Here is a 57,671-nt window from a genome sequence, read left to right as displayed (position 1 = left end):
GGCCAGCACGCCGGCGGAGTGGAGGAGATCGAGGGGGTGCCGCCGCAGATCGTCGCGTCGCCGGGGTTGCCCGAGCGCAAGGCCGTCGGCCGCCGCCAGGCGCGGGTGCGCGAGATTCTGCATACCCTGCCCGAAAGCGCTCAGGCCGCGATCCTCGACTCACTGCAAGGCACCGATGGATCTGGTGTACATCAGTCCGCCGACAACCGCCTCAACGGTCGACATTGGGACGCCGATGAAACGCCCACCGCATCGATCCCGGTGATATCGACCTCTACCAGCGGCGGGCGAATCTAGCTCAGCCGGTGCGCCCGGGGACGATCGGGCGCGCTCAATTCCGGCGCGAATGTCTCGCTAGTCAAGCGATCGCACGCTGCGTCACCTACGGTGACGCGTTCTAGGACAGGCCGACAGCCGAGGCGTATTCGCCAACTTGGTCGATGGCTTCTTTCCCCTGACCCGGATGCACAAGAAAGACACACCGCGAGACGCCCATGTCAACGTAGGTTTCTACGTACTCGGGTTGGGCCAGAAATATGGAAACCGGGATGGGGTCACGCCCGGCATCGGCGGCCATCTCCTGCAGCTTCGAGATGCGCTTTGCCAGCGCTTGAAGGTCACGCTGGTGGCCGGGCATCCATTCGTCGCCATAGGCGACTACGCGCCGCAGCACGCCTGCTCCGCCACCACCGACAATGATGGGTGGGTGAGGACGCTGCGCTGGTTTGGGCCAGGAGTAGATCGGATCGAAATCGACGAATTTTCCATGGTATTCGGCCTTTTCGTGCATCCAGATCTGCTTCATCGCATCGATCCGCTCGCCGAGCAGTTCTATCCGAGTCTGTGGGTCAGTGCCATGATTGCGCATCTCTTCAAGGTTCCAACCTGCGCCGACGCCCAGCAGCAGCCGACCGTCGGCCAAGTCGTCGAGAGTGGCAACCTGTTTTGCCATCAGAATCGGGTCGCGTTCGACTACCAGGCACACACCCGTGCCAAGCTTGAGCGTCGAGGTCACCGAGGCGATAGCGGCAAGAGTGATCAGCGGGTCGCGCGAGCGGTAGTACTCACGCGGCAATTCACCGTAGGGCGGCATCGGAAAAGGGGTCTCGCGGCTGACCGGAATGTGGGTGTGGTCACCGAGGAACAAGGCCTCGAAGCCGGCGTCTTCAACTGCCAGCGCGATGTCGCGGGGATCAGCACCCTCGTCGGTGGAGATCATCCCGATCGCGAATTTCATAGGTGCACTCCCCTACATTCGATACGCACTGCAAAGGGCAGCCTCGCGTACTCAGCCCGTTGGCGTTTCGCCATGATTTGTGCGTGTTCCCCGCCGCAGACCGGCGACGCCACGGTGTTCTCCCGCACCGACCATCCGTGACAGCACCTCAGCTGCCGTATTCCGGAGATGAGTAAGCGACCGCCGCGCAGCTCGACTGGACCACAGGAGCTCAACGCTCCTCGATCAAGATAGCCATCGTGGGGCAGATCTCGGCGGCGTCGCGCGCGAACTGGACCGCATCCTCGTCGTCTACATGGTCAGCCTTCAGGTGAACGTAGTTCTCCCCGGGACGTAGTTCAAAGATTTCTGGCGCTGCGCCTTCGCAAAAGCCGCTGCGCGAGCAAAATGTCTTTTCGATACGAATGTCAATGCCCATATTCGACCTCCAGGTCCGCCGCCGACGTTGACGCCCGACGCTGCGAGCTTATTCGGACCCAACGCGCAGCGTCAACTGTATCGTTGACGATCCAAGCAAGGCGTTCGGCGGCCGTCTGTGCCTTTTTGCCGCCCGCCGCTGGCCAACTCTGGTGCGGTCTGAGCGCTGCGCGGAAGCGGGGGCCGGGGGCAGCGGTGGTCGACGGCGTCGCTGTGAGCAGCGGCAGGCAAAACGGCACGAGGGGCGCCGTTGCTTCGGATCGACAAGGCCCGCCACCCGGGGGCCGCTACCCGGGGCTATCGTTCTCAACGATGACGTTGACGGAAAGGTCGACTCTTCGATAGGGTCGTAGCACATAACCGAATCTCGGCGGCAGCGCTTTCGGCGAGCCAGAGATGCGCCCAACGTCGGGCGGAGAGGACTAGAGATGACGACACTCTCGGCACCCAAGGAACAGCTTGGCGGGATCCTGGGCACTGAGGCGGCCGACGATGAGCGCAGCGCCTACGCGTTTGGGGACGCGACCTTTTGGGATGGCCGGCTGCATTCGTATCGCCCAGCCCACGACTGGATCTCGCGAGTCTCGCCCGACCTCGAGTTGTATACCGAGATGGAAAATGACCTGGACCCGGTGACGTTCGAGGTCATTCGCAACCGGCTTTGGACCATCAACCTGGCCCACGGCGAGACGCTGACGCGTATCTCGGGCTCACCGGTCTTTCAGTCGTTGGACTTCAACATGTGCATGATGACGGAGCGCGGCGAGATCGCGATGAACGCCCCGTTCCTTCAATGTCTGGTCGCTGGCACCTCGCTTGCCGTCCGATACATCATGGAGAACTACAGCGAGGACCCCGGCATTCACGATGGTGACATGTTCCTGGGGACCGACCCTTGGGTCGGGGCGGTCCATCAGATGGACGTGTTGATCGCCTGCCCGGTGTTCGTTGAGGGAAAGCTGTTCGCGTGGGTCACCAATGCCGGCCACCAGTACGATCTGGGCGGCATCGTCCCGGGAGGCTGGCCACAAAACGCCCCCGACGCCTACAGCGACCCGATCACCTTCACGCCCTTCAAACTGGTCGAGCGCGGAAAGCTGCGCAAAGACCTCGAGGCCATGTACCTCCGTCAGTCACGCATGCCCGACCTGCTCGCATTGGATCTGCGGGCCCAGCTCGCTGGTGTGCGCTTTGCGGCCACACAGCTCAAAGAGGTGTGCGAGCAATTCGGGGCGCCGACCGTCAAGGCCACGATGAAGCGCATCCTGGACAACGCCCAGCAGTCCATCCAGGACAAGCTCCGTCGAATCCCGGATGGCCGCTGGTCAGAGGTGCGCTATTTCGATGAACGAATGCCGGGCGACCGTGAGACGCACCGGATGCAGGTGAACCTCACCAAGCAGGGCGACAGGATCGTCATCGACAACATCGGCACCGATGCGCAGGTTGAGGGGCCGCTGAATTTCGTCTACGCGGCCTTTTCCGGTCAGTTCCTCGGAGCGGTCGCGGTAACGATGCTCTATGAGCAGATGTTCTCCATCGGTGGCGCGGAACGCCAGATCGATTTCCACACGACGCCGGGTCTCATGACGTGCGCCGATCATCCGGCCGCAGTCAGCGGCGGCGTGCTGAGCATTGTCGTGCATACCAACGCCATCATGCAGGTCATCGCTCGGATGCTGATGTGCGATCCCGACCTTCGCCATGACGTGTTGGCGTCGGGACCGGGCTGGCCGTTGCTGGTGCTTGCCGGCACCGACGACGCCGGGACCTACTTCGGCACAGCGTTGATGGATGCGGTGGCGATGGGTTCGGGGGCGCGCTCGTCGCGCGATGGGGTGGACACCGGCGGCGCGACGTGGAGTCCGTTGATGAAGCTGCTCAACATCGAAGACATTGAGCAGTTCTATCCGATCGCCTACCTGTATCGCGCAGAGCTGGAGGACAGCAGCGGCGCTGGTCGGTACCGCGGCGGTGTCGGAATGAAATTCGCTTTCACTCCGTATCGCGCGCGAGAAATCTCGGCAATCACCAACACCGGAGGCATGGACGTCTCCACGCACGGCGCAATGGGCCTATTCGGCGGTTACCCCTCACCGACCTGCCACTACGTGGTCCGCAAGGGAACCAACCTGGCCGAGGTGTTCGCGAGCCGGCGGGTGCCCGTCAGCGTTGGCGAACTGGCCTCCGACGACGACCTGGTGCTGCGCGGCAAATCCAACGGAACAGTGCTGCTGCCAGGAGATGTCGTGGAGGCCACCTTCAGCGGTGGCGGCGGCTACGGAGACCCCCTGGACCGCGAACCCGAACGTGTCGCCGAGGACGTAGGTCTGGGATATGTGTCCGCAGCGGCCGCAAAGGATGTCTACGGGGTCATCCTGGCAGCAGACGGCTCAGTCGATCTCGCCGCGACCAAGACTCAGCGGGAGGCGATGCGCGATGAACGCAGCCGCTGGCAACCCGCGGCGGAACTCGACAATGCCGGGGCCCAGAACTCATTCACCGCGGCGACCGGCGAAGACCCGCTCGCGGTGCATGAGTACGTCGTCGCCCGTGATGAGGGAAACCAGCGGGTACTAGCGTGCTCGCGATGCACCTTCGTCCTCGGCGACTACGGTGACAACTACAAGCGGGGTCTGCTGGTCGACCTTGGTGATGTCACCAATATCCCGACGGTCGGTGACCCCTCCCTCTTCCTCGACGAGGAGATCCAGTTCCGACGGTTCTGCTGTCCTGGCTGCCACGTGCTGATGGCCACCGAGATCGTGCGAGCCGACGAGCCCGTGCTGGACGAAATGCGGCTCGGGTCGCCCGCAGTGTGACCGTGTTTTCCGCACGCGGCTGGTTTTGGTCCGAGCAGCAACAACCCATCCGGCGCCGGCCAACGGCCCGGTAGGGCGAGCGAGTTCTGTCATAAAAGGAGATCGGATGGCTTATGTAATCGGTGTCGACATCGGCGGCACCTTCACCGACTGCGTCGTCATCGACGATGCGGGCAAGGTGACCATTGGCAAGGCCAGTTCCACACCGCCGGATTTCCATACCGGATTCGTCGACTCGCTGCGCTCGGCCGCCGAGCGGATCGGCATCAAGCTGGAGCAGCTTATTTCTGAAGCGCACGGCATCTACCACGGATGTACCGTCGGCACCAACGCCCTTGTCGAAGGTCGAACCGCCAACGTGGGAGTTCTGACGACTCGAGGACACCGCGACTCACTGTTCGCCATGCAAGGCGGCGCTCGGCTGGTGGGACTACCGCCGGAGGGCATCGCCCATGTCGCCGCGCACACCAAGCCAGAACCGCTGGTTCCGAAGGCGATGGTCGGTGAGGTCGACGAACGGATCGCTTTTGACGGCCAAGTGCTCGTCGAGCTGGACGAGGAAACCTGCCGCGCCGAGATCGCGCGGCTGCGCGACGCGGGTGCCGAGGCGTTCGCCATCTCACTGCTGTGGTCGGTGGCGAACCCCGTGCACGAACGCCGGGTGCGCCAACTCGTCGAGGAGTGCGCTCCGGGCACATTTGTCTCGGTATCCTCCGAGGTCATCGCCCGAAACGGCGAATATGAGCGGACCGTGGCGACTGTCGTCAATTCGCTGACCGGGCCGGCGATGACGGCATATTTGACGGAGCTTGAGCGCGACCTGCAGACGATCGGTTACGACGGCACCCTGCACATCATGACCTGCTCCGGCGGGTTGATCGATTCGGTATCCGCGCGGAACCTGCCCGTGTTGACCATCGGGTCGGGCCCGGTGGCCGGCCTCATCGGCGCCAGTGCACTGAGCCAGGCGAGTTTGGCGGCCGGCGATGGCGAGCGCACGGACGCGTTGGATGTCATCACCGCGGACATGGGCGGTACGACGTTTGACGTGGGTGTCATTCGGGGTGGGGAACCGCTGAGCCGCGCTTCTACGTGGCACGGGCAGTACGTGTACTTCGTGCCTACCCTGGATGTTCGCTCGATCGGCTCAGGCGGAGGCAGCATTATCCACTTCGATGAGGACATCCGGACCTTGCGGGTGGGCCCCCGCAGCGCTGGCGCCCGGCCCGGCCCGGTCGCGTTCGGTCGCGGCGGGACCGCGCCGACCGTCACCGATGCCAATCTCGTGATGGGGTACCTCAACCCGGACTTCTTCCTTGGCGGCGCCATCCAGCTCGATATCGCGGCGGCCCGCGAAGCTCTCGGGCGCGCCGGAGCCCCGTTGGGGTTCAGCCCTGACGAAACCGCTGCCGCGGCGATCAGGATTGTGGACAACCAGATGGCAGATGCGATCCGCCTGGCCAGCGTGCAGCAAGGCTACGACCCCAGGCGATTCCGGATGTACGCCTACGGCGGTGCTGGACCGGTACATGCCACGGCGTTGGCTCGCGAACTGGGCATGGGAGAGGTGATTGTGCCGCTGAGTGACCTCGCCGCGGGTTGGTCAGCATTCGGCGTGGGATCCTCGGACGCGGTGGTGGTCGAGGAAATGCCGAAGATCCTTTCCTACCCTTTCGACGTCGATGCGCTCAACGCGTCGTGGGCCGAACTGGAGGCTAACGCGACGGCTAGGATGTCGGCGCAAGGCATCAAGCCCTCAGACATCAAATGGGAACGTTTCGCCGACATCCGCTACACGATGCAGATCAACCAGGTGCCGGTGCATGCCCCGCTTGGCTCGTATGGCCCTGAGGAAGTTTCAACGCTTGCAACGAGGTTCGAGTCGGATTACGAGCGACTGTACGGCGAAGGCAGCGGATATGCCGATGCGGGAATTACGTTGACGGCGTTGCGTGTTCGGGCCAGCGCCAGCGTCAGCGATTTCACCCTGTCGACCGCCACCAATGGACACCGCGGTAACGCGCCCCGATGCAAGGGTGAGCGCGGGGTGATTTGGTATGAACGCGGCTTGGAGCGTGAACCGACTCCGATCTACGACGGCGAGACGTTCGTAGCCGGCGGCACGATCGAGGGACCCGCGATCGTGGAGTTCACCGATACCACGCTGGTGCTACGCCACGAACAGCGTGCGACCGTCGACGACTTCGGGAGCGTGCGGGTCTCGACCTGACCACCGCCTGAGGATCACGGGAACGTGGCATCGTAACGAGAGCCTGCTTTAGCGCCGAGGCCTACTCCCCGGTTTCCCCGTTGCGCAATCCCGAGCTAGTCGCACGGTCCGTGTCTGGCCGGCGCCGGGTGCGCATGAAACGAGGACTGCCTTTCGGCACCACTCGGCACCGCGAGGGCTGCACTAGTTATTAGTTGCTCAGTGCATAACCATCGGGATGGATAGAAGTCCACCGAGATCGTAGTCTGCGCTTAGCTTTTCAGTTTGCGCAGACCCCATAGCGAAGCAGATGCGCGGCAGCCGGGGGCCACCCAAATCCGGTCAACTAGCTTGACGCGGGACATCCATTCCGTGCGCACGCCAGTGCTCCAACAGGTCGATCGCCGGATGGACATCTATGGCGACCGGGGCCCAAAAGTCCACCATCTTCTGGATGTCGTAGTTATCGGCCGCTTCGAATACGAGCACGTCAGGAGTGCTTGTGCCGACGGCTCCATATGCGGCCAAGATGTTGAGGCCGCTGGGGCGCTCATTCTCGTTCCACCATTTGTGCGCTTTAGCCGCAACCTCGGGTCGCGGACGATCGTGCGAATCAATTGTCACAAATCCGATGAAAAGCATAGTCGCTCCTAACTAGTCGCGGATCCGTCGCAGTACACCACGGTCGCTCGGCCGGGCCACATTGGGCTTCGCGCTGGGAACCTGCCGGCGCCCACCCTCCAGCGAACCTACCGGTACTCCACCCTCGATTCCCACGGCCGCGGGCAAATGGTCAGTTATCTGGGCTTCGACGAAGCATCATCCGACGCTATGGCCAACGCTATCGTCGTGAGCGACAACCGTCAACACTGTCGTAGACAATCTGTTAAGCGATCTGCTAGCTGAAGCCAGGAGATGGACAGTAGTCAACATAGGTGTTGTAGGATAACGTGCGACTGGCATCGAGTGCGGCGTTAGCCCGGCAAACAAGCGCCGCGAACTCGACGGGTTATGTGTGCAAGGACTTTGACGATGATGCGCCCCTAGCGTGGCGGCGTGTGCAAAATCGGGACGCTCCGCGGTTAGGGGGTAATTGTGGCGTACGTGATTACGCAAAATTGCTGTAAAGACGCAAGTTGCGTCCCGGTATGTCCGGTGGATTGCATTCGCCCGGTGGCGGGTCAAGGAGAGTTCACCGATACCGAGATGCTCTACATCGATCCGGTGGAGTGCATCGACTGCGGGGCATGTTTGGAGGAGTGCCCAGTCGATGCGATCTACTACGCCGAGGATCTGCCGCCCGAATTGCAGCGGTTCCGCGACATCAATGCCAGGTACTTCGAGCGCCATCCCTTGGCGACAAGCACGACGACTCACGGTGTTGATCACGCCTCGGTGGAGCCGGGGTCGCTGCGCGTTGCGATCGTGGGTGCAGGCCCGGCGGCGTGCTATGCCGCCGGCGAGTTGATGCGCGTCGATGGCGTAGAGGTCGACCTGTTCGAGCGGTTGCCGACTCCGTTCGGATTGATTCGGGCCGGGGTAGCGCCGGACCACCAGCTCACCAAGTCGGTGGTTCACATCTTTGAGCCCGTCTTCATGAGCCCCCGGTTTGGTTGCCACCTCAACGTGGAGGTCGGACGTGATCTGACCCACGAGGACCTGGTGGCCCATCACCACGCGGTGATCTATGCCGTCGGCGCCTCACATAGCCGGAACCTTGGCATCCCAGGTGAGCAATTGGCTGGGAGTTATGCGGCCGCCGATTTCGTGGCGTGGTACAACGGGCATCCCGATCATGCTGACGACGTGTTTGACCTGTCAGCGGAGCGGGCGGTGATTGTCGGTAACGGCAATGTGGCGTTGGATGTGGCGCGAGTCTTGTTGTTGGGCCAAGAGGCGCTGGCCAAGACCGACATTGCCGAGCATGCGGTTCAGGCATTGGCGCACAGCAACGTTCGTGAAGTGGTGATCGTGGCACGCCGCGGCCCCCGGGAGGCCGCTTATTCGGTCGGAGAGTTTGCGGCATTGGGGCATCTGCCCGGGATCGATGTCATCGTGGAAACTGAGGGCTTCGACGCCGCAGCCGACGACAACGTTGAGGCGCTACTCAAGCTTGAGATTGCTCGTGAATACGCTGCGCGCACACCGGATCCAAACAACAAGCGCATCATATTCCGCTACTTCACATCGCCAGTGGAGGTGGTCGGTGATGACAAGGTGACTGGACTGCGGGTGGTCAATAACCGCTTCGACGAGTCAGGAGGACTGGTACCTGGCGATCCCGACATCGACAGCGAATTGATCGAGACACCGTTGGTCTTGCGCTCGATCGGCTACCGCGGCTCGGCGATCGAGGGCCTGCCTTTCGATCCGGCGACCGGCACGATACCTAACCAATCCGGCCGGGTGCTTGGCGAAGACGGTGAACCGCTGCCTGGTGTGTATGTGACCGGTTGGATCAAGCGCGGCCCGCGGGGAGTGATCGGAACGAATCGAAGCTGCGCTGAACAGACTGTGGCCCAAATTTGGCAGGATTTCGACAGTGGCAAGCTGGCACGCGATGCCAACGATCGCACGAAGCTGCAGGAACTGCTGGGACGGCGCGGGGTCGACCCAGTGGACTGGCGGGGTTGGCGAGCCATCGACCGCGCCGAACGCGAGCGCGGCGCACAGGAATCGCGGCCCCGAGTCAAATTCGTAGGAATCGCCGAAATGCTGGAGACGGCTAAACGCTGACTGTTGGCAGCCGTCCGCAAATTGGTCTTCGAGTGGATGGCAACACGTCGAGGTATCGAGACGTGACGAGGCCTTGCGCCCGCTGCCACTGCCTACCGTTATCAGCACCCTCGTGCTGCGTGGCCGGCTAGCGGCACGTTTGTTCAAAGTGCTGCGGGCGACGTTACAAGTTCGGTGACCAGCCAACTGATGCGAACGGCAGACCACAGCGCGCTCTGTTCGAGGCGGACACGACCGTTGTCAACAACTCCGTTGACCATGCCGTCGCACCCGCTTATCATGAAGGACATGACAAGTTGGTCCACTGAATCGCTCGGAGTCAATGCTGAGTCCGAATTCCGGCGCGTCCTCGGTCATTTCCCCACCGGCGTGGTGGCGGTCACAGCCTTTGACGGGGAGCCGGTCGGCATGGCCATCGGCTCTTTTACGTCGATCTCGCTTCAGCCGCCGCTCGTCGGCTTTTTCGTTGACCAGAGTTCGACGACGTTTCCACGCATCCAAAACGCGGGGGCGTTCGCAGTGAACGTGCTGGCGCACAATCAGAGTGAGGTCTGCGGGCTCTTCGGGAGGAAGGGGGCCGATCGCTTTGCTGGCCTTGATTGGGAGCCTGGCCATGGCGGCGCGCCGCTGCTACGCGACGCGCTGGCCTGGATTGAATGCGACCTCACCGATGTCACCGCCGTCGGCGACCATTTCTTGGCCGTCGGAGCGGTTCGGCGCCTGTCGGCCGCCGATGAGCGCAGTCCGCTGATCTTCTTCGGTGGGGATTATCGGCTATTGCGCCCAGCGTCTTGACCGGCCGCGCATCGCGTTCTCCCTCGAACCAGGGGCGGGAGGTCCGTCGCCGGCCAAAAGGGTCGCCGGCATGCTCAGCAGAATCGGTCGGCTGCCGTGAAAGATCGTTTGACGGGCCTGATCCGATCTCTAACTGGGCGTTGCAGTCGGTGTCCGGCTGTGGCCAGCCGGAACATCGCTCGAAGAATCCACGCGAATTCTGCGGCGGCCGGGGCAAACACACGTGGTGGATCGGAGGTCGACGTCCTAGCTGACCGGGTGTCTGCGACAGTCGGCCTGGTCGGGTGGGGAAACCGCGGAACCGGCGCAGAGGATGGTCGCCCGCGTTTGGGCAGTGCCTCGGGATGCGTGTCAATGAGTTCGGCGGTGAGGGCGGCACCTGATGGCGAAGGCCGTAATCGGGGTCAAGCTCACCGGCCCGATGGCCCCACTGCTGTGTCCACGCACCATCACGTCTTTCACCGTTCGAGATGCCACATCGGGGACCCGCCAGCCCCACGCAAAGAAGGCGGCGCCTGGGTTCCGCTGGCAATCGTCGTCGCTCCGGGCGCCGGATACGTTGACCCCGCTGCCAGCGGCAAGGGCAAGGGCACAAAATATCAGCACTAGTGTTGACGAAAGAGAATCAAGGAATTACGTTGAGCATGTGCCTCTCTTTGCGACTGGGCCGACCCTGGCAGGCGGTCTTGCGGACCCGGGACACCGTCCCATCGGATGGTCCAACGCGACGCAGGGGAGTGCAGTCGGCAAGGAACTTGACAAAGACCACAGGAGCTCAGGACTGTTACTCGGGAAGCATGCGGTGACGGTTTCGGCCCGATTGATAGGGACTTGGCGTGCCACACAGCCCGCCACAAGCCCCCTGACTTGGCGATGTCCGATAACAGCGCCAATCCCACCCACTTCTCGGTGCCGTCGGATCTCGCTGTCTTCTTCGCAGCATCGACCGAGAACCACGCCTGATAGCACTCAAAGGAGAGAATTGCTGTGAGCGGAGAGCGCGTTGAATTCGGGTCGGCGGAGATGCTGGAGGACCCGTTCCCGTTCTTCGAGTCTCTGCGGACAGAATCGCCTGTGTTCGCAGTGCCGTCGCGCGACGTCTACCTAGTGACACGGCGCGAAGACATCGAATACGTGGTGCGACACCCCGAGCTGTTTTCCAGCAAGGGACGCGCCTCGCTGGAAAGCTATCCGGGCCAACGCTACCGGACAATGCCGGACTTGACCGGCACCGATCCGCCCGAACACAGGGCAATCCGGGCTGCTCATCTCCATCTCTTATCGGCCAAGCGGCTGCGCGAGATGCGCCAGGGGCTGGAGGCAGAAGCCCACCGGCTCATCGATCAGTTTGTTGGCCAAGCGGAAGTCGAGTTCATTTCTGCTTTCGCCAAGCCGTTTCCGGCTTGGGTGATGGGCAGCCTGCTCTGCGTCCCGCGTGAAATGCACCAGCAACTCGATACCTGGGCCGGACAATATTTCGACCTGTTCGACAAGAATCTGCACCATCCCAACCCCGAAGGTGCAGACCCTGACCTGGTCGCGAGTTTCGTCGATTTCATGAACTTTTGCGGGGACCTGGTAGTCGATCGCCGCGAGCATCCCAACGGGGATGCGCTAAGCGAGTTCGTCAATAGCCCCAAAGAAGACGGGTCGCTGTTCACGGTCGACGAAATGGCCAACTACGTGCGCCTGCTTGTCGTCGGCGCCCAGACGAGCACCTATCTGATTGCCCAGTCGCTGATTGAAGTGGTCAATATGGACGATCCTGGGGAACTCAGCAATCATCGTTACCTGCAAAAGGTGCTCGATGAGTCACTGCGGAAGGACGGGCCTGCCACTTACGGGCCGCGGGTCTGCACCGAGGATGTAGAGATCGCGGGGGTCAAGCTCGCAGCCGGCACGCGCGTGTTTCTGGCCTGGCAGTCGGGCAGCCGTGACGAGAGCACCTTCGAGCGCCCCACTCAATTCGACCCAAACCGTCCAAACTTGGCCAAGCACTTGGGGTTTGGACTGGGAATCCATCGCTGCATCGGGGCGCCGCTGGCCCACGTCGAGGGCGAGGTCGCGCTGGAGGCGATGTTCTCGCGGTTCCGCGATATCCGGCTGTCGCCCAAGAACGACTACACGCACGACACCACGTTGACGAGCATGCGGGCGCTCAAAGAATTACATCTTGAGTTGAAGGCGGCCGACTGATGACACAGAATCAAGGTGCTCCGCTGGTTTTCGCGTTGTGTGTCAACGTGAGAGCTGAGCGCGAAGAGGACTTCAACCGCTGGTATGACACGGACCACCTACCCGCGATATTGAAGTGCCCTGGTGTGATTTCCGGTCAGCGCTATACGGCTGAGCGAGTCGGAACCCAGCCCCTCGACCTTGCCACCTACTGGGCGTTCTATGAGGTCGAGTCGGAGGCGGCTATGCACTCCCCGGAGATCACCGCATTGGCCACCGATGGTTTTGGACCCTTCGCCGACAGCGTCAGCCATGTGCGGCGGTACTGGTTTCGGCCGCTGCAACCGCTTGCCGACGCTGACCGCCAGCTGCCGGCGAACGGCCTGACCAGAGGGAACTGACAATGTCGGCGTACGGTCCAATGCCGTCGTTTTCGGTGAAAGACGGGATTTACGAGCACGTCTGGGTGTCACGCGAGTATGGCGCCGCAGACCAGGGTCACCTCCTTCATGGCTGGGTGGTCCGGTGAACTTCGTCGCAGCGCTGGAGTGGAGCAGCCGACGTCACCGCGACCGTGTCGCGGTGACGACACCCGCGGTTAGCCGTACCTACGGGGAGGTCGACGCGCGCGCCAATGCGCTGGCGCGCGCACTTATCGAGCTCGGGGTGAACAAGGGCGATCGTGTCGGTATCAGCATCGGCAACCGGGTCGAGTTTCTCGAAACCGAATGGGCCGTCGCCAAGGCCGGTGCAGTCCGGGTGCCCATGCTGGTCGCCGCTTCGACCCAAGACATCCGCTACTACATCGAGTTCACCGACCTGCGGGTCATTGTCGCCAGCCCCGAAGCACTGCCCCGAATACGCGCCGCTCTTGACGAGATGGGCTCCGCCGCGGACGGTTTGACTGTGGTGGAGATCGACGCCGCCGCCGGGTGCGAAGATTACGAGTCCCTGATCGCCCGATATGACACTGCGCCGCTCGGGATTTCGCTGGCGGCTGACGACCATTATGCGATCCGCTTCACCGGGGGGACCACCGGCCTGCCCAAGGGCGTATTGATGAGTCACCGCAGCGTGATGGGCATGATCAATAACATGCTGCTGTCGCTCGATGTGCGTCGCGACGACGTGTTGTGCCACTTTCATCCGCTGTCACATGCCGCCGGGATGCTGTTGTCGACATGGTGGATGCGCGGAGCGCGGCAGGTCATCATGCCGGCCTTCGACTTCAAGGCGGAAGCTGTGCTCGAGGTGATCGAACGGGAGAAGGTCACCTCGCTCTTCACTATCCCCACGGCGCTCAATGTGCTGTTGGACTGCCCCTCCCGCACCGACTACGACACTTCATCGCTTCGCCGCATTTACTACGGTGGCGCGCCGATTGCGACGCGGCGCATCACAGAGGCGATTGACGCGTTCGGCCCGATCCTGACACAGGTCTACGGCCACAGCGAGTCACCGATGGTGCTTGCCGTGCTCGAACCCGAAGACCATGTCTTCGCCGGCGAGCCACCAGCACGCCTTGCCTCGGCAGGACGGCCGATCTATAACGTGGAGGTACGCATCCTCAACGAGGATGAAAAGGATTGCGCCGTCGATGAAATCGGGGAGATCGTCAGCCGCGGTGACAACCGGTTCGTCGGGTATTGGAAAAATGATGAACTTACGGCGAGCAAGACGCTCGACGGCGGTTGGGTGCGCTCGGGCGATGTGGGCTATTGGGACGACGAAGGCTACCTACACCTGGTGGATCGCCACGACGATCTGATCATCACCGGCGGATTCAATGTCTGGCCGGCAGAAGTTGAAAAGGTCATCGGCGCCCATCCGGGTGTCGCTGAGGCGGTTGTCGTCGGGCTTTCGGATGACCACTGGGGGGAGGCGGTCACCGCTGTGGTGGTGTCTCGGGCGGGACACACCCTCATCCCGGAAGAACTGGTGCAATTCGCCAAACAACGCCTAGCCCCCTACAAGGTTCCCAAGCGGGTCTACATCCACGATGGGCCGCTTCCCAAGAGTCAAGTCGGAAAGTTGTTGCGACGAGAGGTTAAACAACACTATTCGGAAGGGGAGCCTGCCCGTGAGCGCGGCTGACCCCTGAGTTGGCGCCTTACTGTACGTCCGGCAAGGCAGGAGCGAGCAATTACTTCGGCGCTGGTCGGCTGACAACCTCGGGCGCTGCCGGAGTCGCCCCTCGAACCGGCGACCACCGCAATGGGATTAGCAATTCAGCACACCGGAGAGATAGCGATGGATTCGATTCAAAACGACAAGGCCGCATCACAATACGACGTCGTCATCATTGGCGCGGGAGTCACTGGCTTACATCAGCTGTACTGCGTCCGCCAGTTGGGTTTGTCGGTGCGCGCCTATGATTGTGCCGGCGGAGTCGGCGGAACCTGGTACTGGAACAGGTACCCCGGGTGCTGTTTTGACTCCGAAAGCCATACCTACGCCTACGCCTTCTCCGAGGAATTACTGCAGGAATGGGATTGGAAGCATCTCTACTCCAAACAGCCCGACACCGAACGCTACCTTAACTATGTAGCTGACAAATTCGACCTGCGCCGCGATATTCAGCTCAACACGATGGTCGAGGAAGCAAGTTGGGCCGAAGACGAGCACAAGTGGCACCTGCGGCTCAGTACCGGTGAGCATGTGGAGGCCCGATACGTCATCGCGGCCGTGGGGATCCTTCCCGTCACCGCGAACTACATCCCAGACTTCCCGGGTATTGACACGTTTACTGGGTTGGCGCTGCACACCAGCCGCTGGCCGCAGGAGGGCATCGACTTCGAAGGCAAGCGAGCCGCCGTCATCGGCACGGGATCCACTGGCGTTCAGCTGATCCCGCATGTGGCGGCAGAGGCGGCGCAGCTGACGGTGTTTCAACGCACTCCCACCTATTGCGGGCCCCTGCACAACCAGGAAGTCACCCCGGAGATGCAACAACAGTGGAAGGCCACTTACGACGAGATCTTTGAACAGTGTCGGCAAAGCCCAGCAGGCTTTCTCTACGAGTACGACCCACGCCCGACGTTGGAAGTACCGAAAGAGGAGCGCATCGCGCTCTATGAAAAGCTATGGGCGCGTCCGGGATTCGAGAAGTGGCTCGGCAACTTTTTCGACATCACGTTGGACGCTGACGCTAATGAGGACTTCGCCAAATTCGTGCGCGACAAGATCCGCGCACGTATCAAGGACCCGGCCGTAGCCGAAAAACTGGTTCCCACGGACCATCCCTTCGGCACCAAGCGGATTCCGATGGAGACTGATTACTACGAGACGTACAACCGCGACAATGTGCTGCTCGTGGATGTGCGCGAGACTCCGATCGTGGAAATAACCCCCACGGGCATCCGGACCAGTGATCAGGAGTATGAATTTGACGTCATCATCTTCGCCACCGGCTTCGACGCCTTCACCGGCGGATTAACCCACATGAACATCCGCGGCGAGAACGGCGTCACCTTCAAGGAGGCCTTCGCCGAGGGGCCACGCACACTGCTGGGTATGATGACGTCTGATTTCCCAAATTTCTTTACTGCCGTGCCTCGTGCGTTTTGCAACTTCCCGCGTTGCGCCGAGGTCGTCGTGGACTGGATCACCGACTGCCTCAAATACCTCGAAGCCAATGGCACCACCAAGATCGCGCCGAGCCCGCAGGCTGAAATAGCATGGGGCGAACACGTCGACGAGATGGCCAATGAACTACTGCTAGTGAAATCCAACGTTCCGTCATGGTTCAACGGCGGCAACATCCCCGGTAAGAAAGTCCAGTTCCTGCTCTACGCAAATACATTGCCCGGCTTTCGTGAGAAGGTGCAGGAGGTCGCCGACAAGGGCTACGAGGGTTTCGTCATGGAACGCCTCGAGACCTCATCGTCGGTGTCGGTCGGCTGAGCGGGCCGCGAGGGTAGCGGCATGACGCAGACAACGCCACACGGCCACAGCGGCATTGGCGCGTGAATGCGCCAACAAACAGGCCGGCCATGTTCTCATGCAGTGTGTCGCAGCCGGCGCAGCCGCATCGGCAACACGGATCGTGACGGCTTTGATCGAAATGGCCTCTTCGGCACCGCTCAGTTGCATGCGGGGCGCCCGGCGATCTTGACCGGCTTATCGAATCACTCGCTGAAGCGAAAGGATAGTGAACTATGGAGCCGAAGGGCGGAAGACCGATGAGTAGTAGTGAAGCGCCGTCGCTGGAGAATCAGAGCATCATCGTCACCGGGGCGGCTGCCGGCCTAGGCCTTGCCGCGGGTGAGCTGCTTGCTAAGCGTGGCGCGGCGGTCACGCTGGTCGACCTCAACACCGCCAAGGTCGAAGCCGAGGCTAAGCGGATGGCCGACGCCGGGCTCAACGTCGATGCTCAGGTGGTCGATCTGACCGATCGTGACGAGGTGCAAGGGCTGATGGACGGGGTCGCGCAGCGGTACGGGCGCATCGACGGCCTGGTGAACCTGGCGGCGCTGTATCAACCGTGCGAAATCTCCGAGATGAGCGTCGAGTTTTGGCACCGGATCGTGCAATCGAGTTTGGACTCAACGTTCTTCACCTGTCAGGCGGCCCTGCCACATATGACTAAGGCGGGCTATGGCCGGATCGTCAACACATCCTCAGGCGTCGTGCTGATGGGCGGGGCGGGGTGGGGCGCCTATTGCGCCGCCAAGGCCGGCGTGATCGGATTCACGCGGGTATTGGCCCGAGAGGCAGGTCCAGCGGGAATTACCGCTAATGTCATTATGCCCGGCCTGATCGCTACCGAACATGCACTGGAGACGCTCGACGAGCAAGCCATCCAGGTGACCACGGCAATGCAATGCGTCCCGCGACTAGGTGAGCCCGACGATATCGCCCACCCGATCGCATTCTTACTAAGTCGCGAGGCGGGTTTCATCAGCGGACAAACCATCAACGTCGGTGGTGGCATGAATTATCTCTGAGGCGCACTGTGATGAAGGCGATAGGCCTTGTCCACGAAAGGCAGTCGGCACGCAGAGAATCGTAATCGGTTGCGGGTTTCGCACTGTTAGACTCTCGTGTTGATGGACGCCAGCGGGATAGGGAAGAGGCGGGCAGCTGCCCGCGTCGACAGCAGCGAGCGGTATATGAAGCGCCGTCGCGCGGTCGTTGCTGCGGCAGCGAAGGTCTTCAAGGAAAATGGCCTTGCCGACACCAGCATTGATGACATCGCCAAGGCGGCCGGGCTCGACCGAGCCACCCTGTACTACTACGTGGGCAGCAAGCGCGAGCTATTTGACGAAGTCGTCCTCGATGTCCTAGTCAGCAATGTTCAGATGGCTGAAGAAATTCGGGACAGCTCACGTGAAACCGACGTCAAGTTGCAGGAGTTGTTCGAACGGCTTTTGCGATCTTACGCCCAGTTCTATCCCCACATGTATGTATTTCTGCAGGAAGACGCTACGCGGGTCGCCTCGGGCGAAGGAAGCGTCGATGTAGTCGAACTACAGCGACGTTTCGACCGCGCACTGGTGGCTATCATCCAGGAGGGTGTTGACACCGGCGTGTTGCGCAAAGACATCTCACCGCGTCTGGCGGCCTTCGGCCTCATTGGCATGGTGAATTGGACGCATCGCTGGTTCCACCCCGACGGTCCTGTCGGGCCCGACGAGGTGGCGCGGGCCTTCTCAACGGTCGCGATCGAGGGTCTTCGCAAGCGCGACACGTAATAGCCTAGCCCGGTGGGCGGTTCTTCGAAGGCCCTGCCGAAGAACTGCAGCCAGGCCGCTCTGCGCGGCAGCCGACCGGGTCGGCGCAGGTTGAGCGAAGACGCCGAGACACGACGCGGCGCGTACGTGTCCCACCGGTATCGCAGGGTTGTCGCAGCACTCCGGCCGCCGTCAACAAGAACGCGGCAAGGCGACGCGATCATCGCGTTGCTGGAAGGATTCGATCGTCAGCACTCCGGTTGAACATACATCGATGTCAACTGCAAGAGGCGCCGGTCGGACAACCCGACTCCGCACAATGCAGCCGCGGCGCCCTTAGCACCAGTGCCACAGCAATTCTCGTGTGCTCATCCACACTACTCCCCTGGGGCGACCGTGCGCGCGCCGCGAAGCGCGGATGGGATAAATGCAACACTACTGTTGACAGATGTCTTTTGGCGACTAAAGTATTGCTGTGTAGCGCGGATGGTTGCTGCTATTCCCTCGGCAAAGGAGAGGCGGTCCAGCATGGACTTCGGCCTGATGTATGAGCTCGGCGTCGCCCAGCCCGCGGGTGCGGGCGCTGAGCATGAGGTTTTTTGGAATGCTCTGGAACAGGTGGCCGAAGCCGACCGCTTGGGCTACACGCACGTGTGGGCCGTTGAGCACCATTTTCTGCAGGAGTACTCGCACTCTTCTGCGCCTGAAGTTTGGCTTGCGGCTGTCGCCCAGCACACCGAACGGATTCGTATCGGCCATGGCGTCGTACAGGTGCCGGCGGGCTTCAACCATCCCGTTCGTACTGCGGAGCGCGCAGCGGCCCTGGACATCATGTCCAACGGCAGGCTGGAATTCGGCACTGGTCGATCCATCACCAAGGAAGAGCTCGAAGGATTCGGGATCCCGGTCGAAGACAGCCGTCCGATGTGGCGTGAAGCCGTCGAATTGATCCCAAGAATCTGGACCACGGACGGCCCGATCGAATTCAATGGCAAATACACGACCATCCCCAACCGGCCGATCGTGCCGAAACCGCTGCAAAAGCCGCATCCACCGCTGTGGTCGGCGGCGACAAGTCCGCCGAGCTATGCGCTCGCCGGCGAGTTGGGTATGGGCGTTCTCGGCTTCGCCACTGGTATCACGCCCGATGTCATCGGTCGGCGGATTGCCGAGTACAAGGAAGCTCTAAGCAGAGCGACGCCCGTCGGTGCGATCAACGACAATGTTGCGACTTTTATGCTCACCTTCTGTGCGGAATCCGACGCGGAAGCACGGCAAATTGCCGAGGGGCCGTTCGCGGCCTACCTCGACCACACCATGGAGTACTTCTTGCACTGGGGTCGCGGCGGCGAGCTGCCACCAGGTTACGAATGGTATGCCGAGGCGTCGCAACACAGCGCAAAGTTGGCCGACCACATGAAATTCGACTTCCTCATTGAGAATGGCGTGGTCTTGGTGGGCACTCCAGACACGATTTGCACCAACATCAAGAGGTTCGAGGATGTCGGTGTTACGCAGATCATCTGTGGCACACAGTATCCGGGCATCACGCAGGACCAGGCGCTGAGTTCGATCCGGATGTTCGCCCAGGAGGTCATTCCCAACTTCGCCGGCGCCGACGCGCGCACCGGCAGTGAGGAAGTTATTCATGCTGGCTGATATTCACCAGAGCATCGCAGCAACCCGCGTAGACCTCCGCGAGGTCGGTTTACGGGAAGTGCTGCAGTCACACGGCAGTGTGTTGGAGACGAGTGAGAAAGTCGAAATCTTTAATCGTCTACGCGACGCTGGCTGCCGTGAAATGAACGTGGTCGCCTTTGTTAACCCCAACAAGATGCCCCAGATGGCCGACACCGAGGCTTTTCTGCGGTCATTGGGGGAGGCACGGGCCGGCACCACGCTGTCAGGACTGGTACCCAACGAACGCGGGCTTGACCGCGCCCTCGCCATGCGGCAGGAGGGGTTGCTCGACACGGGGCTCCTGGTGTTTTCCGAGAGTTCTGCCACCCTGTCCGCCAATGGCATGGATGCCAATCACGACGCGCTGATCGCCAAGATCGAGCGGTGGGCGGGCACCGCGGCTGACGCAGGCCTAAAGATTTCGGTGTTTGTCAGCGCTTCATACGGTTGCTCGATCGAGGGACCGATCGACCCGGCACGCGTGGTCGAGCACGCGTCGCACCTGCGCAGCCTGCGGGGGGTCAACGAGGTCATCATCTCCGATTCGACCGGACAAGCCGACCCGCTTCAGGTCTTGGACTTACTGAGCCGTTTGGCTGAACATCTGCCGGTGGATCAGCGCCTTGGCCTTCATTTCCACGACACACGTGGCGCCGGACTGGCTAATCTGTTCGCCGCGCTGCTCTCACCGTTCCAACATGTCGTGGTGGACACGGCATTCGGCGGTTGGGGTGGTGACTGGCCGTTTGTTCCCGACGCTTTCGGCAATGTCGCCACCGAGGACGTGGTGGAGATGCTGGTCGGCGTCGGCCTTGACGTGGGGGTCGACGTCGGGAAGATTATGGAACTCACGGCGTTCTACGCCGAACGCAGCGGCCGGCCGGTGGCGGCGAAGCTGACCGACGCCAAGCCGATCGCGTGGAAGCGCCTCGCGCGCTCCTACCGGTAGCCGCGTATGCGTCTACTTGTCGTTGGGGCGAAAGGATTTGTCGGCGCATCGCTGGTACGTACGTTGTTGCGCCGGGGCCACACCGTCACCTCATTAGAGCTACGCGAAGGGCCGGGGCGACTTGCCGACATCGCGGCCGACGTCGAATGGCGTGTCGGTGACTGCACCGACCAAGAAGTACTGCTAGACGTCATCGGCCGACGGGGCGTCGACGGAATCTATTTCGGCCCGTTTTTCCGGCCCCCCAAGGGCACTCCGGCTCTGGCGCGTGAACTCGATGTCATGGCTGCCTCGACATGGCGGGCGTTCCAGCTGGCGCGAGTGCTCGACATCCACCGCATCTTGTTTCCCAGCTCGACCGCTGTTCACGGGCCACAAGACCTGGGCCAAGCGCCGCTAAACGAGATGAGCCCTGTTCTGCCCCACGGGCTTTACGGGGCGATGAAGCTGCTCACTGAGCGCGTAGGGATCGAGATCAACGCATCGCTGCAGCGCAATGTCGTTACGTCGGTGCGAATCCCGTCGGTGTACGGTCCAGGGGCAGCGGTGGCTAGTCGGGGTGTCAACATACCTGCTGTCAGCGCCGCGCACGGCCGGCCGGGCCGCGTTGACTACCAGGCACAGGCGCGTGTGTGTATCGCCCACGTCGACGATATCGGCGAGACGTTGGCCGACCTGTTCGAAGCCAGCCAGCTCGCCCACAGTGTCTACGAGATCGGCGGTGTCGATGCGTCCTTCGGCGAAATCGCCGAGACGGTCGCCGAGCTAGTTCCGGGCGCGTGTACCGAGTTCGGCGACGACGACCGCCCGATTTTGCCGCACGCCATCGACATCAGCCGGCTCCGAGCTGAAGTGAGGGGTCATCACCGGGACCTGAGATCCGGCATGGAGTCGGTCATCCGCTATGAGCGGAGCACCAACCATGCCCATGTGTGACCTGCGTGCACGAATGCACCGGCGCGGCAGCCGCATAGGCGAATGACGGTCGGTAGCGCAGTCGATACCGATGCGATCGACGATGTGCTTGGCAGCGTCTTGCAGCCGGGTCAGGACATTGTCATAGGACAGGGCGCGGGGACCCCGCTGCTGCTGCTATCGGCCCTGGGGCGCCATCGTGATCGGTTGCGAGACAGCAGGATCCTCATCGGCATGCTCTCGGTTGACATGCCTGACCTACCGGGGACTCGCATCCGTACGTTCTTTCCGGCCGGACCCCTGGGCACCGCAGACGAACTCGCCCGCCGCGAAATCATGTATGACCGGATGACGCTCTACGAGCTGGCGCGCGGACTCTACGACGGTGACATCGCCGTTGACGTGGTTCTGGCCCAGGGAACACCGGCCAACAATGGTTGGCACTCATTGGGTGCCTCAGTCGATTACCTTGCGGCCGCGGCTCACCGAGCCTCCACGGTGGTGTTGGAAACAGGTCCAGCGGTTCCCTGGACGGGTACTCGGTCAACAGTTACTGCAGACAGGGTCCTCACCATTTTGGGAAGTGATGGTCCAGCGTGCGACGAGCGGACATCATCTCGGCGACACCATGAGATGGCATCGCACATTCACGCTCTGGTGCCCGACGGCGCCACGGTCCAACTCGGAATGGGACCTTGGGTCGCAGCGGTAGTCGAGTCACTGACTCAGCGTCGGCGTCTGCGCATTCATACCGGTCTACTGGGAGGCTGGGTGCAGGTGCTCGACGAGGCAGGCGCGCTCGGCACCGACGCAAAGGTCGTGGCGACCGGCGCGAGCGGCACCGCGGCGTTCTACCGCTACCTGGATCACGCAACTCATATCGAGCTGGCAGGTGCCCACGAAACCCACGATCCCGGCCGACTGGCGGAATTACCGAAACTGCATGCCGTCAACTCTGCGCTAGAAGTCGATTTGTTCGGGCAGGCCAACACCGAAATTGGGTTCGGCGGACGCCGGGGTGGCATTGGCGGACTTCCCGATTTCGCTAACGCGGCCAGCAAAGCGGACGACGGCTTGTCGATCATCGCGATGTCGGCGACCGCCGGTGCTGTTTCCCGGATCGTGCCGCGATTGCAACCGGAGGCGGTTTCGCTGTCCAGCGGAACAGTCGACGTGCTGGTGACGGAATATGGCGCAGCCGATCTTCGAGGTCTATCTGAAGAGGTACGTGCGCAGCGGATCATCCAGGTGTCGGCACCTGATCATCGGCAGTGGCTTCGCGACGGCTTCGACCACCTGGACAGCTGACACAGCTGCATCTGCAACTCCTGGGCGCACACGCCGGTCGCGGCGTCCCCGCGGATAGATACCGGCCACGCCGGTCGTCCACCCTGCAGCAGCAGTTTCGGTGCAGAGCACTTCAAACCCCCGCGACACGCTGGCATCGATGAGGCGGTGGGCAGAAGCGATTGCGAAACGACAACCGAGAGGGTGCGCGCCGCCTGCAGATGCGCGGCGACCAGTTATCAGCACTAGTGTTGACAAATCTAGGTTGGCGGATTTACGCTGATGGCGTTGGGATTCGCCCCAATGATCTGAGTCGCCTGCCGGCGCCGTCGGCGTCTCATGCAGGTCCGAAGATCCGGTCGGCGCTCTCGCGCGCCAGCCAAAAAGAGTGGAGTCGAGAATGGGAACTGTTGCCCTGACCGCTGACTTCAATACCTCACGGCAATCCAAGCCCGTCCTGGTTTCCGGCAGCTGAGGTCGGCTGGGATGTCTATCATTACCCCGAAAGACTCGACCGAAGCAGGGCCGCGGGTCGTCGCTACGGGACTTGGCTTCACCGAGGGGCCACTATGGACGGCGTCTGACCGCCTGTGGGTCACTAGCGTGTCGCGGGGCTTGATCTACGAGGTGAGTCCCAACGGCCACGCGGAATCGGTGGCCGAGCCAGGTGGTAATCCCACTGGTCTGTGCCAACATTCCAATGGCACAGTGTGGATCGCGCAGGGCGGCAAGCACATTCGGACCCGGTCGGCCCGTACCGCCGAACCGAGCTTGCAGTATGTGCGCGACGGTGTCGTACACGATGCGACAAGTAGTGGTCTGGACACTCCCAGTGACTGCGTCGTCGGGCCCGAGGGGCTCATCTGGCTCACCGACCCACGCGGGGAAGCCATGAGTTCCGACGGGCCCCCCGGCGCGGTCCGTACATTTGATCCGCAGACCGGTGAGTTAGTCACCAGAGTTCGCGACATTGCTTATCCGAATGGGCTGGTGTTCAGCCCAGACGCCTCGGTGCTCTATGTGGCCGAAACGCGCACCGGCCGTGTCCTTCGGTTCTCTTGTCAGAACGGGTCGATCGCATTCGATGCGGTATTCACCCAACTCGCCGATGGCCATCCTGACGGTTTGGCTGTGGACCGCGCCGGCAACGTGTATGTGGCCGGGGCGGATTCCCATGCAGTTCACGTTTTCGACCCTGACGGCGTCGAGATGGAGACGATTGCGCTGGACAGCCGCAGCTTCCCAACCAATGTGTGCTTCGGCGGCGACGATCTGCGCACCCTGTTCGTCACGGACCCAGCCGGGGGCCGCGTCTGGGCGATCCCGTGTCTCCTCTCTGGGCCCATTCCGGCCTGGCCGTCGAAGCAGGTGAGCAGGTCATGAGGGAATCAGCGACTGGCGTTGTGTCGCACGTCTATCGGGTACCGTCTCGCGGGCCTGGACCGTTGGGGACAGTCACCCGCAGCGATGCGGTCACGCAGGCGATCACCCAGATCGGGACCGGTCAGGCGGTGATCGTCGTCGATGACACCGGCGCTGGGTGCGAGGGGGCTGTGGTCTTTGCCGCGGCGACAGCGACAACCGAGCTGGTCGCGTTCGCAGTGCGGCACACCGCCGGATACCTGTGTGCGCCGATGACAGCAGCCGAATGCAGTCGACTTGAGCTGCCCCTCATGCCTAACGCCGACGACAGCGAGCAAGGGCCCGCGTACACGGTTACCGTCGACGCGCGACATGACATCACCACGGGGATCTCAGCGGTCGACCGCGCACACACCCTTCGGTTGCTGGCTAACCCGGGGAGTTCGCCGCGTGACCTGACTCGCCCCGGCCATGTTGCGCCGCTGCGCACTGACGATAGGGGAGTGCTGGCTCGCCCCGGCATCGGCGAAGCTGCACTAGATCTGGTCCGTTTGGCGGGTCTTCCTTCCGTTGCCGCATTCGGCCACGTGGTATCGCCGATCAATGGCGAGATGGCAAGCTACGAAGAACTCACGACTTTCGCCGCTGAATACGGTCTGGTGTGTGTCGGGATCAGAGAGCTGGTCGCCTATCGACGAAAGAGCGAGAAGCAGGTCTCCCGCAGCAGTGAGACGCCCGTGCCGACACCGTTTGGAAATTGTCGCGCGATCTCGTTCCGGAGTCTGCTCGACGGAATTGAGCACGTAGCGATCGTGTATGGAGACATTGGTACCGGCGTAGAAGTCGTGACGAGCATTCACGTCGAATGCGTGACGGGTGACGTGTTCGGGTCGCTGCGATGCCGATGCCGCTCGAGCCTTGATGCCGCCCACAGGAGTATAGCCACCGCGGGCCGAGGCGTCGTCATTTATCTGCGAGATCAGCGGGGCCACAGCGCAACGAGGTTGGACGAGCAACGTGACGTGGCGATGGTGACGGTAGCTCAAATGCTCCGCGACTTGGGCGTGCGCTCCGTGCGTCTCATCGCCACAGGTCCAGTTGACGAATGGGAACTGGCATCACACGGAATCGAAACCGTTGGGCGCCTTCCGTTATCAACGCCACCTGAACACTGCCAGGCCGGTAGCAGTCTAGCGCGGGCAGTGCAGTGATGAACAGGCGCATGCTGACCGATGCAGAAGTAGCGTGGCATCTGGCCGATGCGGCACGGCCGTGCCTGAACCGACCACAGCGGCAGATGATCTATATCGAGCTTGGCGCCGGTGACGAGCTGCGCGCGATCGAGCGAATATTGCGCACCGTCGTTGACAGGGGCTTCGAACTTCCGCCCGGCGCCATAAAAATGGTGCGGTCCTGGACCGAGCGCTACCGCGGCAGTGCTTTCGAGCCCATGTTCGACCATCTGCTCGGCGGGCTCGCTCCCCGAAATGACTACTCGGGCACGGAAAATGTCGACGGGCCGATCGGGGAAGTTTATCGGCTGAATCTGCGTCCTCGGTCCTACGCAAACCTGCAGTACGGCCGAGCCGCGCACAGTGCTTAGCGAGGCGGAATCCGCGATGGACCGTCTTGCTTGGTGATCTTCTAAGCGCTGCACCGCGGTACCGAGCTACAAAACCGTTGCCGTGCCCTGCCCGTGGAACTCGCGTTGGCAGGAGGCGCTTGCACACACGGTTCCGGCCGGAATAGCACACGAAAGGGCAGAGCTTGGCGCGCAACGACAATGACTCGTGGGACCTTGCCTCCAGCGTGGGATCGACCGCGACCGCTGCGGCGGCCGGACGGGCCGTAGCCAGCCGGCGGCCCAATCCGATCATTAACGACCCCTTTGCTGAGCCGTTGGTTCGGGCTGTGGGGGTGGACTTTTACACTCGCCTTGCTTGCGGCGAACTCGATCCGGCCGAGGTCGACGCTGGCCATGGCGATCCGACATTCGGCCTAGCACGAATGTGCGACATGATGGCAGCGCGCACACGCTATTTCGACGGCTTTGCCTTAGGCGCGGTCGGTGGCGGCATACGGCAAGTGGTGATTTTGGCTTCGGGGCTCGATGCGCGAGCTTACCGGCAGCAGTGGCCAGCCGGCACGACACTCTACGAGATTGACCAGCCCGAGGTCATCGAGTTCAAGACCGAGACACTTGCGCAACTGGGCGCACGCCCAACAGTTGACACCGTTCAGTGGCAATCGATTTGCGCCACGACTGGCCCACCGCACTGCAAGAAGCCGGTTTCAGTGCCACCCAGCCTAGCGCCTGGATCGCCGAGGGGCTCCTGCCGTTCCTACCTCCCGTTGTTCAGGACCGGCTGTTGGACAACATCACCGGGTTGAGTGCGCCGAGCAGTCGGGTCGCTACGGAGAACATCCCGGCGACGTTGGCGCAGGTAAGTGTCCGGCTCACAGCGGCCACCAAACACTGGCGGACGTACGGCCTTGACAAGGAATGGGCCGATCTCTGGTACACGGGGGAGCGCAACGACGTGGCCGAATACCTGTCTAGATGTGGCTGGCGCGCATTCGCCAACAGCGGTTCCGAGCTGTTCGCCGCCAATGGCTTGTACAGCGATCCGCATCACCAGGATCAGGCGGCGATAGTCAATTCGCTCGCCTATGTTGACGCAATCCGCGGCTAGCGCAGCCTTCGGCGACGCACCGTGATGTCCATGGCGCTCGCCCTGTGGTGGGTCAGACCTTCGCGCGTGCGCGAGACAGTGTGACGCACAACGGCATTGGAGACGTGCCCTGCTAACGCCGCGGCATCAGGGGGCATGCAAACTTCGTCGTCAAGTCGCGGGCGCGGTCGCTTTAGAAGGCGGTGCGCCTTCACAGGTTTCTTCCACGGCTTGCCTGTTGAGTGCCTTGTTCAACAGCGTGGCCGCCATCGCAAACCAGATACTGAACAGAACTATCGGCGACCAGAATGCCAGCAGGCCGTTCCAGGCGAATGGGCCGCTGCGAGTCAGAAAGGCGACCGCGCCGCCCTCGAACATCAATGCCGTCCAAGCAGTGAAGTACCCGAACCAGCGTGGAAACGGCGAGTCTGCAATGGTATTCGGTGTCAGGCAGATCACCGCCAGGGCCACCCAGATGAAAATGACGTACTGGTCCGTGGTGACGAACGAAAGCACACCGAGCTCATGCATCAAAGTTGTAACTTCTGGTGACCGACCCGGGGTGAAGGCCGCCACACCCCAGAAGAGCGGACACAACACCAAGAAGACGCTCATCAAAGGTCCGCTAACGCACGCAAGCAAGGTCCAGACCGGCGGCTTGCCGCGCTCGTGCCGATACATCTGGACCGTGAGCACTACGACGAACGGGAGCCAGAAAGCACCGGTCCAGCCGCCGATCGCTGCCCCAACTTTGATCTCGGTGCTGTGCTCGGCGTAGAACTGTGCCACCTGCTGCGATGACCACTTAGCCGTCGGAGGCGGAAACATGTGCAGCAAGAAGCGCAATGCGATCACATAGATGACCGCCATGACGAGGCACCACCAGACGAGAACTTTTTGACTGCCTACGGCCACCGTTCAGACACCCTTGTCTCATGGCTTCCACTGCGTCACCGTGTGACTGGCGCCCCACGGCAATGCCCCGTAGCCAACACTGTAAGCAGCCGTCTCGACGACCGTCAACATCATCATTGATGGAGGTTTGTTGCCGGCGTCAGGCGGCGACGTCGCGCCAGTTGCCAGCGCCGGACAACGCATCGTTGCGCACCGAGCGAACCGGTATTGAAGCGGCTTTATAGCGCATGGGTGATCCGATTCATCACGTGTCGCGCGCATCCCCATGACGCCAATATCATCTCGTTTCGAGCGGGTACCTTTAAGGTATCAACGAGGTAGTTGATACACCGTCTAAGGTGGGATACGATCCGAATTGGTGTGCCCGAGGTTCGGAATGGGGCGGTTGGCTAACCGATCGGAGAGCTCCAGACTGTAGCCTCGTGACCTCGTGACCAGTCGGTTTTGCCGCGTGGGTCGGCCCCGCTCGCCGCGGTAATCCCCCCATAGGGCCTGGCGCTAATCGAAACCAGGAGAAGAAAATGCTTGTCCGAGACCTTCGATTCTTCATCACCGGTGGTGCCTCGGGAATCGGAGCCGGGACGGCAAAGGTCGTCGCACGCCAGGGCGGTATCCCCACGATTTGCGATGTGAACGATGAGCTGGGCGAGCAGGTTGTGGCCGACATCAAGTCCGAGGGTTACCAGGCGCTGTACCTGCACTGCGACATCACCGATGGTGATCAGGTCGCGAAAGCGATGGCCAAGTCGGCGAAGGTGTTCGACGGCATCGATGTCTTGCACAACAACGCCGGCGTGCACGACGCACGCCTGTTTCCCGATCCGTCGCTCGACGCACTGACGGCTGATGATTTCCGCAAGGTACTCGAGGTCAATCTCGTCGCTCCCTGGGTCAGCTCGAAGCTGGCCCTTCCATACCTGCGCCAGAGCTCGAACGCCTCCATCATTAACTCGGGGTCTGTCGCCTCGATCGTCGGGTATGCGCTGGGCATTTGCTACGGGGCGTCCAAGGGCGGTATTGACCTCCTGACGAAGAACCTCGCGATCGCGCTGGCGCCCGACCGTATTCGGGTCAATTGCTACTGTCCGGGGGCGGTGCGCACGCCGCTCGCTGAGACCTACATCGAGCAGGTCGGCTTAGAGGCATTCGTCCGGTCGAACACTGCAACCAATCTCGTACCGCGCATGGGAGAGCCCGAGGACATCGGTAATCTCGTATGTTTTCTGGCAAGTGAAATGTCTTCGTACATCAACGGAGTCACCTATGTAATCGACGGTGGCGCTCTTGCGTGGCGCGGGACGCTCGATCAAATTGGGATGGAACCTGAGGGCCTGCGCTAAGTCCCGCCGGCGCAGGGATGCCCAGGATCGCTGAGAGTGGCGGAGCCGAATCGGTAGGGAAGGATTGTCATTGGGCATCCTGGAGGAGCGGGCCAACCTGGTCGGGAAGTCGGCCCTCGTTATCGGCGGCGCAACAGGTTTGGGGGGAGCGGTATCGCGCGACCTTGCCCGGGCTGGGGCACACGTCGCGGTGTGCGATATCGACGCCGAAGCACTAGCCGAGACCGCCGACGCGATTGAACGGCAGAACCGGCTGTTGCTGTCGGACGTGTTCGATGTTCGTGATCCCGAAGCGATCGACCGGTTCTTCGTCGCGTTCGACGAAATCGCACCGCGGGTCGACATCCTCGTGAATGTCGCTGGTGGAACGCGTTTCGCGATGTTCGCTGACAGCACGCCGGAAATGTGGGAGGCCGATGCCCGGTGGAATTACCTCTATGTGTTGCACACCTGTCAACGCGCGACACAGCGAATGCATGGCGGGCGCGGCTCGATCGTCAACATCACCACGATCGAAGCGCACCGGGCCGCTCCCGGCTATAGCGTCTATGCAGGCTACAAGGCGGCATTGGCGAACTTCAGCCGTAGCCTCGCGGTCGAGTTGGGGCGCAGTGGAATTCGTGTCAACACGGTCGCGGTTGAGTCCATCCCGACTCCTGGAACCTCACGGATTCGCGGTGGTTTTGACTGGAAGGATCCAGACCGGGCTGAGGAACTGACGAAGGCCGGCTACGAAATGTATGTTCCGCTGGGTCGCCCCGGCACACCCGAGGAACTGTCTAACGCCGTCCTGTTCCTGGCTTCTGACCTGTCGTCGTTCATCACCGGTACAGCGGTACATGTCGACGGCGGTGGCTGGGCGTCATCGGGTTGGACACGGTGGCCGGGCGACGGCTGGTTGTTTCCTCGCCCCAGTCCGCAGGCGCTAGAGCGCTTGTATCCTCGCGCCGATCGATAGATGAGGCGCGGTCGACTGCGGCAGTTGGGGTTTGCGGGATGCTGGTCCAGTGGGGCAAATGTTCAGACGGCAACTGCGCGAAGCAACTGCTCGACGTGGTCGCCGTTACCGCTGAGCCTCAGGCGTCCCTCGCGCACCAGATCGTTGAGTCTTTCTTGCTTCAGGATCAGTCCGCGAAACGCGGCTGGGTCGGCCTCGATGACTGCGTCGGTGGGGCCGTCGGATTGTCGCGAGAGTTGCAGCTTCCCGTCCTCGACTCGGCAGAAGATCGGCGACGAATCCAGCCGGAGTTCGTAGACGCCATCGGCGGAGCCCTCTGGTTCTGGTTCAAAGCGACTACTGAGCACCATCATGCTGATCAGTAGGTCACGGTTGATCAGCGAAGGGCCGTCGGCGTCATAGATGTTCTCGGGATTTGCCCGCACCGCTTGATCAAGTTCGGTGGCTCCGACGCCGACAAAAATCCGCCAACGGTTCTCCCGCACCCCGGTGAGAATGTCTCCGGCCGCTTGAACCGACGGCATGGCGAAGACGTCTGATTGCATGACGTCCATGAGGTGGTTGAGGGTTTCGTCGGAACTGTCCTGCACAGGCACACCCATACCGGTCAGGTATGTGCGTAGGTGCTCGGTCCCCGACGTGACAGTGCCATCGGAGCTGGACCGCAGGATCTGCTGGCTGTTGGCGCGAATGCCGGTCCCCACGCCGCCGGGCATGACGAGGGACACACCGACGTGGGGTGCGTGGGTTCGGAAATCCTCGATCAGGGCCTCGGTAAAGCCCCGCACCGCCCATTTGCCCGCGCTGTAGGAGGTGCTGGGCGCGCCGGGTCCATGAACGGCGCGCAATGCATTGATGCTGGCCGTATTGATCACATGCCCCTCGTCGCTGGCGACGACCAGTGGAACGAACGCGCGGCAGATGTTGTAGACGCCTAACCAGCAGACGTTGAAGACTCGCTCCCACGCAGCGCGATCGTCGGCCAGGAAGCTGCCCGCGCCAAATATGCCCGCGTTGTTGAATAGCAGATTGACCTTGTCGGTGTGGTGCTGGTCGAGCACCTCATCCCGGAAGCGACCGACCGCGGCTTCGTCGGTGATGTCGCAAATGTGCGTCGTAACGCGGGTTCCCGTAGGGGCTGCAGCGGTGGCCTGGACGCGGGTTTCGTCCAGTGCCGAGGCGGAAAGGTCGCACGCGGCAACTGCACAACCTTCCGTGGCCAGCAAGGTCACCAAATCACGGCCCATTCCGCTGCCTCCGCCGGTGACGACTGCCAACTTGCCCGCAAAGGACTTCATCAAATACTTCTCTTCTCGGTTCGTGTGAATAGTGGCCGGTTACTTGCGAATTGATGCCAACTCGCCGGCTTGTCCGACTTGGGTTGAGTTGGCCTCTTGGAGGAGTCGCAGAATATGGGGCGGAACCGCGAGGTTGCCCTCGGGGTCTCGTTGGAAGGCGGGGGAGTGGTCAAGGGTCAATTCGTCCATGCGAGTACGCAGCATCCGCCCCACCGCATAGATGTCGGCCGCCTCGTCGATAGCGGCTTTCGAGGTGCGACCTTCGGAATAAACGGTGCGCAGCATGGGGGTATCAACTCGTCCCGGTGAGGCCAAGGCGACTGCGATGCCGCGCTCTCGGACGTCACCAGCCAGGGCATGGCCAAACGAGATGAGCGCGGCTTTCGACATTCGATATCCGTAATTGCCCACTGTGCGCGCGCCGAGGATTCCAAAGGGCACCAACCCCATGCTGTTGATGAGCATGATCTTTGCGCCCTTTTTCATGCGCGGCAGGACAGCCAGCACTACACGGATGCAACCCAGTGTATTCACATCGAACATTTCGGCGAGGTTAGTGACGTCGATGTCGTCGAGGCCGGCGGAGTCTTTGTTGATGCCCGCATTGCAGATAAGCGCGTCGACTCCCTGTGGCCCCACTCGATCCGTCAGTTGTGCGACCGCGTCGGTGTCGGTGAGATCGATGCCGTCGATCACCTCGACGCCGAGCGCTTCCAACTCGGGTGACGTTTGACGACAGACCGCAAGCACGTGATCGCCGCGCTCGGCATAGGCAGATACCAGGCCGAGTCCGAGGCCTCTATTGCTACCCGTGACGAGCACTCGTAACGAAGCCACCCGACAAATCTAGTCCCGGTAAGCAACGGTAGTCAACACCAACGATGATGGAGTAGAACCCGGTCGGGCGATTTGTTGGCTGAGGCACCGCAAATACCTTGCAAAACACCAGTTCAGAACAACCGTCAACGCAATGAAGGCCGCTGGCCAGCGCCCATGCAGCTGTCAACGTACTTGTAGATGGTGCAACAGGCAATTTATGCTCGCGGCATGACCAAGGTCGGTGTGGTGTTCCCGCAGCTGGAAATCGGGCGCGATCCTGGCGCGATTCGGGAGTATGCAACGGCGGTCGAAGATATGGGGTTTCACCACATCCTCGCGTATGACCACGTGCTGGGCGCCGATACTGATCGCGATGACGTGAACATGCTGAAGTGGCCACCTGGGCATTACACGTATCGCGAACAATTCCACGAGCCGCTAATACTGTTTGCCTATCTTGCCGGGCTGACGCGAACCGTGGAGCTAGTGACAGGGGTATTGGTGCTGCCCCAAAGGCAGACTGCTCTCGTCGCTAAGCAGGCCGTGGAAATCCAAGTCCTCAGCAATAACCGCTTACGCCTTGGCGTAGGCGTTGGATACAACCACTTGGAGTTCCAGGCGCTAGACGTAAGCTTCGAGGGCCGGGGCCGGCGTATCGAGGAGCAGATCGGTGTGCTACGCGAGCTGTGCAGTAAGCAGCTGGTCACGATGCACGGCGACTATCACCGCTTGGACCGCGTCGGTTTGAATCCGCTTCCCGATTCACCGATTCCGATATGGATGGGCGCCACTTCGCCGGCGGGGTTTCGCAGGGTGGCGGCGATGGCTGACGGCTGGATATGTCCGGGCGGCGCACTGTCTCCGATGGTCCGCCACTGGTTAGACCAGCTCGATCGGGCGCTCTCCGGCACCAGATCGCCGTCGCCTTCATTCGGTATCGACGGGCGCTTGGACGTGCGTTTTCGGCCGGATGAGGAGGTTATGCGCGAGATGGCTCTGTGGCAAAAGATCGGCGCGACGCACGTCAGCGTCAATACGATGGCGCCATACGATCGGCGATCGGAAACCCTCTCCGTCGACGGCCACATTGGGCTACTTCAGCACACACGTGAACTGATCGAGCTGTCTTAGCGCAACTCCGATGGACAGTTTGCGAATCGCGTTCAGGAAGGCGGCAACGCGAGATCGTGCGACGAGCCCACCTGCCCGGTATGACTCGCCGCCGCTTGAACAGTTGGTGGCATGGCGCAAATCCGGCTTCATGTCACGTGTGACCTCTTAGGAATTGGGCGTTCACGCGGTGGATGAGCAAGATATCGACGCACTGGGCTTGCTCACTGGCCTACGGGGTCAGGCGCGGACGGAGCGTGCTCAGCTCGTTATGTGGTTACTCGAGAAGGGATTTGACCCCGATCAGATTCGCGGCACCTATAGTCCGATATTCTTGCCGCCAAACCGGGTCACCGGCGATGATGGCACGTCGGTGTCGGCGCGCGAACTCTCCGCATCCAGCGGCGTCGACCTCGAGTTGTTACAGCGCTTACACCGTGCGGCTGGTCTGGTCCAGGTGGAGGATCCCGATGCCGCCGTCCTTTCGCGCGCTGACGCTGAATCGGTCCTGGGCATCGCGCGCCTCGCAGACCTGGGCTTTGACGTTGAACAGCTCGTTTTACTTGCGCGGTTGCTCATGGAAGGCTTCACCGGCGCAGCGGTCACCATGCGCCAAGCCGCGTTGCAAGCTGTCCTGCATCCCGGCACTACTGAACTCGAGCTCGCGCAGGCATTTGAGGGACTCGCGCATGAGGTCAAGCCTCTCCTTGGCCCGATGATCACCGACTTGTTCAAAGTGGCCCTACGGCATTCGTTTGAAACCGAGGCCATCAACGCGGTCGAACGCGCGTCCGGCTGCCTTCGCGGAGCTCGCGAGGTCGGGATCGCTTTTGCTGACCTGGTCGGTTTTACCACCCTGGGAGAGCAGCTCCCGCCTGAAGACCTCGTACTAATTGCCGGTCGCCTGGCCGAGCTCACACGCGAAGTGGTCCGCGCTCCGGTTCAATTCGTCAAAGCGATCGGCGACGCGGTCATGCTGGTTTGTGCTGATCCAGCTCAACTACTGACAACGATGCTCGATCTCGTCGACGCCACGAAAATCAGCGAATTTCCGCCATTACGAGTCGGGCTTGCGTTCGGCCCAGCGATCGGCCGCGCTGGCGACTGGTACGGCAGTCCAGTCAATTTGGCTAGTCGTGTGACCGAAGTGGCGCCATCCGGCATGGTCCTGGCCACCGAATCGGCGCGCACTGCAATAGGTGAGTGTGTCGGCATCGAGTGGTCAATTGGCCAGGCGCGTCAGCTCAAAGGTGTTCCTGGCGTCGTCCGTGTGTTTAGCGCCCATCGGGTACCGAATTCGCGCTAATTGTCAATTGGCGTACTCCGGGCGTTAAGCCCAATCACCGTTGCTGGAATGCAATCATTAATCCTTCCGGGTTCGTCGGCCCCCACGGGGCGCACTGCGAATCGGGTAGTTGATGACCTCGCCCGGCGAGTCGGTGCCGAAGAACAAACCAAATACCAGCCGGCGACCAGCCGACCATCAACGGGGTCGTTGACATCCTGATCCGTGGGTCATTAGTCTCAGCTCATTCACTGAGCCAACCCGACGAGCTCTCCTCGGCGGGCCCCGCGTACAGGCAGAACGAACGGTACCTGGGAGGGGGCTCTTTGGGTGCCGCTACGTACGTTCTCTTCGAGTTGGCGTCCCGAAAGAGTTTATGGGGGCCGCTGAGTATCCCGGGTCGACGTGGCGGATGACATCGGGTGGGGAGGCTCCACCGTGCCGCATGGACTGGGAGGTTCTCCTTGAAGATTGAGCCGTTCGTCGTTGAACTCCCGCAGCAAACGCTCGAGGATGCGCGTCGCCGTCTGGCTAACACCCGCTATCCCATTGACTTTGCCAATGCCGACTGGGGATACGGTACGAACGCGGAGTACCTGGCCGAACTGGTCGATTACTGGATCGAGGCCTTCGATTGGTCGGCTCAAGCCGCCGCGATCAATGCCTACAAACATTACCGAGTCAAGCTCGACGAGATCCCGATTCACTTCATGCACGTCCCGGGCCGGGGCCCCGCGCCGATGCCGCTGGTGCTCAGCCATGGCTGGCCATGGACATTCTGGGATTTCAAGGATGTGATCGGCCCCCTGACTGATCCTGTCGCTCACGGCGGCCGTCCCGATGACGCGTTCGAACTGATCGTCCCCTCGCTGCCCGGGTTCTGCTTCTCAACGCCCTTGACGGTGCCTGGCATCAATTCTTCGAGAACTGCTGATTTGTGGCATCGCTTGATGACTGATGTGCTGGGTTTCGACCGCTTCGCCGCGTCAGGAGGGGACTGGGGTAACGCGATCACCACGTTGATCGGACACAAGTATCCGAACCAAGTGATCGGAATTCACACCTGCGGCAGAGCCGCGTACCCCGGCATCTGGGCTACCAGACGCTATTGGGATCCCTGGGGTGACACCCTCTATTCACTCCCTCAGGACTACCGGGAAAGCTACGTTTCTCTGCATTCGAAATGGGTCAGCCACGTCGCCACCCAAACTCTGGATCCACAGACCTTGGCCTATGCGATGCACGACTCACCCGCGGGCCTATGCGCGTGGCTACTTGAACGCCGCAGGACTTGGAGCGATTGCGATGGCGACGTGGAGAAGTGCTTCAGCAAAGACTTCCTGATAACCACCACACTGCTTTACTGGGCGACAGACTCGTTCGTCACTTCTGTCCGCTTCTACCGTGAAGCGTGTCTGAACCTATGGCAGCCATCTACTCCCGTGCCGCCGCTGGTCACTGTTCCGACAGGAATGACCGTATTTCTACGGGAGGTTCCGCGCCTGCCGCCGGAATTGGAGCAAGAGCACACGCTGCTTTTCCCGAACACCCACTACCGCGACGAACGTACGGCCGGTGGGCATTTCAGTGCTGCCGAACAGCCCGAGGCAATCGTCGAGGGGATACGGGAAACGTTTCGGCCGTTGCGGTGATCAGTGAGCGGCGCGCGACCCGAGGTCGGTGTTGAGCAATGTGTAAAGCGGATCCCCGGGTCCCTGCTCGCCGGGGCGGAACGAGAGAGCGCCGGCCGGCAGGTCGGGCAGATCGCTGAATCTGCACCAATCTTGGACGACGACCCGATTCGCGATCTTCCAGGTGCCGTCGCGCTCTTCGAATTGATCGACGTAGCGCCCTGCTCGCATTCGGAGTTGCTTGCCTTGATCTCCAATGACTACCGAGGTCGACAGGTAGTACGTTTCGCCGTGAGCGATGGACCCGTGCAGGTCATAGAGGGCATTGCCGACCATGTGGGTGGTGATCTCGTTGCTGGCGGCCGCCTCGGCTATCGAGTCAGCGATCGTGTCGCCGCTGAGAAGGAGCGAACCGAATTCGCAGTTGGCATCGGGGTGAAATGCCGCGGCGATCAAGTCGCGGTCGACTCGATCGACGCCGCGGCAGTAGCGCAAGACGACTTCGTGGATCGCCTGTTTGGTCAACAGGTCCTGGACCGCGTGCTCGGCGCTCATACCTAATCCTTCCCCTAACATGCCAGGGCCAACGCAGAGCAGGCCGTGCAGGCCTGGCAGCAATAACAATGGTGGCTTATGGCGAGTACCGCTCGTCGGTCGCCAAGACGTACTGCATCACCGGCCAGTCGTCTGCTTGTCGCCGTCCCAGCAGAACGCTAATGACGATTGTGGAGCCTGTCAACGAAAAGGTTGACGGATGCGGCAGTCAGCACCTTTGTTGACAGTCGCGGATACGGTGGCCTAGCGTGAGCCGTGATTGCCGGTGACCGGTGGGGATTGGCCGATTCGACGGGTTCACTCACCGAGTGGTCCTCTTAACGAAGGAGCAAAATGGATCCCGAGCTCGTAACCTGGTTGCTTGAGCTGCAGGCCAAAGAGGCGATTCGCGATCGGCTCACGAGGTACCTACGGGGCATCGATCGCAACGACCCTGAGTTGTTGCAGGACACTTTCTGGCCCGATGCGCTCGTCGATCATGGGCACTCACGGTTTCGCGGTGATTCGATTGGGAAGATATTTCCCAGCACGAGTAAGCACGCCACCCATCGCCAAGTCCATTACCTCATGAATTTGCTCATTGAGATCCATGGCGACGAAGCGATTTCGGAAGCACAAGCCCTATATTGCGCCGAAACCGAACGCAACGAGGTGGCTTACCTCATCAGTCGGTCGGTTCGCTACATCGACCGATGGGACAAGAGAGACGGCCAGTGGCGGGTCTTTCACCGCACCGTGGCGGAGAGTTGGAACAAGCTTGAGCCGATCGTCGAGCGCTTCCCGAATCCGGAGGGGATGATATACGCGCAGCCCGATCGCTCCGATATCAGCTATCAATTGTTCGAACTCGCCCGGAAGGGCGAGCGACCGCCGTTGCGCATCCCTGACGAAGAAGAGAACGAGAAGAACTTCCATCACGCCCGCGAGCGGCTTGATAGCGCCGGTTTCGGATTCAAGACGCCCCGTTGAGTGCGCCTGCATCGGCCGTATTGCATGCAAGAGCGTGAGATCGTGCGCATTCGGCGTACGCCGTCGTCGCTACAAGGGACGGCTTCCCGCGTCGTGCGCGAAGCAGCGTCGGCGGGTTGTTCGACTGACGTCGGGCTTTGCGTTACTGCTCGGCGCACCCCCTGGCTTCGTCGAGTGGAGGAGCGGCTTTGAAAGTCAAAAAAGAGCGCGATTTGGCGATGCGCACCCGGGATGGCGTGACACTGTATGCAGATGTTTACCGGCCCGACGCGGACGGACAATTTCCGGTCCTGATCGTTCGCACGCCATATGACAAATCGCAGCAAGTTTATGCCGATGGTGTGACACCGACGCTGCATTTGGCACATATCCGGTATTTCCCGCAGCGTGGGTATGTGGTCGTCGTGCAGGACACTCGGGGCCGGTGGAAGTCCGATGGGGATTTCTACCCCTATGCCTGGGAAGCGGCCGACGGTTACGACACCGTCGAATGGGCGGCGCGGTTGCCATGGTCTAACGGCAAGGTCGCGATCGTGGGTAAGTCGTACATGGGTCTGGTCCAGTACCTCGCCGCGCCGCTACGACCCCCACACCTGTTGGCGGCGGCGCCCATGTCGGCTCCGGTCTCGTACTTCGAGAATTGTGTGTGGCGGCGCGGGGTATTCGAACTGGGCTGGCAACTGTCCTATGTGATCGGTTTGGCCCGCGATCAGGCCATCAGGCTAGGCGGCGCGGAGGGAATGGAACGGCTGGCCTATCTGAACAAATACCTGGACGACGCGACTGTCCGGTTTTCCAAATTGAAACTCGAGGAGTACGCACACCTGCCCGTGCGTGATTGGGTCGACCGCCTCGCCGTGGATGCACCGTACCTGAGGGACTTGATCGAACATTGCGTCGATGGGCCGTTTTGGCACAACCTTGATGTCCGCAGAAAAGCGGCCGAGATCGACGTGCCGATGTTGCATGTGGGTTCCTGGTACGACCCGTTCCTCGTCGATTCGACCGAGATGTTCACCCGCATCCGCGGCCAAGCCCACCGCCCTGAGGTCGCGAAGGCGCAGATGTTGGTAATCGGGCCCTGGACCCACGTCTACGGAGTGCGCAACGCGGGCGAGCTGGATTTCGGCCCCAACGCCGAACTCGACATCAGCGAACTGGAACTGCGCTGGTATGACCACTGGCTCAGAGGTATCGACACCGGCCTGCTTGATGAACCGCCGGTGCGAGTGTTCGTCATGGGGTCCAACACCTGGCGTCACGAGTGGGAGTGGCCAATCGCCCGCACTCAGTACACACCGATGTATCTGAGCAGTGACGGTCGGGCCAATTCCTCAGTGGGCGACGGTCATTTGTCGTTCCAGGCACCGGGCGATCAACCCCCGGATGAGTATGAGTACGACCCAGCCAACCCGGTGCCCACGTGCGGCGGGACAACCTTGTTGTCGCTAGGCGATACCGCCGGAGCGTGCGATCAACGCCGGGTGGAACAACGCAGCGACGTCCTGGTCTACACCAGCGACCCAGTGACGGAACCACTCGAGGTGACCGGGCCCGTAACCCTGCGGCTATTTGCCGCAACGTCGGCACGAGACACCGATTTCACCGCTAAGTTGGCCGACGTCCATCCCGATGGTAGGTCGTACAACATCGCCGACGGCGTGATCCGGGCGAGATTCCGTGAGTCGCTCGACAATCCGACACTAGTGTCGCCGGGCGACGTCATCGAATACACCGTGGACATGTGGTCGACCAGCCACATGTTCCTTCCCGGTCATCGCATCAGGCTGGACATCACCTCCAGCGATTTCCCGCGCTACGACCGTAATCCCAACACGGGGCGCGATCTGGGGTCCGATGTAACCACAGAAGTCGCCCGCCAGACGGTATTTCACGATGCGCGGTACCCGTCGCACGTCGTACTGCCGATCATCCCCGACTAGCCACGTTGTCGGCATCGTCGCAGGATCGTGGGGCGGCTTCATTGCCAACGACGTAGTCCAGCTCGAGGCGGGCCTCGCCCAGGTCGAGCGCTCGGCGGCTCGGCGCGCCTTCGCTGCCAAACTGTAGCGACCTTCTGCGCGACTACTCTGCGGTCTGGACTGCTGGCTCTTTGATGATGTAGATCATTCGTTGGGTCGGCGTGAGACCCCGGTCAGTCTTGGGTAAGAAGCGCACTGTGTGGTGTTGCGCGGGCTAACAAGTGGACCCCGTGTCCGTTTAAGCGAGACAGAACATTCGTATTCCGAGTCTTGCTGCAAACCAACGGGCCGCCAACCCCAAACGATCGCTGGCGGCCTGAGCCCCGCACGGTGCGCCGGCAGGATCAGCGCGCAGAGTCGAATTCTACTGCTGTGCAGAGGATTTAGTGCCCAGCTTGTGGTTGGGGCAGCGGAACTTGAACCGGATGCGGCTACTGGGGTGGCAGGGCGGGCGGTGGGTAGACGCCGCGCAGGATCCAGGGAAGCCAGTTGAGGCCGAATTCGAGTTCGTCGCTGGCGTCGTAGTCGGGGCTGGGGTCGAGTGGGATGTTTTGCTCTGCGGCTGCGATCGGTAGGGGTCCTGTCGGTGGTGTTTTGGGCGGGGTTGGCTGTGGTTGATCGGGTTGGCCGTAGAGGGCTACGACGACGGTACGGTTAGGGCTGTTTTCTGACCAGACGCCCATTTGCGAGTTGGCGCAATTGGACATGATGGTGTAGTCGACGGGATTGCTGTACCACTGGTTGATGAGTTCGATACCGCTTATGGATACGGCGGGGTTGATGGCCACAGTTTCGGCGACCTGACCTTTGTAGCCGGCGGCATTGGCGCGGTCTTGTGGGGTGGATCCGTCGGAGCCGATGTCGCCGGCGAGGTTCGGGTTGTGCAGGGCGTCGAGCGTATGCCGTTGGGCGGCTAGTTGTAGGTGGGGGTTGATTCTGACGTCGTTGGTGCACCCTGCTTGGTGCTGGACGGTAAAGACGTTGGCGACGACGCCGTTGTTGAGTCGCTGGTTGTTGGGTATCAGGGTGTTGTTGTCGCCATCTGCGTGCGCGGCGGGCGCGCCCAATAATGTTGCGGCAGTAGCTATCACGGCCCGTAGGGTGAGCGGTCGGTGCTGCATGTTGGTCCTCCTCTTCGTCAGCCGCGCGCGGATGCTGGTGGTCGATAGTGCGCTGCCGCGCTGCGCAACTGCTCGATTTGGGCGGGGCAGAGTTCGTTGACTGCTTGGCTGATCAGATAAGAGGCGTGGTATTCGTCGGTCGTGTTGAAATCAGCCTTCACCCTTGCCATTACTTCGGCGTAGCTCTCTCGTTGAGCGACTCTGTCGCAGAGGCTGTGTCCGTAGTTCAAGGCCGCGTCGGCGTCGGCGAAGTTGTAGCCGGGCCGCACCGTGACGTTGATCAGATAGGCCACCGCATCGGCGTGCGCGGTGGGTGTGACTGGTGCTGTCGCAATGCCGAATAGTGCGCTGCACGTGCAGAGCATTGCGGTTAGTGGCCTATGGCTTGTGGGGGATTTGGCCGGCATGGTCTCTTACACCGGGTCGAATTGTGAGATGAGCCAGCGACCACCGATTTTGTCCAGGGCGACGCGAACGCTGGATGCGGTGTTAGTCGGGGGGCTTTGGCCGATGGTGACGGTTTGGTTGACGAACAGCAGGACGACGGCATGGTCCGGCGTCGCGGAGACCGATGCTAGGGCTGGGACGCTGGCCTCTGCAGAGATTTGTTTTTGTTTGGCTCCGGGGATTACCACGTCATGGGTCAGGTTCGTGTAGGCGGCCAGAAACGTCCCCGTGAGCCGGTTCTTGGCAGACGCTAGGTCCTTCTCCACGGTGTCGGGTTTATAGGACAGCAATGCGATGGTGCCTTCGGTAGCGGCACGCTTTGATTCTGCGGAGGCGTTTTCCGCGTCGCGGCTGGACGTATCCTGCCACTTGAGGAAGCCGGCGCCCGCTGCCAGCAGCAGCGCCAGCGCGGGCAGCATGCAATAGACGATTGCGTGCTTCCACCGGTTGCCGCGGTGCGGGGGCGTCTGCTGCCGGTGGTCGGAGGTCTCGACGTCGACCTGTGCGTCGTCCTCGTCGGACATTAGTTGCGGCATCTCATCGGGTGGTTCTGCCGAGGCGGGATCGCTTGCAGTGCAGGTCTTTAGCGGTTTCATGACACGAACTCCACGTTGGAGACCTTGATCCGGCCGTCAATCCTTTGAACAAAGATGCGCATGCGCCATGCACGCGCGACTTGGTTGGGGGCGCTGGCATCGGAAGTTTGTACGCTGGCCGCCACCAGAACCTGGGCGGTGTCGCGGGTTTGGGATTCGAGTCCGGCTGCGGTGATCGTCCCGACGGTGGTGGCCTGGACTTGCTTGACCACGTCGATGAAGGGCTTTGACCGTTGGGCGAAGTCGTCGTAGAACTGGCCCGTTGCCGCGTCGAGAATGCGCTGGACGTCGGCTTCGGGATGGTGCCAGTCGATCGTTGTCAGGTTCACCGCGCCCTGTTTGGCCGCCTGCAAGAATTGGTTCTGCTGGTTCTTGGTCTGCTGTGATTGGTGGGCACGAAACCCGAGCCAGCCGGCCAAGCAAGCCACGGCGGCGACGATGGTCACGATGAGCGCGATCGCCCGCCGTGTCGGCGTTGGCGCTTGGGACTGCGGGAGTTTCGGCTTAGCTGTGTCATCCGCAGGGAGGCCGGCGGTGCCGTCCAGGGTGCCGACTTCGGAGTCGACGGGGTCGATCGTCTCGACGGTGGCTGCGGGCATGTTCTCCTCCGGCTGTCGGTTGCTCGCTGAATTTGCCTGTGGGCCATCAGGTTCCCGGTGGCACAAGCATGGTTTGCCATGTCTTGTCCTTCGGGGCGGTGTTGGCCAGGTCCGATTGGGTGTAGACCTTGCCGTCGGGTCCGGTGTAGGTGCCGGTGGCCGGGTCGTACTGGGCGGCTGCGATCGGTGGCGGAGGCGCTTGCGGTGGCGGCGGGGCCGCTAGCAAGGGTGGTGAGCCGGGCGGCAGCTGAGGGACGTCTTGTCCGGAAAGGGTGGCGTTGGGGTCGCCTTTCCAGTTGAAGCCGTCGTTGAGGGGCACGTATTGTTCGTCGCTTTCGCACATCTTCACGGTGGGTGCACGTTTGCCGGGAACGGTTTCGCATGGGATGTTGCGGGCGCCACGCACGTTCAGCGGTGAGTCTTGGGGGACTCGGCAGTACAGATCGCCCGGCGCGCGTTGCGGGTAGTCGACGAAGTTGGCGGTGCGCTGTTGCTGCGCGGGCAGGAATCCGGTGGTGCATGCCGGTGGCAGGTTGATGTTGAGGTTGAAACTCAGGTAGGCGCCCCGATAGGACTGCTTGGTGTTGGCGTTGGCGACCAGCGTTGCGCCCATGATGGACACGCCTTCGGGGACCAACACCAGAAGCTGTTCGACGTCGTTGTTGTAGGTGAGTGCAACCTTGCCGATGCTGAGCAGGTTGGCCATCAGGATGGGCAGGGTTGGTTGCATCCGCTCGATGAGTCTTTGTGTTTCGGCGGCCGCCGGGCCGCCGTGATCGATGATGCCGGCCACATCTTGGTCGCGGGTCTGTAATTCGGAGGTGACAGTCGCTAGGTGTGCCGCCCAGCCCTGGATTGCTTCTGAGGTATGGGTTTGTGACTGGGCGACGGGGCGCCATTGGTCGATGAGCGCGATGAGTGGGTCGAGGTTGTTGCGTGCTTCGATCGACAGTTCGGAGGAACCTTTGACAAGACGCGAGAGTTCGGGGCCCAGACCGCCCACCGCGCTGTAGGACTCGTCGATGACCGTTTTGAGGTTGTCGTGCGGGATTGCCTTCAAGGCGGTGTTGGTCGCGGCGAGCAGTGCATTGATGTCGGGGGGCACGGAGGTCTCGTCGGCTGAAATCACGTCGCCATCTTTGAGCGGCGGCGAGGTGGCGTTACGCGGCAGCAACTCAACGTATTGCTCACCGACCGCTGATTGGCTGTGGACCTCGGCATTGAGATTCGACGGGATGTTGATGCCGGATTTCAGCGACAGGATGGCTTCGACGCCGCTGTCGGTCAGGTGCACGGACTGCACCCGGCCCACCTCGGTGCCGCGGTAGGTGACGTTGCTGCTTTCGTACAGACCTCCGCTTTGCGGCAGGTGCATTGTCACCGTGTATCGCCCGACGCCGAACAGCATTGCCGGAAGCTTCATAAAGTGCAAAGACATTACGGTCACTGCGATGACGGCGACCACGGTGAAGATGGCAAGCTGAATCCGGATCTGTTTGCTGAGATACATTAGGGCCCTTGGTCCTGGCGGTACGGGATGACCAGTGGGTTGCCCGGTGTGCCGCGGAAGCCCGCGGTACATGGACTGGGGAACTGGCCGATAGTGCGACCCCACTGCAGCTCCAACTGGGTCAGATGGCACTCCCAGCGGGTCCCGGTGAAGATCCCTTGGTCGATGCGGCTTAGCGTGAGGTCGACGATTGCGGTCATGTTGCCGTAGTCGCCGCGCATCCACTTCTCGATTTCTTCGGTCGGAAATGGAAACGTGGAAAGCAAACTCAGCGACCGCGTGAGGCTGGGGCCGGCGTTAGCCAGCGATTCCAGCACCGGTGCGACTTGGCGGAGTTCCTTGACCAGGTTGTCTTTGGTTTTGTTGACCGTGTCGGTGGTCAGCGCGCTGAATTTGCTGAGTTCGGCCGCCGCTTCTGCCAGGTGGTCCCGCTGGTCGTTGAGCACGGCCAGCGCATCGGGGATGGTCGTCAGGGCCCGATCCAGCACGGGTTGTTGTGCGGCGAACTTGGCGACCAGCCGGTTGAGGCTGTCGGTGGCGGCGATGATGTTCCCGCTTTGGTCGTTGAGGTTCGCGGCGAAGGTGTCGAGTTGTCCGATCAGGCTGTGCAGGTCGTGCTCGCGGCCCCGAAACGCTGTACTGAACGCTTCGGTGATGTCTTGGATGTGGCCGAGCCCGCCCCCGTTGAGGACCAGAGACAGCGCCGCGAGGGTCTGTTCGGTGCTGGGGTAAGCGCCCCCACGGGACAATGGAATCAGCGCGCCGTCGCGCAATTGGCCTTGGGGCGGCACATCTTTCGGCGAGGCCAGCTCGATGTGCAGCGAACCGAGCAGGCTGGTCGTGCCGATTTCGGCGGTGACATTGGCAGGCAGCTTGACATTGCCGTCGAGGCGCATCGTAACCAATGCATGCCAGCCCTGGCGCTCGATTTTAGTCACATGACCGACGGTGACGTCTGCCACGCGCACCCGGGAGTTGGGTTGAATGTTGTTGACGTCGGGCATCTGCGCGCGGATCACGAAGGAGCCCGGGCCGTTGCCTTGAGTGCCCGGCAGCGGCAGCGAGTTCAGCCCGCGCCAGCTGCAACCCGAGATCCCGGCCACTGCCACCGCTATCACCAGGACTAGGCGCATGTGACGCCGGCCGTTGATCATCAGTGTCCTCCGGTGGGCAGCATGAGCCCAGGTAGACCGGCTGCCGGCTCGGTCGGCATCGCGGCGGTCCCGGGGGCGGGCGCCCCCGGTACTACCGGTGTGGCCGGCGGGCGGCCTGGCGCCGCGGGGGCGGGCGTCTCGTCCTGTGGCGCATTGGTGGCGGGAGGTACATAGTCGGGCCGCATCCAGTTTTCGCTGTAGGTGACCTCGTTGGGCCTGGCTTGCGCTCCCACCAGTAGGTTCTCGCCGATCGGCGGATAGTTGATTTGGCGGTTCTTGAAGATTGGCGCCAAATATTGCACGCACAGTTTCGCCGCTTGCTCACCGCCCAGCCGAGAGGCGGACTGGATCGCTCCGCACAGGAAGGAGACCGGATTCGCGAAGTTGTTTATCGCCAAAGCGCCGGTCAGTTGACCGCCGGACGGTTCGAAGATGTTGTTGAAGTTGGCGAATGTTGACGGGGCGATATGCAGCGTCTGCTTGATGTCATCAAGGCTGGCTACCAGGGCGTTGGTGATGGACGTGAGTTTGTCTGAGGCGGTGCCGATTGCTTCGCGGTTGTCGACGGCGAAATGTTGCACGTCGGCCACCACCGCGTTGAGATCCTCGGCGGCATGGGCAACCTTGTGGGGGTCGTCGGCCAGCAACGAGGAAGCGGAAGCCAGGTTGCGGTTGAGTTGTTCGAGCAGATCCGCGCTGTCGTGCAGGGCCGAGACCAGCGTCGACAGGTTTTTGAGTGTGGTGAAGATGTCGTTGCTGTGGTCACCGAGCGCCGAGATCGTCTGGGACAGTTTGATGATGGCGTCGCGGATGGCGCCGCCTTGTCCGCGCAGGTTGTCGGCGGCGGTGTTGATCAGGGCACCCAGCGTGCTGACCCCTCCGGGTTTGGTGGGTTTAAGCAATTCGGTTAGCCGCTGCAGTTGGGCGCGCAGGTCATCCCATTCGACGGGGACCGCGGTGCGGTCTTGCGGGATGACCGCGCCGCTGCCCATGGTGGGTCCGCCGGTATAGGGCGGCGTCAACTGGATCGCTCGACCGGTGACCAGTTGCGGTGAAAGAATCACGGCCTTGGCGTCTGCGGGCACCTTGTATTTGCGGTCGATCCAGAAGAAGACTTTGGCTCGCAGGGGTTGGGGCTCGATCTTGTCGACCTTGCCCACCGGGACGCCCCGGATGCGTACGTCGTCGCCGGGAAACACGCCGGTGCTGTTGTCAAAGTAGGCGATCATCACAGTTCGGGCGGTCTGCTCGGAGGTGCGCATCGCTACACCGGCCCCGGCGACTAGGACCAAGGCCAACGCGACGGCCAAGGTGATGCGAGAGCGACGCAGCCTGGCTGTCATGGCTGGCCTCCTGGCCGCGATGGGCCCGGTCCCACTTCCACATTGATCGGCGCGGGTGTCGGCTCAGGTGTGGATTCCATCCCGGGTGGGGCCGGTGCAGGCGGGCCGGGCGGTGGGCCCCCGGGAGGCGGGGCGCTCGGCGGCTGTCGATAGGGGTAGCAACCCGGCCCCGGCAGCGGGCACGGGTGGTCGCCCGGGTTTCCGGTGATCGCGTCGGGGATGGTGAGCCGGGGGTCTCCTCCCTGGCCGGTGCGCGGGTAGGGCACCGGCAATGCCGGGGTACCTGGTTGGCCAGTCTGTGGGTCGGAAAGCTGGGAGGGCAGTAAGGTGGCCGGATCCAATCCGAGGTCGGAGAATGCGGCATTGACGAATGGCTGCACGAACTGGCCGGGCAACAGGTTGACGACGTAGGCCTTGAAGAATGGGCCTGAGCCCACCGATTCGCCCAGCGACATGGCGTAGGCGTTGAGCCCTTTGATGGTTTGCTGCACGCGCTCCTTGCGGTTGTCGACGATGGCGAGGACCCCGTTGAGCTTGTCCAGGGCGGGGCGTAGCTGCTCGCGATTGTCGGCGATGAATCCTTTCAGTTGCTGGGAGAGTGAGGAAATGTTCGTCGAGACCTGGTCGAGGGCGGCGCTTTGGGTACGCAGCTGTGCCAGCAGCTCATTTGTGTCTTTGACCAAGCTGACTATCTGGTCGGTGCGCTTGGCCAGCACTGTGGTGGCTTTGGCGGCGTTGTCGAGCAAAGTGCGCAGCTGGGTGTCGCGGGTGTCGAGGATTTGGGCGAATCGCGCCACCCCCTGCACCGCATTTTTCAAGTCGGCAGGGGTATCAGTGAAGGTTTGCGCGAGGGTGGCCAGTGAATCCGACAGCTGGTTAGTGTTCAGTCCGCTGATGGTGGTCGCCAAGTCGCCGAGTGCATCGGGCAGCTGGTAGGGCGACACCGTTCGGTCGAGCGGGATGGCGCGGTCGAGTTGGCCGGAGCCGCGCGGCGTGACGTCGAGGATTTTGCTGCCCAGCAAGCTTTTGGTCTTGATCGCGGCCTCGGTGCGCTCGCCGAGATGGACTTTTTTGTCGATCTTGAAGACGACCAGCACACCGGGCCCTTCGAGTCCGATGCTGGAGACTTTGCCCACCTGAAAACCGGCGACCTCCACCCCGGCTCCGGTGAATAGGCCGCCCGCGTCAGCGAAATACGCCGAATAGCTCTTGCCCTGGTTGAGAAAGGGCAGCTTCTGATACTGCAACGCCGCCATCACCACCGTTGCTACGGCCATGAGGCCCAGGGCGCCGATGACCAGGGGGCTGCGTTCAGAAAACGACTTCACTTCGGCGTGCACCGCCCCGTGCTTTGACCGGCGAGCTTGACATACACCGGTTGTCCCCCTTTGCCGTTGACTTTGAGAACGAGATTGCACAAATAGAACGTGAAGAAGTCGCCGTAGATGGCCTGCCGGTCAAGCGCCCGATAATGGTCGGGCAGCGAATTGAGCAGGTTGTCCAGATAGTCGTGGTCGGTCACGGCGATCCCCGCGGCCCGATCGGTCTGGCGAACAACTTCGCTGAAGGGCCCGCGGGCCTGGGAGAGTAGGTCGGCGACCGAGCCCGCCGCGGCGTTGGTGTAGGCCAACGCGTTCGAAATGTCGGTCTTGTGGGCGGCGAGCCCGGAGATCAGCTGCGACAGGGAGGTCACCGCTTTGTCCAGTTTGTCGCTTTGGCCGCCCAGTGACCCCAGCACCACGGTGAGGTTGTCGATGACCTGGCCGATCAGGACGTCCCGGTCCGCCAACGTGTTGGTCACCGCGGCGGCCTGGTCCAGAAACGAGCTGATTGTGGGGCCTTGTCCCTGAAATGCCTGCAGCAGTTGAGCGCTGAGCTCGTTCACCTGTTCGGGATTCAGTGCCCGAAACAGCGGCTTAAAGCCGCCGACGAGCGCATCCAGATCCAGGGCAGGCTTGGTACGGGCCAGCGGAATGGTTTGGCCGGGATTAAGTTTGGTGACCGCTCCCGCCCCCTCTTCGAGGGCCAGGTAGCGGCCCCCAAACAAGTTGTCGTAGCGGATGGCCGCCTGGCTTCCCTCGGTCAGTACGACTGACGTGTCAGCGGAGAACTCGACTCGGACCGTCGCGTCGGGATTGATGGCGATGTCTTGGACCTTGCCGACTTCCACGCCCGCGATGCGCACCAGGTCGCCCTTTTTGAGGCCGGATACGTTGGTGAACTCGGCGTTGTAGGTGGTGCCGGTGCCGAACCGGAACTGCGCGAAGATGGTCAGCAGCAAGAACGCGCCGAACGCGCAGACCGTCAAGAAGGCGCCGAGTCGCCATATGACGGGTCCTAGCTGGCTTCGCACTGTGTCCCTCCTGCTCGGTGTGGATCGGTAGCGGTCATGGCGCCGGCACCTGCCCAGGTGACGAGATGGGTTCGGGTGGCGTGGAATTGGGGGAGGCTGGTGGTACGCCGGGCCACAGCGGCACACCCCCGGGGCCGTAGAGGGCCGCCCCGTAAGGCGTGCCGCCAGGATTGGGTCCGACTGCTGGACCGGGGATGCATTGGCGGATGCTGGGCGGTTGGGGGATAGCCCGGGTAACGGGCAGGTAGTCGATCCAGCAGGGATGCCCGATGCCCGGGTTGGGCCGGATATCGAGCCCGGTTCCCCACCCGGTGTTGGTGATCAGCTGACGTACTGGGAAATTTTTCGTGGGATCGGGCAGAGATCCGCAGCCCGGCTTGCCGCCGGGTCCACCTTTGGCCGCCACAATGGGCAGATTGTCGGGGTAGGCGTAGGGGTCATTACCTAGCAGAAGCGCAATGTCGAAGTCGAAGCCCTGCCCGCTGGTACCGCCGCCGTACGCTGAGCGGCCCCCGTTGTCGAGGAACCACTGGGCGCCCTGCAACATGCAGGTGTACTCGGGGTTGTAAGTCAGCAGTAAGTTCGTGGTCGGCTCCCAAGTATTGATGGCGCCGACGAGACTGTCTCTGCTGGTGCCCAGCAGATTGGTTCCGGTCTTTGACAGGCCGATGGCATTGAGCAGCAGGGAATCTAGTGCCGAGGAGTGGTTGGTGACGGTGGTGCTGGTTGTACTCGCGGCGTTCAGGATCGTCAGGATGTCCGGGGCGGCTGCAGCGTAGGTGTCGTTGAGGTCTTTGAATGTGCGCCAGTCATCACGAAGGGTTTCGTTGCGGGAGTTGAGTGCCTGCAACACCTGATTGAGGTCGCTGGTCGCCTCACCCATTCGTTGCCCTTGTCCACGGACCCCCTCGGCCACGGCGGTCAAGACGGCGTTGAGCTTGAGCGGATCGACCATTTTGAGGAGGTCGACGACATTTTCGAACACGGTGTTGATCTCGGTGCTGGAATTCTCCGACCGCAGCACTGTCCCTGGTGCCAGGCGTGCAGCGCTTGGGTGTGGCGGAGGGACCAGCTCGACGAATTTCGCACCGAAGGCGGTCGTGGCCTTGATCTGGGCCTGCACATTGGCTGGGATGTAGCGGATCTGGTCGTGGTCGATGTCGAGTCGGAGGCTGACCTGGTCGTCGCCCGTGTTGCCGATGTCGCTGACGTGGCCGACTTGAACGCCGCGCAACAACACCTTGGCGCCGGGCTCCATCACGAGCCCGGCGCGATCCGATCTCAGCGTCACCGGCATGTAGGACTTGTAGGCTCCGCTGAAAGCCGCTGTGGTCATGAAGAGGAATGCGCCGATCGCGGCGAACAAAATCAGCGTCCACCACGCCGAGTGGAGTTCGCGTCCGCGCAGCCTGGATCTCATCGTTAGCCCGCTAGATGGAAGTTGCCGGACTGGCCATAGACGGCGAGGGTGATCATCACGATCACGACCGCGGCGACCACCATCGAAGTGCGTACCGCCCGGCCCACGGCTTCACCGACGCCGGCCGGCCCGCCGCTGGCGGTGTAGCCGTAGTAGGTGTGCACCAGCATGACCACGATCGTGATCGCCACGGACTGGAAGAACGACCAGATCATGTCGCGGGGATTGAGGAAGGTATTGAAGTAGTGGTCATACACCCCCGAGCCCTGCCCGTAGATGGAGGTAGTGCCCACTCGGGCGGCCAAGAAGGCCATCATCATCGCGACGCAGTACAGGGGGATCACCACGATCACGCCGGCGGCGACGCGGGTGGACGCCAGGTAGCTGATGCTGCGGATACCGATTACCTCAAGGGCGTCGATTTCCTCGTTGATCCGCATCGCCCCCATTTGAGCGGTGGCGCCGGCGCCGATGGTGGCCGACAGCGCGACCGAGGCGGTGCCCGGAACGATGAGCCGGACATTGAAGTACGACGAGGCGAACCCTGTGAGGGCTTCGATACCGACCGACGCCAACTGGTTGTATCCCTGCACCGCCACGAGCGCGCCCGTGGTCATGGTGAGGAAGGCGACGATGACCACGGTTCCGCCGATCACCGCGAGTGCGGCCGCCCCCAAACCCATTTGGGCGATCAGCCGCAGCAGCTCGGTGCGGTAATGAACAAGGGCATCCGGGATCGCCACTAATGTCCTGGCGTAAAACTGCGTCTGGGCTCCAATCCGGTTCCACCCGCTGGCCGTAGACGCGGCGCGACGCTGCAACCACGGGTGCACGCTCGCGGGAGCGGCGCCGGCGGGAGTGGGAGCGGTGTGTGTCATCGACATACCTCAGGACACTGTGAATTGGACGCCGACGGCGGTGACGATGACGTTGATGGCGAATAACACCATGAAGGTGAACACCACGGTCTCGTTGACCGCATTGCCGACACCGGCTGGTCCACCGCCCACCGAGATGCCCTTGTAGCAGGCAATGAGTCCCGCCGCCATGCCGAAGAGCGTTGCCTTGGCGAGTGACACCAGCACGTCGCCGGCACCGGTCAATGTGGTCAAACCCGTTATGAACGCGCCGGCCGAGACATGCTGGATATAGACGGTGAAAAAGAAGGCGCCCCCAAGGCCCACGATGGTCACCGCCGATGACAGCGCTAATGCCACGGTGGTCGCTGCCAGCACACGTGGGATTACCAAGGCCTGGATGGGGTTGATGCCCATCACCCGCAGCGCGTCGAGCTCCTCTCGGATGGTGCGTGCTCCCAGGTCCGCACACATGGCGGTGGCGCCCGCGCCCGAAACCACCAAAACGGTGACGATTGGGCCGATTTGGTTGACCGTGCCGATCGCTGCCCCGGTGCCCGAGAAATCTCCGGCGCCGATTTCGGTCAGCAATATGTTGAAGGTGAAGGTCAATAGCACTGCATAGGGCAGCGTCATCATCACCGCCGGCGCCACTGAGACCCGTGCTACGAACCAGCTTTGAAACAGATACTCCTTCCAGGCGAACGGCGGCCGAAACATCAACACGAAGGTGTCGAGCGACATGGCGAAAAATCCACCAACCGCGCGGACAGGCTTGGTGGCTACAGCCAACGAGGTCACGTTCTCCCCCTTCCTGGTCCACTTCGACCGGGAGCCGCGCACGGCGATCACCACGTCGTAATCAGTTCTGTCACAACCGTCTCTCGGCAGCGCGGGCCCACCCCTACCGCTTGGGCCCGATCGGCCGACATTGAACGAACGGTAATGGTGGGATTGCCGCCGCCGCGGCCACTAGAAGTGGCATATCGCTCCTCCTTCTGGGGCATTCAGCGAGGTGACGATCGGCTCTGGTAGCGATATCCTCGACGATGCCGGCAAACGTCACCGACTGGAATCGATGCCGACGTAACACGTGCCGACCGGTAGGCAGCTGCAGATTCTTGTCGCTCGGCAACACCTCCGTTCAACGATGGTCACGCGACAAGGGGGACGCGTTTCTTCACGAAGGCGATCGTCGGAGAAGGGTCATGGAGGAGGGCGAATCCCGGTTCACTATGGTTGCGGCGAAGTGCCTGCATGTGGGGGGATACAATGTCACACAGCGCACACTTCGGAGGTGAACCATCACGGTCGATCGACTCCCGCAGCGGCCCGCCGTGCGGATCCGCGATCCCGAACGCAAGGCGCGGATCATGGATGCTGCCGCAGATCTCTTCGCGCACAATGGGTTTCATGCCGTTTCGATGGCCCAGATCGGGGCGGCGGCGGGAATTACCGGATCGGGCGTGTACCGGCACTTTACAAGTAAATCCGCTGTGTTGGTGGCACTGTTTGATCGGGTTATCGATGAGTTGCTCCATGACGAGGAGCAAATCCTCAGTACCGTTTCAGATTTGGGCCAGGTGTTGGATCAGCTGATTGCCGGCCAGGTGCAATTCGTGGTGGGGGACCGTGAACTGGCGCAGGTTTATTACAACGAGATCAATAACCTCCCTGAGGAGGACCGCCGCCGACTACGCCGCAAGCAGCGGCTGTATCTCGAAGAATGGGTGCACGTGGTGAACGAAATGCGCACCGACCTCAGCGACAGCGAAGCCCGGACCGTCGTACACGCCGCAGTCGGCGCGATCCAATCACCGTTGTTCCACAACACCGGTTTGGCCGAGGACCGGTTGCGCGCCGTATTGACCGAGGCGGCTCGCGCCATCCTCGGTGTCGGCGCCTGACGCACCGGTCCGGCCGGTCGGCAGGAACGACGCCGCGAACCGCACGAGGACAACCGCGAAGCAGATGCTGACCAAGGTCGCCGCAACCACGAGCGCGGTTGAACTGTGCTGCGCGTGCAGCGCAATGATGGTCGGCCAACCGGCACCAAAGTTGGCGCCGAAGAAGGTGCAAGGAAACACGACAAACACGCCCAGCAACTGCCACCTGGCCGTCGCGTGCTTGCGCAGCTGGTCTGCGGCGATAGCGAAACACATCACCTGTGCCGCCTCCAGTACCCCGATTATCAAGGGGTAGTTGAAAATTCGCAGAACATGCGGGCCCCAGTAACTATACGCGCCGCCGTTGATGCCGAACATCTCAAATACACACGACATCGTCAATTCCACTCCGGCCCAGCGGAACAGCCCGGCCCGCGTGAGCGTTCCGCGGTGAGCCTCTCGGGCGATGAAGACCGCCGCACTTGCATACAGCACGGCATACCCGCTGTGCGTCCAGTTCGGTTGGGGAATATCGAAAGCCGTGAAATGCGTCCACATGCGGGGACCGGAATAGAAGTACAGCATCATCCCGATGTCGTACAGTGGTTCGGCCACCGCGCCGAGCATCGACGCCAGCACCATCAACACGTAGAACGGTGTGCGCTCACGGGCGCCCATGCGCACCGCCAGGCCGATTATCACGGCGGTCAATGCCCAGCTCGCGAAGGTCAAGATCGCTTGCGTCGTGAGGTTTAGGCTGTGATCGATCGGGGGCATAAATGCCGACGGTATACCCAGCTCACCTGCGGTGGGAGCCCATTTGGGAGGAATTGCCTCCCCCGTAGGGACGAGAAAGCCGCAGCAATCGAGCCGACCATGTCAGGGTGAGCGGCGTGTATGTTGACGCCAATATCGGTGGCGCTGTTGACGGAACCGCCGGCGCGAACCTCGAGGTGCTGGCCGAGCAAGTGGCGGCTGCCGAGAGTATGGGTTTCGACGGGGTGTGGTCCACGGAAGTAAGCCGGGATCCTTTCCTGCCATTGATGATCGCAGCCGACAGGTCAAGCACGCTGCGGCTGGGAACCGCGGTGGCAGTGGCGTTCGCGCGTAGCCCCATGACGATGGCGACCGTGGCCAATGACCTCAATACGTTCAGCCGAGGGCGGTTCGTGCTGGGCCTTGGGTCTCAGATCCAGGCACATATCGAACGCAGGTTCAGCATGCCCTGGTCGGCCCCCGCCGAGCGGATGCGTGAATACATCGCTGCGCTGCAGTCGATTTGGCGGTGCTGGTACGGCGGGGACGAACTTGACTTCCGCGGCACGCACTACCAGCACACCCTGATGACACCGATGTTCCGTCCGCAACCCAGCCCGTTCGGGCCGCCTTCGGTCGTGGTGGCGGCGGTGGGTCCCCGGATGACCACGGTGGCCGCGGAAGTCGCAGACGGGCTGTTGGTACACGGGTTCACCACCGCGCGTTACCTGCGCGAGGTAACCCTGCCGTTGATCAACAAAGGGCTCATGGTGAGCGGCCGCACCCGGACGCAGTTCACCACGACCTATCCCGGGCTCGTCGCCACCGGTGCGAACGAGAAGTCGCTGGTAGTGGCGATCCACCGAGTGCGCGACCAGATCGCCTTCTACGGGGCCACCCCGGCGTACCGGACTGTGTTGGATCTGCACGGCTGGGGAGACCTGCACCTGGAGTTGCATCAGCTGTCCCGCAGTGGCCGTTGGAAGGAGATGGCGCAGCTCGTCGACGACGACGTTCTTCATACGTTCGCCGTCGTCGGTGAGCCGGCCACGGTCGGCGCCGAGATCGATCGGCGATTCGGTGGCTTGATCGACAGGTTCACCGTCTACACCCCCTACCCGCTCAGCGGGGAAACCCTTGCTGATCTGGTCCGCGCCATCAAGGAAGCTGGCTAGGGGGAGTGGTTCATCAACACCGCGGATGGATGTGCTGCAGGAACGCTCCCCCGATGGGGCAATAGCTTTCCTCCCGAGGTTAGTCGTTGTGGCGGTGATCTGCCGATAGCGTCGGCGCTAGCCGTCCGCCGCAGTGCTACAAGGAGCAGTCCGTGAAATCTGTGCCCGCTGTTGACCTGTCCGAAATTTGCCTAGCCGACGATCGGGCAGAAGTCTAGCGATGTGGGGCCCCATGCCCGACGTCTTGGACCGGGTCTGTACCTATTACCGGGACTCGGTGGCGATCATCGACGGCGATCGCGCCATCACCTACCGGGAAATGAACCAGTGGCGCAACGAGATCGCACACGGCCTGATCGCACTCGGCGTCCAGAAGGGCCAACGTGTCGGCTTATTGATGCCCAACATGTTGGAGTTCATCCCCTGCCAACAGGCGATCTGGGCCACGGGGGCCGTCCTGGTCCAAATGGCAACGCGCGCCTCGGCGAGCACCTGGGCATCGAATCTGCGGGCGACCAAGGCCTCTACCCTGATTTTTCATGCGAAGTTCGACAGCGCGGTCGCCGAGATTCGTCACAGCGTACCTAGTTTGCGGACGCTCATCCGGGTCGGGGACACACCCCAGCACTCACAAGTCGCGCACGCCGTTGATTTCGCCGAGATGGTCGAGCAGCAACCCCATACCCGCCCGCCTGTCGACATCGACCCCGATGATGAGGCGTTCATATTGTTCACCTCAGGAAGCACGGGTGAGCCCAAAGGGGTAGTGAATTCCCATTACACCTGGGGCTATTACGGGATTTCGGCCGGTCTGGACATGGCCGACATCGGCTTCGGCGAGGTCTTCGCCCACGGGGCGCCGCTGACCCACTACTCCCAGGCCTTTGTGCTTCCGACGTTTGTCCGTGGCGGCACCAACGTCATGTTGCCCGCCATGGATATATCGACCCTGTTGACCAATATCGAGCGTCACCGAGTGACGGCCACCGCCGTCGTGCCGACGATCATCTATCTACTGCTCGATGATCCGCACCGAACCGACTTCGATCTGTCGAGTCTGAAAACGATGATCTACGCCGGCGGACCGATCGCGCCGGACCGACTACGGGCAGCGCTGGAGGCGTTCGGACCGATTTTCATCCAGACTTACGCGGGCACCGAGCAGGGATTCGTGTCATGCCTGCGTAAACACGAGCACCGCGCCGACACCCCGCTCTGGCGGGCGCGGTTGGCCTCGGCGGGGCGGCCCCTGGTCAACGTCGCGGTCGAGATCCGCGATGACACTGGTCGCCGACTGCATGTGGGTGAGGCCGGTGAAGTCTGCACCAGGCAACTCGGTCAAATGAAGTCCTACCTTGACCCTGCGCGGAACGCCGAGACGCTGCGTGACGGCTGGATCCACACCGGTGACGTCGCCCGCATCGATGACGACGGCTTTCTCTACATCGTCGACCGTAAGCGCGACATGATCGTCAGCGGCGGCTTCAATGTGTTCCCCCGGCAGGTCGAGGACGTGTTGACCACCCACGCCGCAGTGGCGCAAGCGGCCGTGATCGGTGTGCCGCACGAGAAATGGGGTGAGGCGGCTCTGGCCGTAGTCGTCACCAGGCCCGGGGCCGTCGTCGACGGACAACAGCTCATCGACCACGTAAAGGCTGAACTGGGCAGCGTGTGCGCACCCAAGACCGTGGTCTTTGCTGATGACCTGCCGCTCAACGCCACCGGCAAAGTCGACAAGAAACGCCTACGCGAACCGTACTGGCAGGCCCAGTCGCGTCAAGTCGGGTAAGCGAGACATCATCTCCACCAATGCCGTTCGTGCCAATCACGCGGTTGGCGCGGCGGATCCGCATGACTCGCAACCTCGACTGAATCGACCGGCGACGGCGCATCCCACAGATGGGCGAGATCACCGCGTCGGCTTCGCTGTTAGCGGATCAGTGAACTCGGTGGGCTGAAGCGGTCGCCGTACTTGGCGGCCAACTCGCGCGCCCGCGCCACGAACGCATCCTTGCCCACACCGTGTGGGCCGGAGTAGCCGACGATGAACTGCGCGCTGCCACCCGTCCACGAGGGGTAGCCAATGCCGGTCAGCGAGCCGATGTTGGCGTCGGCGGTGGAGGTGATCACACCTTCGTCAAAGCATTTTTGGGTTTCCAGCGCTTCAGCGAACAGCATTCGGTCGATCATGTCCTGCAAGGGCAGCCGCACCGACCCAGAGTTGAAAGTGCCCCGGAGACCGGGCCAGAGCTTGTCTCGGATGCCGTCGACGTAGTCATAGAATCCAGCACCGCTGAGCCGTGACGGACGGCCGCGTTCGATCATTGTCTCGATGACGGCCTCGCCGGGGTGCGCCTGGTAGGCGCCGCCGGCATCCTCGACAGCGGCGCGGGTGGCGATGGATACCTTGTGTAACAGTTCGAGGTTGAGCTCGTCGAGTAGCTGCAGCGGCGGGGCCGGGTAGCCGGCCTGCGAGCCGGCGTGCTCGATGCTGGCCGGTTCGACGCCCTCACCGAGCATCGCCAGCGCCTCGTAGATGAAGGTCGTGATGACGCGGCTGGTGAAAAAGCCGCGGCTGTCGTTGACGACGATCGGGGTCTTGCCGATGGCCAGGGTGTAGTCGAACACCCGGGCCAGTGCCTCGTCGGACGTCTTTTCGCCCCT

Annotated in this window: 49 protein-coding genes and 1 pseudogene (1 of these 50 running past the window's edge); 29 read left to right on the top strand and 21 right to left on the bottom strand. The window is 62.1% G+C overall.

What is annotated here, in order from left to right:
* Positions 1-297: the 3' portion of an ABC transporter ATP-binding protein gene (locus A5695_RS10905; RefSeq protein WP_068080949.1), read on the top strand. Its footprint begins 804 nt before the window's first position; 297 of the gene's 1,101 nt are visible here — the last part of the coding sequence; its start codon lies beyond the left edge, outside the window; its stop codon occupies positions 295-297.
* A gap of 100 nt (positions 298-397) precedes the next feature.
* Here the strand turns inward: A5695_RS10905 and A5695_RS10900 are convergent, their stop codons facing one another.
* Complete coding sequence (locus A5695_RS10900; protein ID WP_068080938.1) at positions 398-1,237, bottom strand: LLM class F420-dependent oxidoreductase; 840 nt, start codon at positions 1,235-1,237, stop codon at positions 398-400.
* Between the two features lie 211 nt (positions 1,238-1,448).
* Positions 1,449-1,655: a ferredoxin gene (locus A5695_RS10895; protein WP_068080935.1), complete on the bottom strand. Its 207-nt coding sequence runs from the start codon at positions 1,653-1,655 to the stop codon at positions 1,449-1,451.
* Positions 1,656-2,082: 427 nt separating this feature from the next.
* On the opposite strand from A5695_RS10895, the gene A5695_RS10890 reads away from it, so the two are divergent.
* On the top strand, positions 2,083-4,476 hold the full coding sequence (locus tag A5695_RS10890) for a hydantoinase B/oxoprolinase family protein (protein WP_068080934.1): 2,394 nt from the start codon (positions 2,083-2,085) through the stop codon (positions 4,474-4,476).
* A 106-nt stretch (positions 4,477-4,582) separates the two neighbouring features.
* Positions 4,583-6,706, top strand: coding sequence for a hydantoinase/oxoprolinase family protein (locus tag A5695_RS10885; protein ID WP_068080929.1), 2,124 nt, complete (start codon positions 4,583-4,585; stop codon positions 6,704-6,706).
* Between the two features lie 321 nt (positions 6,707-7,027).
* Here the strand turns inward: A5695_RS10885 and A5695_RS28435 are convergent, their stop codons facing one another.
* On the bottom strand, positions 7,028-7,327 hold the full coding sequence (locus A5695_RS28435; RefSeq protein WP_156749567.1) for a DUF3303 family protein: 300 nt from the start codon (positions 7,325-7,327) through the stop codon (positions 7,028-7,030).
* A gap of 453 nt (positions 7,328-7,780) precedes the next feature.
* On the opposite strand from A5695_RS28435, the gene A5695_RS10880 reads away from it, so the two are divergent.
* From A5695_RS10880 to A5695_RS10805, 16 genes and pseudogenes are all read left to right on the top strand, one after another.
* Entirely contained in the window at positions 7,781-9,421 is a 1,641-nt protein-coding gene (locus A5695_RS10880; RefSeq protein WP_068080926.1) for a 4Fe-4S binding protein, read from the top strand.
* A gap of 288 nt (positions 9,422-9,709) precedes the next feature.
* Positions 9,710-10,216 carry a flavin reductase family protein gene (locus A5695_RS10875; protein WP_068081006.1) on the top strand — a complete coding sequence of 169 codons (507 nt, stop codon included), beginning with the start codon at positions 9,710-9,712 and terminating at the stop codon, positions 10,214-10,216.
* Between the two features lie 987 nt (positions 10,217-11,203).
* Positions 11,204-12,412, top strand: coding sequence for a cytochrome P450 (locus A5695_RS10870; protein WP_068080923.1), 1,209 nt, complete (start codon positions 11,204-11,206; stop codon positions 12,410-12,412).
* The gene (locus A5695_RS10865) at positions 12,412-12,792 is read left to right on the top strand and encodes a DUF4286 family protein (RefSeq protein ID WP_068080920.1); all 381 of its coding nucleotides are present in this window, start codon (positions 12,412-12,414) and stop codon (positions 12,790-12,792) included. Before A5695_RS10870 ends, A5695_RS10865 begins: the two co-directional genes overlap by 1 nt.
* 124 nt (positions 12,793-12,916) lie before the next feature.
* Positions 12,917-14,485: an AMP-binding protein gene (locus A5695_RS10860; protein ID WP_068080918.1), complete on the top strand. Its 1,569-nt coding sequence runs from the start codon at positions 12,917-12,919 to the stop codon at positions 14,483-14,485.
* A gap of 156 nt (positions 14,486-14,641) precedes the next feature.
* Complete coding sequence (locus A5695_RS10855; protein WP_068080916.1) at positions 14,642-16,294, top strand: NAD(P)/FAD-dependent oxidoreductase; 1,653 nt, start codon at positions 14,642-14,644, stop codon at positions 16,292-16,294.
* Between the two features lie 254 nt (positions 16,295-16,548).
* Entirely contained in the window at positions 16,549-17,337 is a 789-nt protein-coding gene (locus A5695_RS10850; RefSeq protein ID WP_082946001.1) for an SDR family NAD(P)-dependent oxidoreductase, read from the top strand.
* Positions 17,338-17,439: 102 nt separating this feature from the next.
* Positions 17,440-18,084 carry a TetR/AcrR family transcriptional regulator gene (locus tag A5695_RS10845; RefSeq protein WP_068081001.1) on the top strand — a complete coding sequence of 215 codons (645 nt, stop codon included), beginning with the start codon at positions 17,440-17,442 and terminating at the stop codon, positions 18,082-18,084.
* Positions 18,085-18,591: 507 nt separating this feature from the next.
* Complete coding sequence (locus A5695_RS10840; protein WP_068080915.1) at positions 18,592-19,722, top strand: LLM class flavin-dependent oxidoreductase; 1,131 nt, start codon at positions 18,592-18,594, stop codon at positions 19,720-19,722.
* Positions 19,712-20,692 (top strand): hypothetical protein, encoded by a 981-nt coding sequence (locus A5695_RS10835; RefSeq protein ID WP_082945998.1) that lies wholly within the window; start codon positions 19,712-19,714, stop codon positions 20,690-20,692. Before A5695_RS10840 ends, A5695_RS10835 begins: the two co-directional genes overlap by 11 nt.
* Before the next feature lie 6 nt (positions 20,693-20,698).
* On the top strand, positions 20,699-21,628 hold the full coding sequence (locus A5695_RS10830; protein ID WP_082945997.1) for an NAD(P)-dependent oxidoreductase: 930 nt from the start codon (positions 20,699-20,701) through the stop codon (positions 21,626-21,628).
* A 42-nt stretch (positions 21,629-21,670) separates the two neighbouring features.
* Complete coding sequence (locus A5695_RS27485) at positions 21,671-22,915, top strand: acetyl-CoA hydrolase/transferase C-terminal domain-containing protein (RefSeq protein ID WP_082945996.1); 1,245 nt, start codon at positions 21,671-21,673, stop codon at positions 22,913-22,915.
* A gap of 465 nt (positions 22,916-23,380) precedes the next feature.
* Positions 23,381-24,277 carry an SMP-30/gluconolactonase/LRE family protein gene (locus A5695_RS10820; RefSeq protein WP_082945995.1) on the top strand — a complete coding sequence of 299 codons (897 nt, stop codon included), beginning with the start codon at positions 23,381-23,383 and terminating at the stop codon, positions 24,275-24,277.
* 62 nt (positions 24,278-24,339) lie between these two features.
* Positions 24,340-25,467 (top strand): 3,4-dihydroxy-2-butanone-4-phosphate synthase, encoded by a 1,128-nt coding sequence (locus A5695_RS10815; protein ID WP_068080897.1) that lies wholly within the window; start codon positions 24,340-24,342, stop codon positions 25,465-25,467.
* Between the two features lie 11 nt (positions 25,468-25,478).
* On the top strand, positions 25,479-25,859 hold the full coding sequence (locus A5695_RS10810; protein WP_156749566.1) for a hypothetical protein: 381 nt from the start codon (positions 25,479-25,481) through the stop codon (positions 25,857-25,859).
* Between the two features lie 164 nt (positions 25,860-26,023).
* A pseudogene (locus A5695_RS10805) lies at positions 26,024-26,949 on the top strand (class I SAM-dependent methyltransferase).
* A gap of 150 nt (positions 26,950-27,099) precedes the next feature.
* Here A5695_RS10805 and A5695_RS10800 read toward each other — a convergent pair.
* A complete protein-coding gene (locus A5695_RS10800) occupies positions 27,100-27,798 on the bottom strand; it encodes a hypothetical protein (RefSeq protein WP_068080892.1) in 699 nt (232 codons plus the stop codon).
* Positions 27,799-28,364: 566 nt separating this feature from the next.
* Here A5695_RS10800 and A5695_RS10795 point away from each other — a divergent pair.
* Together A5695_RS10795 and A5695_RS10790 are read left to right on the top strand one after the other, a co-directional pair.
* Positions 28,365-29,183, top strand: a complete 819-nt coding sequence (locus A5695_RS10795; protein WP_068080887.1) for an SDR family NAD(P)-dependent oxidoreductase — start codon at positions 28,365-28,367, stop codon at positions 29,181-29,183.
* Positions 29,184-29,253: 70 nt separating this feature from the next.
* Positions 29,254-30,141: an SDR family NAD(P)-dependent oxidoreductase gene (locus tag A5695_RS10790; protein ID WP_068080884.1), complete on the top strand. Its 888-nt coding sequence runs from the start codon at positions 29,254-29,256 to the stop codon at positions 30,139-30,141.
* 62 nt (positions 30,142-30,203) lie between these two features.
* Here the strand turns inward: A5695_RS10790 and A5695_RS10785 are convergent, their stop codons facing one another.
* Positions 30,204-31,439 carry an SDR family NAD(P)-dependent oxidoreductase gene (locus tag A5695_RS10785; RefSeq protein ID WP_082945993.1) on the bottom strand — a complete coding sequence of 412 codons (1,236 nt, stop codon included), beginning with the start codon at positions 31,437-31,439 and terminating at the stop codon, positions 30,204-30,206.
* Between the two features lie 39 nt (positions 31,440-31,478).
* Positions 31,479-32,276 (bottom strand): SDR family NAD(P)-dependent oxidoreductase, encoded by a 798-nt coding sequence (locus A5695_RS10780; protein WP_197515454.1) that lies wholly within the window; start codon positions 32,274-32,276, stop codon positions 31,479-31,481.
* A 210-nt stretch (positions 32,277-32,486) separates the two neighbouring features.
* Between A5695_RS10780 and A5695_RS10775 the strand changes: the two genes are divergently transcribed.
* From A5695_RS10775 to A5695_RS10765, 3 genes are all read left to right on the top strand, one after another.
* Complete coding sequence (locus A5695_RS10775) at positions 32,487-33,389, top strand: LLM class F420-dependent oxidoreductase (RefSeq protein WP_068080998.1); 903 nt, start codon at positions 32,487-32,489, stop codon at positions 33,387-33,389.
* 169 nt (positions 33,390-33,558) lie between these two features.
* Positions 33,559-34,674 (top strand): adenylate/guanylate cyclase domain-containing protein, encoded by a 1,116-nt coding sequence (locus tag A5695_RS10770; protein WP_068080871.1) that lies wholly within the window; start codon positions 33,559-33,561, stop codon positions 34,672-34,674.
* Positions 34,675-35,117: 443 nt separating this feature from the next.
* Entirely contained in the window at positions 35,118-36,305 is a 1,188-nt protein-coding gene (locus A5695_RS10765) for an epoxide hydrolase family protein (protein WP_068080868.1), read from the top strand.
* On the opposite strand, the gene A5695_RS10760 is transcribed toward A5695_RS10765, so the two are convergent.
* The gene (locus A5695_RS10760) at positions 36,306-36,839 is read right to left on the bottom strand and encodes a nuclear transport factor 2 family protein (protein WP_068080864.1); all 534 of its coding nucleotides are present in this window, start codon (positions 36,837-36,839) and stop codon (positions 36,306-36,308) included.
* Between the two features lie 333 nt (positions 36,840-37,172).
* On the opposite strand from A5695_RS10760, the gene A5695_RS10755 reads away from it, so the two are divergent.
* A complete protein-coding gene (locus A5695_RS10755; RefSeq protein WP_068080860.1) occupies positions 37,173-37,808 on the top strand; it encodes a nuclear transport factor 2 family protein in 636 nt (211 codons plus the stop codon).
* Between the two features lie 137 nt (positions 37,809-37,945).
* Positions 37,946-39,751 carry a CocE/NonD family hydrolase gene (locus A5695_RS10750; RefSeq protein ID WP_369830178.1) on the top strand — a complete coding sequence of 602 codons (1,806 nt, stop codon included), beginning with the start codon at positions 37,946-37,948 and terminating at the stop codon, positions 39,749-39,751.
* Positions 39,752-40,221: 470 nt separating this feature from the next.
* Here the strand turns inward: A5695_RS10750 and A5695_RS10745 are convergent, their stop codons facing one another.
* The 12 genes from A5695_RS10745 to A5695_RS10690 all read right to left on the bottom strand — a co-directional run bounded on the left by A5695_RS10745 (position 40,222) and on the right by A5695_RS10690 (position 51,934).
* Positions 40,222-40,911: a CAP domain-containing protein gene (locus A5695_RS10745; RefSeq protein WP_068080857.1), complete on the bottom strand. Its 690-nt coding sequence runs from the start codon at positions 40,909-40,911 to the stop codon at positions 40,222-40,224.
* 17 nt (positions 40,912-40,928) lie between these two features.
* The gene (locus A5695_RS10740) at positions 40,929-41,318 is read right to left on the bottom strand and encodes a DUF732 domain-containing protein (protein WP_082945990.1); all 390 of its coding nucleotides are present in this window, start codon (positions 41,316-41,318) and stop codon (positions 40,929-40,931) included.
* Positions 41,319-41,324: 6 nt separating this feature from the next.
* Positions 41,325-41,777: a hypothetical protein gene (locus A5695_RS10735; protein ID WP_082946008.1), complete on the bottom strand. Its 453-nt coding sequence runs from the start codon at positions 41,775-41,777 to the stop codon at positions 41,325-41,327.
* 173 nt (positions 41,778-41,950) lie between these two features.
* Positions 41,951-42,400 carry a mammalian cell entry protein gene (locus A5695_RS10730; protein ID WP_156749564.1) on the bottom strand — a complete coding sequence of 150 codons (450 nt, stop codon included), beginning with the start codon at positions 42,398-42,400 and terminating at the stop codon, positions 41,951-41,953.
* A 199-nt stretch (positions 42,401-42,599) separates the two neighbouring features.
* The gene (locus A5695_RS10725; RefSeq protein WP_068080842.1) at positions 42,600-44,063 is read right to left on the bottom strand and encodes an MCE family protein; all 1,464 of its coding nucleotides are present in this window, start codon (positions 44,061-44,063) and stop codon (positions 42,600-42,602) included.
* The gene (locus A5695_RS10720) at positions 44,063-45,196 is read right to left on the bottom strand and encodes a virulence factor Mce family protein (protein ID WP_068080992.1); all 1,134 of its coding nucleotides are present in this window, start codon (positions 45,194-45,196) and stop codon (positions 44,063-44,065) included. The genes A5695_RS10725 and A5695_RS10720 overlap by 1 nt, the downstream gene beginning before the upstream one ends.
* A 20-nt stretch (positions 45,197-45,216) precedes the next feature.
* Positions 45,217-46,560, bottom strand: coding sequence for a virulence factor Mce family protein (locus A5695_RS10715; protein WP_068080839.1), 1,344 nt, complete (start codon positions 46,558-46,560; stop codon positions 45,217-45,219).
* Positions 46,557-47,888 carry an MCE family protein gene (locus A5695_RS10710; protein WP_068080987.1) on the bottom strand — a complete coding sequence of 444 codons (1,332 nt, stop codon included), beginning with the start codon at positions 47,886-47,888 and terminating at the stop codon, positions 46,557-46,559. The genes A5695_RS10715 and A5695_RS10710 overlap by 4 nt, the downstream gene beginning before the upstream one ends.
* Entirely contained in the window at positions 47,885-48,913 is a 1,029-nt protein-coding gene (locus A5695_RS10705; protein ID WP_068080834.1) for a virulence factor Mce family protein, read from the bottom strand. Before A5695_RS10705 ends, A5695_RS10710 begins: the two co-directional genes overlap by 4 nt.
* 34 nt (positions 48,914-48,947) lie before the next feature.
* Complete coding sequence (locus A5695_RS10700; RefSeq protein ID WP_068080828.1) at positions 48,948-50,333, bottom strand: MCE family protein; 1,386 nt, start codon at positions 50,331-50,333, stop codon at positions 48,948-48,950.
* 2 nt (positions 50,334-50,335) lie between these two features.
* Entirely contained in the window at positions 50,336-51,211 is an 876-nt protein-coding gene (locus A5695_RS10695) for an ABC transporter permease (protein WP_082946007.1), read from the bottom strand.
* Positions 51,212-51,220: 9 nt separating this feature from the next.
* Entirely contained in the window at positions 51,221-51,934 is a 714-nt protein-coding gene (locus A5695_RS10690) for an ABC transporter permease (protein ID WP_156749569.1), read from the bottom strand.
* A gap of 593 nt (positions 51,935-52,527) precedes the next feature.
* Here A5695_RS10690 and A5695_RS27480 point away from each other — a divergent pair.
* A complete protein-coding gene (locus tag A5695_RS27480) occupies positions 52,528-53,097 on the top strand; it encodes a TetR/AcrR family transcriptional regulator (protein WP_369830177.1) in 570 nt (189 codons plus the stop codon).
* Here the strand turns inward: A5695_RS27480 and A5695_RS10685 are convergent.
* Positions 53,005-53,853 (bottom strand): hypothetical protein, encoded by an 849-nt coding sequence (locus tag A5695_RS10685; protein WP_068080826.1) that lies wholly within the window; start codon positions 53,851-53,853, stop codon positions 53,005-53,007. The genes A5695_RS27480 and A5695_RS10685 overlap by 93 nt on opposite strands.
* A gap of 116 nt (positions 53,854-53,969) precedes the next feature.
* Between A5695_RS10685 and A5695_RS10680 the strand changes: the two genes are divergently transcribed.
* Positions 53,970-55,007 (top strand): LLM class F420-dependent oxidoreductase, encoded by a 1,038-nt coding sequence (locus A5695_RS10680; RefSeq protein ID WP_082946005.1) that lies wholly within the window; start codon positions 53,970-53,972, stop codon positions 55,005-55,007.
* A 220-nt stretch (positions 55,008-55,227) separates the two neighbouring features.
* Positions 55,228-56,796, top strand: coding sequence for an AMP-binding protein (locus A5695_RS10675; protein ID WP_068080824.1), 1,569 nt, complete (start codon positions 55,228-55,230; stop codon positions 56,794-56,796).
* A gap of 140 nt (positions 56,797-56,936) precedes the next feature.
* Here the strand turns inward: A5695_RS10675 and A5695_RS10670 are convergent.
* A partial coding sequence (locus tag A5695_RS10670) for a 3-hydroxyacyl-CoA dehydrogenase family protein (protein ID WP_231974783.1) occupies positions 56,937-57,671 on the bottom strand: 735 nt, incomplete at its 5' end.

The organism is Mycobacterium sp. E1747 (assembly GCF_001667775.1).
Taxonomy (GTDB): domain Bacteria; phylum Actinomycetota; class Actinomycetes; order Mycobacteriales; family Mycobacteriaceae; genus Mycobacterium.
Note: the sequence above shows the minus strand (reverse complement) of the source record. Positions and strands in the feature narration are given on the sequence as shown.

What these genes read in the sequence shown, in the direction of transcription:
- A5695_RS10900 (WP_068080938.1), bottom strand. Translation starts at nt 1,237, where the DNA reads ATGAAATTCGCGATCGGGATGATCTCCACCGACGAGGGTGCTGATCCC.
- A5695_RS10895 (WP_068080935.1), bottom strand. Translation starts at nt 1,655, where the DNA reads ATGGGCATTGACATTCGTATCGAAAAGACATTTTGCTCGCGCAGCGGC.
- A5695_RS10890 (WP_068080934.1), top strand. Translation starts at nt 2,083, where the DNA reads ATGACGACACTCTCGGCACCCAAGGAACAGCTTGGCGGGATCCTGGGC.
- A5695_RS10885 (WP_068080929.1), top strand. Translation starts at nt 4,583, where the DNA reads ATGGCTTATGTAATCGGTGTCGACATCGGCGGCACCTTCACCGACTGC.
- A5695_RS28435 (WP_156749567.1), bottom strand. Translation starts at nt 7,327, where the DNA reads ATGCTTTTCATCGGATTTGTGACAATTGATTCGCACGATCGTCCGCGA.
- A5695_RS10875 (WP_068081006.1), top strand. Translation starts at nt 9,710, where the DNA reads ATGACAAGTTGGTCCACTGAATCGCTCGGAGTCAATGCTGAGTCCGAA.
- A5695_RS10865 (WP_068080920.1), top strand. Translation starts at nt 12,412, where the DNA reads ATGACACAGAATCAAGGTGCTCCGCTGGTTTTCGCGTTGTGTGTCAAC.
- A5695_RS10855 (WP_068080916.1), top strand. Translation starts at nt 14,642, where the DNA reads ATGGATTCGATTCAAAACGACAAGGCCGCATCACAATACGACGTCGTC.
- A5695_RS10850 (WP_082946001.1), top strand. Translation starts at nt 16,549, where the DNA reads ATGGAGCCGAAGGGCGGAAGACCGATGAGTAGTAGTGAAGCGCCGTCG.
- A5695_RS10845 (WP_068081001.1), top strand. Translation starts at nt 17,440, where the DNA reads ATGGACGCCAGCGGGATAGGGAAGAGGCGGGCAGCTGCCCGCGTCGAC.
- A5695_RS10840 (WP_068080915.1), top strand. Translation starts at nt 18,592, where the DNA reads ATGGACTTCGGCCTGATGTATGAGCTCGGCGTCGCCCAGCCCGCGGGT.
- A5695_RS10835 (WP_082945998.1), top strand. Translation starts at nt 19,712, where the DNA reads ATGCTGGCTGATATTCACCAGAGCATCGCAGCAACCCGCGTAGACCTC.
- A5695_RS10830 (WP_082945997.1), top strand. Translation starts at nt 20,699, where the DNA reads ATGCGTCTACTTGTCGTTGGGGCGAAAGGATTTGTCGGCGCATCGCTG.
- A5695_RS27485 (WP_082945996.1), top strand. Translation starts at nt 21,671, where the DNA reads ATGACGGTCGGTAGCGCAGTCGATACCGATGCGATCGACGATGTGCTT.
- A5695_RS10820 (WP_082945995.1), top strand. Translation starts at nt 23,381, where the DNA reads ATGTCTATCATTACCCCGAAAGACTCGACCGAAGCAGGGCCGCGGGTC.
- A5695_RS10810 (WP_156749566.1), top strand. Translation starts at nt 25,479, where the DNA reads ATGCTGACCGATGCAGAAGTAGCGTGGCATCTGGCCGATGCGGCACGG.
- A5695_RS10800 (WP_068080892.1), bottom strand. Translation starts at nt 27,798, where the DNA reads ATGGCGGTCATCTATGTGATCGCATTGCGCTTCTTGCTGCACATGTTT.
- A5695_RS10795 (WP_068080887.1), top strand. Translation starts at nt 28,365, where the DNA reads ATGCTTGTCCGAGACCTTCGATTCTTCATCACCGGTGGTGCCTCGGGA.
- A5695_RS10785 (WP_082945993.1), bottom strand. Translation starts at nt 31,439, where the DNA reads ATGAAGTCCTTTGCGGGCAAGTTGGCAGTCGTCACCGGCGGAGGCAGC.
- A5695_RS10775 (WP_068080998.1), top strand. Translation starts at nt 32,487, where the DNA reads ATGACCAAGGTCGGTGTGGTGTTCCCGCAGCTGGAAATCGGGCGCGAT.
- A5695_RS10760 (WP_068080864.1), bottom strand. Translation starts at nt 36,839, where the DNA reads ATGAGCGCCGAGCACGCGGTCCAGGACCTGTTGACCAAACAGGCGATC.
- A5695_RS10755 (WP_068080860.1), top strand. Translation starts at nt 37,173, where the DNA reads ATGGATCCCGAGCTCGTAACCTGGTTGCTTGAGCTGCAGGCCAAAGAG.
- A5695_RS10745 (WP_068080857.1), bottom strand. Translation starts at nt 40,911, where the DNA reads ATGCAGCACCGACCGCTCACCCTACGGGCCGTGATAGCTACTGCCGCA.
- A5695_RS10740 (WP_082945990.1), bottom strand. Translation starts at nt 41,318, where the DNA reads ATGCCGGCCAAATCCCCCACAAGCCATAGGCCACTAACCGCAATGCTC.
- A5695_RS10735 (WP_082946008.1), bottom strand. Translation starts at nt 41,777, where the DNA reads ATGCTGCCCGCGCTGGCGCTGCTGCTGGCAGCGGGCGCCGGCTTCCTC.
- A5695_RS10725 (WP_068080842.1), bottom strand. Translation starts at nt 44,063, where the DNA reads ATGTATCTCAGCAAACAGATCCGGATTCAGCTTGCCATCTTCACCGTG.
- A5695_RS10720 (WP_068080992.1), bottom strand. Translation starts at nt 45,196, where the DNA reads ATGCGCCTAGTCCTGGTGATAGCGGTGGCAGTGGCCGGGATCTCGGGT.
- A5695_RS10715 (WP_068080839.1), bottom strand. Translation starts at nt 46,560, where the DNA reads ATGACAGCCAGGCTGCGTCGCTCTCGCATCACCTTGGCCGTCGCGTTG.
- A5695_RS10700 (WP_068080828.1), bottom strand. Translation starts at nt 50,333, where the DNA reads ATGAGATCCAGGCTGCGCGGACGCGAACTCCACTCGGCGTGGTGGACG.
- A5695_RS10695 (WP_082946007.1), bottom strand. Translation starts at nt 51,211, where the DNA reads ATGACACACACCGCTCCCACTCCCGCCGGCGCCGCTCCCGCGAGCGTG.
- A5695_RS10690 (WP_156749569.1), bottom strand. Translation starts at nt 51,934, where the DNA reads ATGTCGCTCGACACCTTCGTGTTGATGTTTCGGCCGCCGTTCGCCTGG.
- A5695_RS10685 (WP_068080826.1), bottom strand. Translation starts at nt 53,853, where the DNA reads ATGCCCCCGATCGATCACAGCCTAAACCTCACGACGCAAGCGATCTTG.
- A5695_RS10675 (WP_068080824.1), top strand. Translation starts at nt 55,228, where the DNA reads ATGTGGGGCCCCATGCCCGACGTCTTGGACCGGGTCTGTACCTATTAC.